This window comes from Microbulbifer maximicatervae (SeqCode), assembly GCF_056232625.1.
The window spans coordinates 3978348-4036018 of record NZ_CP174324.1; the positions used below are offsets into that span (position 1 = coordinate 3978348).

Here is a 57671-nt window from a genome sequence, read left to right on the forward strand (position 1 = left end):
CCATGGCGAAGCGGAAACCTCTCATGCCCTGGCGGAAGATGGCCTGCCCTACACGACTCTGAGCTATGCCAATGGCCCGGGCTACAGTGCCGGTGATAGCGGAGCGCGTCCGAGCCTGGTGAGCACAGACACTGCCGCCCTGGATTACCAGCAGGATGCCCTGATTCCCATGAGCAGTGAATCCCACGCCGGTGAGGATGTGGGTGTTTGGGCGCGCGGACCGGGTGCGCACCTGGTGAGCGGCACCAACGAACAAAACTTCCTGTTTCATGTAATGGCACGCGCTGGCGGATTATTGGAACAGTAATTCCATCAGCTGTCGGTGTGGATGGCATGTTCATCCACACCGACACTTTCCCCGGTTAGATCTTGAATTGAGGCTTGGAGAAAAGCGCCCCACAGAGTGCTTCGGTCTTTTTCATTAGTAGGCTTTGTCGGTGCCGGATAATTTTTAGCACCGTGCCAAACTCACTTTGCAGCTTGTCTCCCTGAGTGATTACCAGCCGTGCCAGCAAATGGAGATCACGCCAGTTACCCAGAACTTCTCCCAACTCCTTTAGTGACTTACAGCGCTCGCCCACAGTGAGCGGATAACGCTTCCTCAATAAGCGGCTCTGGTACCAGTGATCCTTGGCTCTTTTACGCAATAGATGCAGGCGGTTTGCATTTTTGTGCCTGCGCACTTTACGCCATGCGCTTGCGGCTTTTCGGTAGCCGCGCAGGTAACCGGCTTCCGCATCATGCCAGCCGAGCTGTTCAAGCGGCCACGATGGAATTCTTATTTGACCTTTATCGAGGAGTTTCAATGCCGCTTGAACCGCTGAGTGGTTTTGCTCTGCCTGGATCAGTTCGTCGAGGAGATGGTGTAACCGGTGAAAGTGATGTGGCGGTGCCAATCCCAGTAAAGCGATGCGCAGTGCTGTGAGGTCGCGGGTGTGGGCGAGAGTGTTTGCCAATTTTCTGTAGTGGGTATTTTCACGCTGAAAAGTGCTACTGATTTGTGGGCGGACCAGGCGCAGTAGCGCGCGAATTTTCTTGCAGCGTTTGCGCAGTTCGTGGACGGCAGTTTCCCCTCCGTTGCGGAGCAAGTATCCGTTTGCCGCCGTTACTTCTGCCTGGGCGATAGATTTGATTTGCTCGGGAAAAGGAGAGTCACATTGGAATTGATAGCTCATAGAACAGTCCCGGGTGATCCCACTAAATTTTAGTGGTTTCCGCTCTGCTTGATTTCAAGCGGTGCCCCACTGGCTCCGGCAATGTACAATGGCCTTTTAAAGTTTTCGCTCAGCAGGCATAGCATGAAGGATCGCAAGACCACCCACTTCGGCTACCAGGAAGTGCCGGTGGAAGAAAAGGCCGGTCGTGTGGCAGAAGTGTTCCACTCTGTAGCAGCCCGTTACGATGTAATGAACGACTTGATGTCTGGAGGTGTTCACCGCCTCTGGAAGCGCTTCACCATCGAATTGTCCGGGGCCCGACGGGGCCAAAGTATTCTCGATATCGCCGGGGGTACCGGTGACCTCACCGCGCGCTTCTCCCGTATTGTGGGTGCCAGCGGCCAGGTAGTATTGGCGGACATCAATGAATCGATGCTGCGAGTGGGTCGCGATCGCCTGCTCGACCGGGGAATCGCCGGCAACGTGGTACCGGTGCAGGCGGATGCCCAGTACCTGCCCTTCCCGGACAATACCTTTGATTGCATCACGATCGCTTTCGGCCTGCGCAATGTCACCGATAAGGACCTGGCACTGCGCTCCATGTTGCGCGTGTTGAAACCCGGTGGCCGATTGTTAGTGCTGGAGTTTTCCAAGCCCCAGTCGAAGCTGTTGGAGAAAGTCTACGATCAGTACTCTTTCCGCCTGTTGCCATTTATGGGCAAACTGGTTGCCAATGATGCGGACAGCTATCGCTACCTGGCGGAGAGTATCCGCATGCATCCAGATCAGGAAACCCTCAAGGGGATGATGGCGGATGCCGGTTTTGTCGATTGTGAATTCCACAACATGACCGGCGGAATTGTCGCTTTGCACCGGGGCATCAAGCCCTAAGAAACTGCATAAGCCTATTTTTTCTCTGAGCGCAGGCACGAGGCCGTAAACCGCCATGAGCGACCCCACTTTTCGCGCGGGCTTTGATGCCGCGCTGGAAACCACAATTAATGCTGCCCTCCAGTATGACCCGGCGACACGCGAGCGCCTTTCCGCACTGGATGGGAAAACCATGGCGCTGGATTTAACCGCCCCGCAACTACAGTTTTGCCTGTGTATCGAGGGTGACCAGGTGCGGGTGCGCCAGCACTGGGAGGGGGAAGTTACCACCCAGTTAAGCGGTTCAGCGCTGTCTTTTGTACGCCTGATCAAAGACCCGGATGCAACTCCTGCCGGATTGGGGGTGTCAGTGAGCGGCTCCAGTGCCCTGCTGGCAGAACTGCAATGGATCTTGAGTGACTTGGATATCGATTGGGAAGCGCCGCTGGCACAAGTGGTTGGCGATATTCCCGCCCACTCAATTGGCAATGTCCTGCGCGATGCTGCCCGCTGGTTGGGAGGCAACCTGAATCGGGCGCCTGAAGTGGCGGCGGAGGCTATCAGTGAGGAGTGGCAGCTGACCCCGCCCCAGGCCCAGTTCGAAGCATTTGTCGAAGACCTGGCCGAGGCCTCTCTAGCTGCTGAACGGCTCGAGGCGCGCGTACGCTTGCTGGAAGAAAAGTTTTCCCGCAGGGAGGCCGAGTAGTTTTGCCTGTTCGTCGAAGTCTCACAATCGCGCGGGTTTTTCTGCGCTATCGTCTCGATCAATTATTGCCAGCCGAGGAGCGCCCACTGTGGTTGCGGGGATTGCTACTTCCGGTGAAGTTGCTGCCGCAGTCCAAGATGCCACGGGGCGAAAGGCTGCGCCGAGCCTTGGAAGAGCTGGGCCCCATTTTCGTTAAATTCGGCCAACTTCTCTCCACTCGTCCCGACCTGCTGCCGCCAGATATTGTCGAGCAATTAGATTATTTACAGGACAAGGTGCCGCCCTTCCCCAGTGACCAGTGCACGGCTCTGATCGAAGAGGCCCTTGGTGCCAAGGTGGATGAGGTCTTCGCCAAATTTGATCAGCAGCCACTGGCAGCGGCTTCAGTTGCACAGGTGCATGCGGCTGAATTAAAGAGCGGCGAATCAGTGGTTGTCAAAGTACTGCGCCCGGGCATTGATGAGGTAATCCAGGAAGACTTGAAACTTCTGGGGGTGATCGCCCGTGGAATTGAACGCTTTGTGCCCGAAGGGCGCCGCATGCGCCCGGTGGAGGTGGTTGAGGACTATCGGCACACGATTGAAGGTGAACTGGACCTAACTCGTGAAGCGGCCAACGGCACCCAGCTCCGCCGCAACTTTACCAACTCCCCGCTGTTGTATATCCCCGAAGTGCACTGGGATTACACTCGCGAAAATGTCCTGGTGTTGGAGCGTATCGACGGTATCCCCGTCACCGACCTGGCCCAGCTTCGCGCCCAGGACACCAATATGCAGCTGCTGGCTGAGCGCGGTGTTGAGATCTTCTTTAAGCAGGTCTTCGAGTACAACTTCTTCCATGCGGATATGCACCCGGGCAACATTTTCGTTTCCAGGGAGCACCCACAGCGCCCGCAATATATTGCGATTGATACCGCAATCGTCGGCAGCCTGACACGGGAAGACCAGTACTATTTGGCGCGCAATCTCCTGGCGATGTTCCGCCGCGATTACCGTATGGTGGCGGAGCTGCACGTGCAAAGTGGTTGGGTTCGCTCCGATACGCCGATCAATGCCTTTGAGTCTGCTATTCGCTCGGTCTGTGAGCCCATTTTTGAAAAACCCCTGGGAGAGATTTCCTTCGCTCGGGTGTTGATCAGTCTGTTCCAGACTGCGCGTCGATTCGATATGGCGGTACAGCCACAGCTGGTACTGTTACAAAAGACCCTGTTGAATATCGAAGGTTTGGGTCGACAGCTTTATCCGCAGCTGGATCTGTGGAAGACTGCTCATCCATTTTTAGAGCGCTGGATGCGCGATCGAATCCACCCCAAAACAATTGTGGGTGAGATAAAGCGCTATGGTCCAGAGTGGCTTGAGAAATTCCCGCAGATGCCACAGCTGGTGTACTCAGCTCTGGAGCAGTCGCGGGAACTGGCGCCCAAGTTAGAGGTAATTGGCGAGCAGTTGGCGGGCTCGCAACGCCGAGGCTTGCGCCAATATATTCGGCGGGTCGCCGGAGTTGTGTTGGGCGTTGGCGCCGTCGCTGTCAGTAAGCCGGAATGGCTGGCTCAGTTGCCGCCGACCGGTTGGGTACTGGGCGTTGCTGCACTAGTGCTGCTGCTGTGGCCCTAGGGCGCTTCGGCCTACACTGGAACTTCTAAGGATTGTTAGACATTGACTCAAATTCAAGCAAAGGCCGGTTTTCTCGATAAAGTCAGCTGGAACAGTGATGGCCTGGTTCCTGCGATTGCGCAGGATTTCAAAACCGGGCGGGTGTTGATGATGGCCTGGATGAACCGCGAATCGCTGGCGCTCACTGCCAGTGAGGGTTACGCGGTCTACTGGTCCCGATCCCGCAAGGGCCTGTGGCGCAAGGGAGAAACCTCTGGTTTCCTGCAGAAGGTGCGTGAATTGCGCCTGGATTGTGACGGGGACACCGTATTAATGTTGGTCGAGCAGGAAGGTGGAATCGCCTGTCATACCGGACGCAGTAGTTGTTTCTATCACCTCCTTCAAGATGAAGAGTGGCAGGTGAATCAGCCGGTGATTCAGGACCCGAAGTCCATTTATAAGTGAAACAATTATGAAAGATGTGCTGCAACAGCTCGATGCGGTGTTGGAAAGCCGTAAAAATAGCAGTGATGCTTCTGAATCCTATGTGGCCAGTCTACATAGCAAAGGCCTGAACAAGATTTTGGAAAAAGTCGGTGAAGAAGCCACTGAAGCTATTCTTGCAGCAAAAGACGCACAGAGTAGTGGCGATAATCGAGACCTGGTTGCCGAGACAGCGGACCTATGGTTTCACTCGCTGGTCATGCTATCTCACTTGGGCGCTGATTCTCAGGACGTGGTTCGAGAGCTTGGGCGCCGATTTGGTCTTTCTGGCCTGGAAGAGAAAGCTGCGCGAACTAAGTAAAATTTGAATCACTTGTGGCACCACCCCTGATGGCGGGAGTGCCCGGTAAGAAACTCAAGCCATCCTATTGAATGTAATGGAGACAATTATGGGATTCGGTGGAATTAGTATCTGGCAGTTGTTGATTGTCCTGGTCATAGTCTTGCTACTGTTCGGAACCAAGCGTTTGAAAAACCTCGGAGGCGATCTGGGTGGCGCAATTAAGGGTTTCCGCAAAGCGGTTAAGGATGAAGACAAATCCAAGGATGCTGATGAAGACAAAGATGTCGAGCGTCTCAAGCACGATGAGGAAGAGAAGCCAGGCCAAGACACTACTGTCAAAAATAAAGATAAACAGTCTCAGGACAAATAATCGGCAACGACTAAGGCGAGCGTCACTCTGTGTTTGATATCGGCTTTTTAGAACTATTGGTAGTTGCTGCCGTGGCCCTGTTGGTGGTTGGCCCTGAGCGACTGCCCGATGCGGTGCGTACCACTTCCCGCTGGTGGTCCGGTTTGAAGCGGACCTTACATAGTGCTCGCGAAGAATTGGAGCGAGAGGTTGGAGCCGATGATATACGGCGTGAACTTCACAACGAGCGCATTATGCGTGAGATTGAGGAGAGTCGTCGTGAGATGGAGCAAACCTTTAGCGAAGCCAATAAGGAAGTTCACGACGCGCTTAATCAGCCTGAAAAACCACAAGTTGCAGGGACACCAGTAGAAAAACAGGCAGCTGGAGTAAATCATCCTGAGGCACCAAAGCCTGAAAAGGCGATAGAAGAACCTGCTCATCCTCGTGCAGAGCAGGAGGATTATTTGCCAGAACAGGATGAAACTGCCGAGGAGTTACAGGACCCCGAATACCCGGAGCATTGGCATGATTTTGGGGACCCGGATTTAAACCCGGACCATCCTGAAAACATCGATGAAGATGAAGAAGAAAAACAAGGCGAGAAGAAAACATCGCAACAGGAAAAAGATAGCCAGTCATGAGCGATCAGTCCCAAGATAAACATCAGCCTTTTATCGACCACCTGATCGAACTGCGTGATCGCCTATTGCGAATCCTTTTGGTCGTATTGGTCTTATTTGTCTGCTTGATGCCGTTTGCGTCTGAAATTTATAATTTTATTGCCCACCCACTACAGGAGCGTTTGGCGGGTGATGTTGGAATGATCGCTACAGAGGTGACTTCCACGTTCCTTACTCCGTTCAAAACGACCTTTATAGTTTCTTTTTTTATTGCAATCCCTTTTGTGCTTTACCAGGTTTGGTCATTTATTGCCCCGGGACTGTATAAAAATGAAAAACGTATTGCTATTCCATTATTAATTAGTAGCGTCGCACTTTTTTATATCGGCATTGCATTTGCGTATTTTGTGGTCTTTCCCCTTCTTTTTGATTTCTTTGTTGGAACTGCTCCAGAAGATATTAAGGTAATGCCAGATATGCGCAGTTATCTGGATCTGGTGCTGAAGCTTTTCTTTGCTTTTGGTTTTGCTTTTGAAATTCCTATCGCGACAGTCCTACTGATCTGGAGTGGCGTAGTGGATGCCAAGACCCTGGCAAGTAAGCGCCCTTATGTGATTGTGGGATGCTTTTTAATTGGGATGCTACTGACACCGCCGGATATAATTTCCCAATCCTTATTGGCCTTCCCCATGTGGCTATTGTTTGAGATTGGCATTTTATTTGGGCGTTGGATGAAGTCTTCACCCAAAGATAAGCCTGCTACCTGAGATATAAAAAAGTCACCACTGGGTTTTCAGCGGTTAGCTTCACAGGCAGCGCTTGAGGTATTGCAGTTGCGCTCTCGATAGGGTTACTCACCTGAGAGCGCTAGCTATACGGGTACAACGCCGCACTCTCTTCTCAGTAGCATCAACTCCATCTCTTCCATGACAAGAAGCTTGATGACACGGTTATTTCCCAGCTGCAGGGAGGTTGACCACCCTACCGGCTGTAGAAAGCCCGCTATTAGATACCAGGTCGAGAGATAAACGCTAAACTAGCTTGTGCTTGGTTGCTTACAACAACGATGGAAGCCTAGTTATTTATTGGAACCGGTTGCTTGTGCTGCGATGCGTTCCTGCTCGGCAACAGCTTTTTCAACATTGTTGCGAACCAAGCGAACGAAAAACGCTGCCATCAGGAATATAAAGGCAATAACGGCCAAGCTGAGAAGGCCAGAAAAGCTGGTAAACAGGTCAATTAAAGCATCCATTTTTCTCTCCAAATAGGCTAATGCTTCACCTATGCAGTCTAGGGAGCTGTAATGGAAATCTCTTGACCTAAATCAAGCTGGATCGACTTATTGTAAGAACGACGGGTTGGTCAACGCAGGGTCAGGGCTGCTAGCAGGCAGAGTAAGGACGCGCCACATAAAGAATAAAGATCACTATTTTCTCGCCTGTCAGGCAGAAGCAGCAAAAGCGCCAAAGGTGGCATAAATAGTGCTATCAGCCCCGACAAGGGGTCGCGACTAAAACCAATAAATAGCAGTCGCAACCAGGCAACAGCACCTAAAACCAGGGCAAATACTGTTAAGACGGCTGCCACTGGTGACATGGAATAACCTTTTGCACATGGAATCGTTTGACTGGTGGGTTTCTCTAAGAAAAATACTAATAGGAAAAAGAGTGTATATCAGTATTTCTGATCTTAGGTTTTTAGCGCGCCCCAGAGTTTGGCTGCTCGTATTAGTATTGTTAGGGCTCTACGGGTGCGAGACTGCGGGCTATTACTTCCAGGCTGCAAGCGGTCAATTGCGGATACTCTCTGCCCGGCAGCCGATTGAAGAGCTGGTTCAAGACGGCAATGCCAGTGATCAACTCCAGAAGCAATTACAGCTCGTTCAGGAAATCCGTGCCTATGCAGCACAGGAGTTAAAACTACCAGTGGGGCAAGCCTATAGCTCCTATGTGCAGCTCGATGATGAGTACCCGATATGGAATGTCTTGGCCGCACCAGAGTTTTCCCTGAGCCCCAAACGATGGTGTTACCCCATAGCCGGTTGCGCTAGCTATAGGGGCTACTTCCGCAAATCAGCGGCTATTACCAAAGCAAACAGCCTGCGGAACCAGGGTTACGATGTCTACCTGGGAGCCGTTCCGGCCTACAGCACCCTGGGTTGGTTTAATGACCCTGTGTTATCAAGCTTTGTGAATTGGACACCGGAGAGACTAGCCGGACTCTTATTTCATGAGTTGGCCCACAGAAGAGTTTATGTGCCGGGTGATACCCGCTTTAATGAGAGCTTTGCTACAGCAGTGTCTGAAATTGCCCTACCTGATTGGCTTCGTAGCCAAGGTCTCTCGAGTTCTGCTGAGGAGACTAAGGCTCAGGCACTGGCGGTACGACAGTTAATGACAGCGACGCGTAAAGAGCTTCAACCAGTTTACCAATCCAACTTGCCCGACGAGGAAAAGCGCCAAGAAAAGGAGGAAATTCTGAGTCGATTGAGGCGTTGCTATTGGCGTATGGCAGCAGAGTGGTCTTACCCCGCGCGCTACCAGGCCTATATAGAGAAAACCAATAATGCTACTTTGGCTTTGGCTGCAGAATATGAATCTTTGGTTCCAGCTTTTCGTCAGCTTTATATTGATAGTAATGGTTGGGAGGACTTTTATAATGCAGCTGAAAGATTGGGTGAGCTCGATAAGGAAGATAGAGAGCAGGAGCTGTTAAGGCTGGCTACTGAATTTAGGCAGAAAAATAACAAACCTAAGAAAGCAATTGTTTTTGATGTCGAAGCTTGTATAAACAACAACGATTTTTATAGAAATTGATTTTCTATACTTTATAAAAATTTATAAATTCAGGTCGTTTTTAATAAATTTTTCGCTGCTTGAAAATTAGTTGTCCTTGGGGTTGCTTACCAAGTGGGGCTTTATAGGTATGGCGAATCTAAAATTTTTTAATTTATTAAGATATTTGCCTTTTGAGGTCTGGCTCTTCTATTTTGGTTAGGCTGGTTGGTTTTTCTATGGGTTTTTAATATGCTAGCGCATCTGTGTAAATCTGATTTACATTTTTCTTTTAGACTCCCCCTTAATTAATCTTCCTCAGTCAATAAATTAGTATGATTTACCCTAAGTTATTCCATAAATTGTTTCCTTTGGTTGTTTTCCTATGCATCTCTGCTTGTAGTGGCGGGTCATCTAGTAATAAAAAAGACACTATAGATGATGATCCTGAAATTACTATGAACTTAACTATTCAAGGTTATGTTGAGGTTGGTGACTATACCGGGGTGGAAGTGGTATTCCAAATTGAAGATGAAGTTTTTAATGCTGACTTGGATATGTATGGGAATTACACAGTAGAATTGGAGGTCTCTGAGTTAGAGACTGATTCCTTTGTTCAGGCTGAGGCTATTTTCCCTGCTGGTAGCGGCATGAAGCTCGTCAGTGCGCTGGGCTCATTTGAAAGCTTGCTAGAAAAATCTGGGGATGACGCTATTTTAGTTCGTTCTGAATTATTAAGTGTAAATATTACCAGTGTTACTACGGCACTCTCTGCTCTGTTGGAGGTTGAGAATAATGGTACGTTAATATCTGAATCTCAGTATGAGACAGCATATCAACAGCTAAATCCCTATACAGTATTTGATGTAGCTGCATATATTAATTTATTGATCAATAATCCACAGGAAGATAGATTTGCCGTACCTGATGAGTTTGATGACGTATATGAGTTCGCCACAAACTTTAGTCTGATGGCTTTATATATTTCGCAAATTAAAGAAAACTTTTTGGAAGAATTTGAATCGACGAAAATTTCTATTTCCAAGAATCAAAATCTTGTTAGCGCTTCACCATCAATTCTATCCAGTATTGAAGATACTTATTATCTTTTGGGGGATAATTTAAAATTAACACTTCGAGCTGATGGAACAGGAAAAATGATTGGTGCCATGGATAGTGCCATGATTACTTGGGCACAATCCGATGATGGACTTGTTCTTGAAGGGGCAGATCTAGTTACAAGTTATTATTATCATGAGTATGATTTAGCCTTTGTAGAAACTCATATCAGAGTTACCAAATTAAATTGGGTTTCAAATGCGGCTTCTGTCGATTCAGTTATTCTTAATTCTGTTCAATATGAGCACTACCCTGGTGGAGAATATCAAGGTAGTTACTTCATAGAGAAAACTTTAATGAGTTTAGCATTGAGGTCTTCCGCAGAATTAGCTGTATCCAATGTTATTGAGTTGGGGAAAACATATAGTTTGCCTATTGCATCAACAGTTAGTGATATTGTCGACTCCGATAAAGAATTATCGCCAGTTAATGCGGTAATGGTATTGGATATGTCTTTTCATGGTGACTACGAGAATGGCGGAAGGGTTGACATTATTGTTCCTGAACTCTACATCGATGGAACTTCATTTGAAACTGAATTGTCAGGAGTTTGGTTTGTAAATGATCATAATCAACTTACGGTTGAAGTTACAAATAAGAAAACCCTTACCTATACTTTTTTCGATTATAACTCCGATGATTATAATCGAGTCTTTGTTGTGGATGAGTCCTATGAAATAAAACTAACAAAGTTCAGCTCTCTATTTGGCCAGGAGCTAGAGGGTTGGGAAGGACAAGAGGTGCCCGGAATGTATTATATTCCTAATCTTAGCAGGCCTTTCTTCACCGTATTAGAGCACTACTGGGTTGAATTAAATGCCGATGGATCAGTGAGTACAGTACGAGGACTGGATTTAAATCTTGATGGGCAATTTGACGAAAGCGAGATTAATCTAACACCAGGCCTCTGGAGGCTAGAGGAAAATGGTGAGCTAACCATTAGGCATTACTCTCAAGGATCAGAGAGCTGTATCCCAGGCTTATGGGACCCTGATACTATTTCAGAGTGCCAACTCGCTAGAGAGTATAAGTGGGATCTCTATCGAGTTGATGGTGAAAATAGGTTTTATATGAAAAAAACGTTAAAGCACTTTTCTGATATATCAAGTATAAATGGGCAGTTGTCAGTAGAAAACGCTTATATTTATAATTCAAAGATGGAAAAAATATCCGAAAGACCATTCGAGGTTCCGGGAATATAAAGCCCTTTAAATAAAAGTGTATGTAAAAAATCAGGCGGTAGCTGTTAGCGTTACCGCCTCTGGGGCTGGTTTAATTGCATTTAAGTTTGGAGGAATTAGATCTCCCCAGATACTATACAATTAGTTTAGTGAGAAAGCAGTTTCGCCACATCCAGCATCCGATTGGCAAATCCCCATTCATTATCAAACCAAATCAAAATCTTGGCTAAGCGATTCCCCGCTACACGAGTTTGGCTTGCATCAATGATGCCGGAGCGGGGATCGTGATTAAAATCACAGGAAGCGAGAGGTTCTTGGGTAAAACCTAACACACCATTAAATTCAGATTTAGAAACTGATTTTAATAGGGCATTAACATCTTCCCGGCTAACTTCTTTTTGTAGTGAGACTGATAAATCAATCGCGGAAACGTTGACTGTGGGCACTCGCAGGGCTTGTGCCTCAAACTTGTCTGCTAAATTAGGTAATATTCTCTCAATACCCCGGGCCAAGGCCGTATCAACAGGAATAACTGAGCTTACTGCTGAACGCGTCTTTCTCAGATCAGTATGATGATAGGCATCACTTACTGGCTGGTCGTTCATCGCTGAATGGATAGTAGTAATAACTCCAGCTTCTATTCCGAAGGCCTTATCCAGAGCGGCGATAACTGGCACGCTGCAATTAGTTGTACAGGAGGCTGCAGAAATTATTTGCTCTTTGCCGGTTAAAATATGGTCGTTAACCCCGTAAACAATGGTGGCATCGACATCCCGGCTGGCAGGTTGTGAAAACAATACTTTTTTGGCTCCGGCGGCAAGGTGCAACTCTGCGTTACGTCGCTGTTTAAAGCTGCCGGTGCATTCCAGAACGATATCTACTTGATCCCGTCGCCAATCCAGGTCTTCTAACTGCTCGCAATGAGTTACGGCAATAGAATCTCCGTTAACCACAAGGACATCTTTATGCACGGAAACTTCGCCTGAGAAGCGGCCGTGGACAGAATCGTATTTTGTCAGGTGTGCAATGGTGTCGCAGTCAGCCAGTTCATTGATGGCGACTATTTGTAAGTTATCGCGGGCGCCAGACTCATAGAGTGCGCGTAAAACGGAGCGGCCGATACGGCCGTAGCCATTGATGGCAATTCTAGTGGTCATAGCACAACTTTAGGCAGGAGAAAAAATGTCAGCTAAGCGTCTCCGCGCGGCGCTGAGTCAGTGCCGCGCGGGGTTGATACCTAAACGATATTCAGTGGAGAGAACAGTATTACTTCAGCAGTTTTTCTACCGCTTCAGCCACATTGTCCACAGTGAAACCAAAGTAGCGCATCAAGTCGCCGGCAGGGGCAGATTCGCCAAAGGTTTCCATACCGATAATAGCGCCATCGAAACCGACAAACTTATACCAGTAGTCTTTGTGGCTCGCTTCTACCGCTACTCGTGCACGTACCGAAGAAGGCAGTACTGACTCACGATAAGCCTCTTCCTGCTCCATAAACAACTCGGCACAGGGCATGGAAACAACGCGAACTTTCTTGCCAACCAGTTTCTCCTGGGCCGCCATCGCCAGCTCTACCTCGGAGCCAGTGGCAATAATAATGGCTTCAGGAGCACCTTCGCAGTCGGACAGTACGTATCCACCGCGCTCAATCTGAGCCAGCTGTGCGCTGTCGCGATCTTGAGGAGCCAGGCCCTGGCGGCTAAAGACCATGGTGCTGGGGCCCTCTTTGCGCGCGATAGCCATCTTCCAGCTCACTGCGGATTCAGTGGCGTCACAGGGGCGCCAGGTGTGCAGGTTTGGAGTGGCGCGCAAGGCGCTGAGCTGTTCTACCGGCTGGTGAGTCGGGCCGTCTTCGCCGAGGCCAATAGAGTCGTGGGTGTAGACAAAGACCACACGCTGCTTCATCAGTGCGGCCATGCGCACAGCGTTGCGGGCGTATTCCATAAACATCAGGAAGGTAGCGCCGTAGGGCACGAAACCACCGTGCAGAGCGATACCATTCATAATGGCGCTCATACCGAATTCGCGCACACCGTAATAGATGTAGTTGCCGGAGGCATCCTCGGCGCTGACACCTTTGGAGCCTGACCAGATAGTGAGGTTGGAGCCAGCCAGGTCGGCGGAGCCGCCGAGGAATTCGGGCAGCAGCGGGCCGTAGGCGTTGAGAGCGTTTTGGCTGGCTTTGCGAGAGGCGATCTTCTCTGCACTTTCCTGGCAAGCTTTGATGTACTCATCTGCTTTGCTGAGGAAGTCCGCAGGCAGTTCACCGCTCATACGGCGCTCAAATTCGGCTGCCAGCTCCGGGAACTCTTCGCGGTAATCGGCGAGGATATCTTTCCACTCGTCTTCCTGGGCTTCACCTTTGGCTTTGGCATCCCAGCCAGCGTAGATATCTTCGGGGATTTCAAATGGGCCGTGGGCCCAACCGAGGGTTTCGCGAACCAGGGCGATCTCTTCGTCACCCAGCGGTGCACCGTGACACTCTTCGCGCCCCTGTTTGTTCGGGGAGCCGAAGCCGATCACGGTTTTGCAGCAAATAATGGTGGGCTTATCGGTAACAGAGCGCGCTTCTTCAATAGCGGCTTTGATAGCGGCAGAATCGTGGCCATCCACATTGGGGATTACGTGCCAGCCGTAGGATTCAAAGCGCTTGGGCGTGTCGTCGGTGAACCAGCCTTCCACTTCACCATCGATGGAGATGCCGTTGTCGTCATAGAAGGCGACCAGCTTGCCAAGGCCCAGAGTGCCGGCCAGGGAGCAGGCTTCGTGGGAGATACCTTCCATCAGGCAGCCATCGCCCAGGAATACATAGGTGTGATGGTCTACCAGCTCGTAGCCGGGACGATTGAACTGGGCACCCATTATCTTTTCTGCCATTGCCATACCAACAGCGTTGGTGATGCCCTGGCCCAGTGGGCCGGTGGTGGTTTCTACACCAGGGGCATAACCGTATTCGGGGTGGCCCGGAGTTTTGGAATGCAGTTGGCGGAAGTTCTGCAGCTCTTCAATCGGCAGGTCATAGCCGGACAGGTGCAGCAGGGAATAAAGCAGCATGGAGCCGTGACCGTTGGACAGTACAAAGCGGTCGCGATCGGCCCAGCTGGGGTTGGCCGGGTTGTGCTTTAAGTAGTCATTCCACAGCACCTCGGCGATATCCGCCATACCCATGGGCGCACCGGGGTGGCCGCTTTTGGCTTTCTGGACCGCGTCCATGGACAGGGCGCGAATGGCGTTGGCCTTTTCAGCGCGAGAGGGAGTAGAAGACATAAGAAGAGCTCTCTGGTTTCTTAGCTAGGGTGCGGCGCTGCTCTGCCGGCAGATTCCCGCAACAACAAAATGGTGGCGTATTTTCCCGTAAAGGGCGGCCCCGCGCAAAGCTTTGGTGGGGGATTTGTTGTTGAGTGCAGCAACAAACTTCCAATTCTATGCATTAGGCGGCGCCATTAACATCTATATCAAAAATATTTAATAAAGCTATATCAAAACATTTTGATATAGATGTGCTCCCCTGCTAGACTTCGCCCCATGTCTGAAAATGAGCCAGCACCCGAACTGAGCCCAGCCGAGGCAATTCCTCAGCTGGCCTTGACCCTGAAAGCCGCCGGAGATCCCCTGCGGCTCGAAATATTGCGCCTGCTCAGCCAGGATTCTTACAGTGTTTTAGAGCTGTGCCGAATCTTCGATTTGCGCCAACCTGCCTTGAGTCATCACTTGAAAGTGCTCGCCCAGGCAGGTCTGGTAAACAAGCACCGCGAAGGTAATAACCTTTTCTACCGGCGCACAGCAGCTACTCCACTGCTGGCACAGCTTTTTAACAACCTGGATCATTTGCCTCTGGCCGATGTGCGTGTGCAAGCGGTATCCCGGATTTCTGAGGAGAGAGCGGAAGCATCGCGACGTTTCTTTGCCGATTACGGCAACCGCTTTCGCGAGCAGCAGGAATTGATCGCCAGCTATGACGTATACGGACCACAAGTGGCTCAGCTGCTCAAACCTGGTCGTCATGCCTTGGAAGTTGGGCCTGGAGAAGGTGAATTTCTACAGGAGTTGGCTCAGCGTTTCGCGACAGTGACAGCACTGGATCTGTCTTCTGCAATGTTGGAGCGGGCCCAATCTTTTGCCGATGAACAGGGTATTAAAAATATCGAGTTTGTCTGTAGCGATACTCGCGCTGCTGCGGCACGGCCGGCCAGTGCCGACACCATCGTGGTGAACATGGTGCTGCACCACACTCCTGACCCGGCACAAATTTTTCACGATTTGCACGGCGCCCTAAAAAAGGGCGGGCAGCTTTTAATTGCAGAATTGCAAGAACACAGCCAGGACTGGGCCAGAGAGGCCTGCGGAGATTTATGGCTGGGCTTTGCTCCAGAGCAGTTGAGTGACTGGGCCGCGACTGCCGGCCTGCAAGATGGGCGTAGTATTTATAGCGCCCTGCGCAATGGCTTTCAGATCCAGATAAGAGAGTTTATTAAGCCCTGACGAGGGTTTGTCAGGCACAGCCTGAAGTTAAAAGATATTCAACCGCTGCGGCGGGACAATGGAGACCTCAAAATGAGTGAATACAGACTGTTTACCTCAGAATCCGTATCTGAGGGACACCCGGATAAAATTGCCGACCAGATTTCCGATGCTGTATTGGATGCTCTACTGGCCCGTGACAAGCAGGCGCGGGTTGCCTGTGAAACCCTGGTGAAAACCGGTATTGCTGTTATTGCCGGCGAGATTTCCACCTCTGCCTGGGTGGACTTGGAAGAGCTGGTGCGTAAAGTGATTACCGATATTGGCTACACCTCTTCTGACGTGGGTTATGACGGCGAGACCTGTGGTGTTATCAATGTAATCGGTAAACAATCTGTGGATATCGCACAGGGTGTAGACCGCGCTAAGCCGGAAGACCAGGGTGCTGGGGACCAGGGGTTAATGTTTGGTTATGCGACCAATGAAACTCCCACCTTTATGCCTGCGCCGATCTACTATTCCCACCGTCTGGTTGAGCGCCAGGCTGAAGTGCGTAAATCCGGTCTGCTCCCTTGGTTGCGTCCTGATGCAAAAAGCCAGCTGACCTTCCGTTACGACGAACAGGGCCGCCCCTGCGCGATCGATGCGGTTGTTCTTTCAACCCAGCACAACCCGGATGTCAGCCAAAAAGATCTGCGCGATGCAGTGATGGAGCTGATTGTTCACAACACCTTGCCGCTGGAATGGCTGCATAAAGACACCAAGTTCCATATCAACCCGACGGGCAACTTTGTTATTGGCGGGCCAGTTGGGGACTGCGGTCTCACCGGGCGCAAGATTATCGTCGATACTTACGGTGGCTCCGCTCGCCATGGCGGCGGTGCGTTTTCCGGTAAGGACCCCTCTAAGGTTGACCGCTCTGCCGCTTACGCAGGTCGCTATGTGGCTAAGAACATTGTCGCTGCAGGCTTGGCCAAGCGCTGTGAGATTCAGGTTTCCTACGCCATCGGTGTCGCCGAGCCGACTTCCGTAGCAATTAATACTTTTGGAACCGGTTTGGTACCAGAGGATAAGCTGGTAGAGCTGGTGCGTGAAAACTTTGACCTGCGTCCTTACGCCATCTCCAAATCCCTCGACCTGTTGCACCCGATGTATCAGTTGACCGCAGCTTATGGTCACTTTGGTCGCGATCCGTTTACCCACACTTACAACTGGATCGACAGCAATGGCCAGGAACGCAGTGAGAGCTTTACTGCTTTCCCATGGGAAAAAACCGACAAGGCGGATGCGCTTCGCTCCCAAGCCGGCCTCTAAGTTTCAGAAATAAATATTCATGCCTGCGCCAAAAGCGCGGGCACACAAAATATGCTGGGTACCACTCGGCAAGCAGATAATTTTTGGACTCAAAAACGATGAATCAAATGAGCACTGAATTTAAAGATTACAAAATCGCAGACATTTCCCTGGCCGAGTGGGGGCGCCGTGAAATTGAAATTGCAGAAGGTGAAATGCCGGCACTGATGACCCTGCGTGAGAAATACCGCGCAGAGCAGCCGCTGGCGGGTGCCCGTATCATGGGCTGTATCCACATGACAATCCAGACTGCAGTGCTGATTGAAACTCTGGTCGCACTGGGGGCTGAAGTTCGCTGGTCCTCCTGTAATATTTTCTCCACCCAGGACCACGCCGCTGCTGCCATTGCTGCGCGCGGAATCCCCGTATTTGCCTGGAAAGGTGAAACTGAAGAAGAATACGAGTGGTGCCTTGAGCGCACTATTGGTGCCGATGTTGCCGGCTGGCAACCCAATATTATTTTGGATGACGGTGGCGACCTCACCGAATTGCTGCACCGCGAATACCCGCAACTTCTCGATGCTTGCCACGGTGTGAGTGAAGAGACCACCACTGGCGTACACCGCCTGCAGGATATGCTGCGCGAAGGCACCCTGAAGATTCCTGCGATCAACGTCAATGACGCTGTGACCAAGAGCAAGAACGACAACAAATATGGCTGTCGCCACAGTCTCAACGACGCCATCAAGCGCGCCACTGACCACTTGCTCTCTGGTAAGCGAGCGCTGGTTATTGGTTACGGCGACGTAGGTAAAGGTTCCGCAGCATCCCTGCGCCAGGAAGGCATGATCGTACGAGTTTCTGAAGTGGACCCGATCTGTGCGATGCAGGCTTGTATGGACGGCTTCGAGCTGGTTTCCCCCTACATCGACGGCGTTAATACTGGTACCGCTGAGGGTATTAACAAACAGCTGCTGGCCAATACAGACCTGATCGTTACTACAACTGGCAACGTAAACGTTTGCGATGCCCACATGCTTTCCGCCCTGAAGAGTGGCGCGGTGGTTTGTAATATTGGTCACTTCGATAATGAAATCGACACCGCCTTTATGCGTGAAAACTGGGAGTGGCAGGAAGTTAAGCCGCAGGTACATAAGGTGGTTCGCAATAGCGAAACCAATGATCACTTGCTGCTGCTGTCTGAAGGCCGCCTGGTAAACCTCGGCAACGCTACTGGCCATCCGAGTCGCATCATGGATGGCTCTTTTGCCAACCAGGTTCTCGCCCAGATCCATTTGTTCAAAGAAAAGTTTGCTGACTTACCGGCAGATCAAAAAACTTCAGCGCTGTATGTAAAAGTGCTGCCCAAGCACCTGGATGAAGAAGTTGCACGCTATATGGTTGAGGGTTTTAGTGGTGTTATTACCCGTATGACCGAGCAACAAGCTAACTATATCGGTGTTTCAGTTGAAGGTCCGTTCAAACCTGAAAGTTATAAGTACTAATCACCCCTAACTAAAAGGTGCCGGTATCGCCGGCACCTGAATTGTGCGGGGTTGGAGAAATATAATGAAAGACTCCATTCGCATAAGTTTCGAATTTTTCCCTCCAAAAACGCCAGAGGGTCGCGAGAAGCTATACAAAACTCGCGAAGCGCTCCAGGCATTTAATCCTGAATTTTTTTCTGTTACCTATGGTGCTGGTGGCACCACGAGAGAGACAACGTCGAGTATTGTGACCAATATGCGGCGAGATGGTATTTCAATTGCCCCTCATTTATCGTTTGGTGGTGATAATGAAGAGACAATACTGGGTTTGTTAAATGAATATAAAGAGGCGGGGATTAATCGAATAGTTGCACTGCGTGGTGATATGCCGTCGGGCATGGGTGCAGTGGCGCAACTGGTTTATGCGAATGAATTAGTCGCCTTTATTCGTCGACATACCGGTGATCAATTTCATCTTGAAGTAGCTGCATATCCGGAGATACACCCGGAGTCGAATAGCTATGATGACGATATTCGCTATTTAAAAGGTAAATTTGAGGCAGGCGCTAATAGTGCACTAACTCAATATTTCTATAACCCAGATTCCTATTTCTACTTTATTGATCAGTGTGAGAAAGCGGGTATCGATGCACCTATTTACCCCGGTATTATGCCTATAGCTAATTTTACTAATCTTGTGCGTTTCTCTCGAAATTGTGGTGCGGAAATCCCGAGGTGGTTGGTCAAGCGTATGGAAAGTTACCGTGACCCTAAGGATATTAGAAAGCTTGGGTTAGAGGTTGTGACCGACCTCTGTGAGACCTTATTAGAGGGCGGCGCACCGGGCTTACATTTTTATACGATGAATCAGGTTGAAACTTCTACACATATTTTGCACGCCCTTGGTTTAGTGCCCAGATAGATTTGACTTGAAATAGGAAGATTTTTTGCCGTAGGGAGGGGCTAAAACTTATAGATATATTTTCAGGGCATTATTAATGCGTAAGTATAACCCTCCCACGGAGCCTTACCTTTCCGTGGTTTATGAAGATTCTTACCTACTGGTAATGGACAAGCCAAGCGGACTCCTCAGTGTACCTGGCCGGGATCCTGCCAATAGGGATAGTTTGGCAAGCAGGGTTCAAGAGCGTTACCCGGAAGCACTTACAGTACACCGCTTGGATATGGATACTTCGGGGTTATTGATAATGGCGCGAAACCCGGAAGTACATCGAAAACTCAGCATGCTCTTCCAAAATCGTGAGGTGGAGAAAACCTATTATGCGAGAGTGTGGGGCGTTCCTAAAGCAGATAGTGGTGAAATCGATTTGCCATTAATTTGTGACTGGCCCAACAGACCGAAACAAAGGGTTGATTTTAAGGTGGGAAAGCCTTCCGTAACTCATTGGGAAAAGGTATTAAATAATAAGTCGAGTAGTTTAATTCGCTTAAAACCGATTACTGGACGTTCACATCAGTTGCGGGTGCATATGCAGGAAATTGGCCACCCTATACTAGGTGATCCTTTCTATGCTAATCGAGAGGCACAGAAAATGTCTTCTAGGCTATTGTTACATTCAAGTTACCTTGAATTAATACATCCGGCACAGGGTTGTATTATGAAATTCTCCAGTAAGTTAGAAAGAGTTTTCTTCAACCGATAAAGTGCAAAGCTAAAACCTATCCATCGATATAAAAGAATTTTATTGGGGGCTTACGTCTGTGAATGATAGTTAAATTAAAGCTGTTTACACGTCTTTAATCTGCTTACTAAATTTGGTATAGAAAACGGCCCTACAAGGAATGTAGGGCCTAAAAGGTTTTTAACTATTCACTATAGTGAATAATCGTATTTGAAACCTACGTAAAAGCTACGGCCCAGAGTATTGTAGATACCAGAGCCATCACCAGTGCCAGATAGGCCTGAAGGTGGCTCTTTATCAGTAATATTATTCAGACCGCCATATACTTCAATACTTGGGAAGTTATAGCGCGCTTGAATATCATGATAACGAACACTCGGTGTTTTGTATGGATCTTGAAGATCAATACGCTCATCAGTTTCAATCAGCAGCATTTCATCAAGATAGCGGCTGCGCCAATTCACCTGAAGGTCACCATAACTATACGTTACGTTTGTGGTGTAGCTGTGCTTGGGGTCACCCAATTCGCCAGCTATCTCGTCAGGTGAGCCTGGGTCTTCCTGGAATGGGTAATCATTTCGCTCTAACACTTTTGAGCCAATCAAATTAAGTTTCACTGAGCCCCAATCAGCATCGGAGTTGAAGGGAGCTGCCAAGTCAAAGCTGTAATCTAACTGATAGTCCACCCCACGAGCTGTCAGGCTAGAAATATTAAGCAGTGTAGATGTTATGGTTATAATTTCGCTGGTATTAGGATCACGTGGGGCGAGTGAGCAATATACATTGTTAATGCTCGCACTATCGACACAGCGATCTAGAATTTCTTGACCTGCGACATTAGAAATTGCATCAGTAATTTCCATATCCCAGTAATCAACTGTAACCGCCAAGCCAGGGATAAAGCGAGGAGTTAATACCAGGCCATAGGTGACTGTTTCGGCCGTTTCTTCGTTTAACTCTGTGTTGCCACCTAGGTAACCGGGTATTGATGAGGCATCAAGTACTGAGTGATAGTCAGCGGGAATTCCAAGGTCTGCACAGCGAGCGGCTCTTTGGGCTGGATTGGCAGCATCGTCAATTTTGTCATAGCTGCAGGGATCGTCGATATTTCGAAAGAAATTCTGCCCTAGCGGCGAGAATAACTCATCGATATTGGGCGCCCTAACTGACTCGGAAGTTGTTGCGCGGAGGCGTACATCTTCGGTAATTGCCCAGTCAAGAGATGTTCCCCAGGTGGTGGTATTTCCAACCGTACTGTAATCAGAGAAGCGAGCTGAGCCATCGAAAACTAGGCTTTCTACCATCGGTAAACCAGATAATAGGGGGGCAGAGAATTCAAAGAAGACTTCAGCAACGTCATAGTCCCCAGAGGATGGAGCAAGAGCGTTCATGAAAGTTTCGCCATCCTTGATCACTTGATCGTAATCAACGTCAGAGCTTTCATCTCTGTATTCCGCGCCAAAAGCTGTACCTAGAGGGCCTGCGGGCAACTCAAAGAGCTCCCCTGTAATATTGGCTGAGAAAACTGTTTGGGTCATTTTCTCAGTTGAGCCAGTATTTTGAAGCATGAAATAATCGATAGCTTCTTGGCTATTTAACCCATAGCCAAATAGGTTGATTGGTATACAGCCATTAGCCTGTGCAGTTTCACTGCGACAAACAGTTTCGCCCGTCTCTGGGTCTACAACGGCATCAACCGCTTCAAAAAAGCGCTCGTTATGTCGATTATTTGAGTAATCAACTTCAGCATCATATTGTCCGTAGACAGCCGATAATTCATAGCTCCAGCTTCCAGCGAAATCCCCTTCGATACCTAGGACATAGCGCTGCACTTCCCGCTCAGCAACATCGCCGCGCATACCGAGGTCTGAATGGAAGCGGTTGTACCAGAAGCTATCCATGCCTGCTTCGTCAAGAAGGCCTTTCAGCTCATCTGGTACGAAGGCATTGTCAGCAGAGATAACCAGATCTCCAAAGTAATCAAATGATGGCTGACCGAAAGTTTCTGCTTTATTAATAACATATTTTGCTTCAGCGAAAAGGCGGGTATTTTTGCTGAGGTCAAAGTGCGCTTTTGTGAAAAAATTCTGAGATTCCAGGTCTGGGTACAACTGAGTAGACCGAATAAAATTCAGGCCATCGCCCCCTACAGAAGTTGTTTCACCAAGAGGTGCTTCTCCAGGATTAAAAGTTACAAATTGCCCATCATTGGTGAATGTATATGGCCCTGAGGCTAGGCTACCATAGCCTGGTATAGAGCTACCGGGAACTCCCCATACAGTGGTCAGAGGGTGGGGCCCCCAAATTACGCCTACCTCACTTAATAAATTGTTTGTGGTGTTATATACAAGAACAGAATCTGCTACACCGTCATTGGGCTCTGCATAGGGGTCATCCTGGTAGCCTGGGCGGCTCGCAATCCAAGGTCTATCTCTGCCGAAGACCTCGGCAGTCTCTGAGTGCTGAAAGCTGAAAGCGACATTACCGCGACCATCGGCAAAGTTGCTACCCCAAGTTACGCTAAATTCACTTGCTTCTCCGCCATCCAGCTCTGGCTGCATGTGATGGGCGTTAACTTTAAGGCCTTCAAAGTCGTCGCGGGTGATGAAGTTAACGACTCCCGTAACAGCATCAGCACCGTAGATGGCCGATTGACCGCCGGTAACTGTATCAACACGCAGTAATAGATCTTCAGGAATTGTATTAATATCAACTGCAGAGGTTCCAATGTGAGAACCGATATGGCGGCGACCGTCTTGCAATACTAGGGTTCTTTCGGTGCCCATTCCGCGCAAATCCAACAGATTGAGACCGGAAGTGCCAATGAAGCGGCCTGCGTTGTTGTTAGAGAAGGTTGAGCGTAGTGCCGGAAGCTCATTGAGATAGTCCCCCAGGCTGATAGCTCCACTCATTTCTATATCTTCGATAGAAACGGAAGTAACGGGGCTAGCTGTCTCAAGATTCATTCTCTTAATTCGAGACCCAGTTACTACAACCTCTTCTAGAGCCTCTGCCTCACTTGCATCAGAGCTGCTATCATTTTCTTGTGCGAAAGCGGGTGCCCCACCAATGGCAAAAATAATTGCCGCACTCAGAAAGTTCATTTTGAACTTCTGCTCCATAAAATCCTCCAAAGATCCAGTACGTAATTGTAATTTTTATTCCTGCATGTTTTTAATGCATTAATATGACTGCAGGATATAAATGATAATAACGCTATCTTGTATGAGTCTCGAGATCTTTGAGCAAAATGAATCGCCCGTCATAAATATGTAACACTTGGTAGTTTTATTGTGCTGCATATCCATTTTTTTAAGTTTTTTTTTGCGAAAAATTTTATTTAATAGGTTGTGTATTTTGAGCGGAGGTTGTCTTTTTTAAGGGTTTTAGCAGGTTAGCTAGAGTGACGTAATATGAACACATATTTGTTTGGTTGCTTTAATCAAAAATCATATGACAAACGTTAACTTTGTGACATTTGTAACTTTGTTTGAAGTTCGAGTTAAAATAGGCCCTGATAATATTTATATTTGATGATAATGCACTGGAGGCTGAGTGTAGGTCAGATACCTTGCTGTACTCTTCGTCGGGGCTTTTATTTGTATGCCATATTTCTCCGCACGTTAGCAGTAAGCGTTAATCTTGGGCCCTCTCCAGAGTAAAATTTATCTTTTGGCGTCTAATCAGCCCATTGTTTTTTACTTTATCAGACCCTATTTTGCTCCTTATTTTATTGCGAGTTGAAAATAGAGGAAGCCTCTATGTGGATATGCGCTCTTGACGTTAATCCTGTAAAAATTCTTAAAAACTTCGCTGGTTTTCCTATGGTTTGACCTAAGCAATTTCCCTTAAATAGCTGAAGTACTTGTTTCTGGGGGGCTAATGTCAATATTTGAATTACGAGTGTTTTATTTCTTAATTTACTTCAACGGTTATTTATTTAGGTTGGCTGTTTTCTGCTCTTGGGGTTGGATTTTACTTGATTGTACTCTCGGTAATTACTGGGTATAAATTAACTTTATCATTAGTGCTATTAGATTCTAGCTTGATAAGCTGTGAAGAAAGTTCAATTTTTAGTATAAGTTCTAGTTATGAGATGTATAAAGACTGGTTATTTATTTGTAGTTATTTTTTAGTTTTTATCTTGGGTAGTGAGTTGCTAGTTTCACTTTAGCAAGTTAAGGGCGACATTGTCGCCCTTAACTTGCTATATTTATTTTTTATTCTTCATCGCCGCCATCAAAATATCACCCATGCTGCCACGGCCATTACCTTGGCCCCCTTTCTGGGAGCGGTTGCCCTGCTGCTTGTTATAGCGTTGGGCTTGGCGGTTTTCGCGCTGGTCACCCTTTTTAATGCCGCCACTGCCCTGCTCACCGGGCTCATCAGATAAACGCATGGAAAGGCCGATACGCTTGCGGGCAACGTCCACCTCCATCACTTTAACCTTGACAATATCACCGGCTTTTACGACTTCGTGAGGGTCTTTAACGAACTTCTCTGAGAGTGCAGAGATATGTACCAGGCCATCCTGGTGAACACCGATATCCACAAAGGCACCAAAGTTGGTGACATTGGTAACGGTCCCCTCGAGTACCATTGCCGGGCGCAGGTCTTTTATTTCCTCTACGCCCTCTTCAAATTTGGCCGTGCGGAATTCCGGGCGCGGGTCGCGACCGGGTTTTTCCAGTTCGGCGATAATATCGGTAACGGTAGGTACACCGAATTTTTCGTCGGTATAGTCTGCTGGGTTCAGTCGGCGCAGGAAGCCGGAGTCGCCGATAAGGCTGTTAATTTCACGGCTATTTTTCTCGGCAATGCGTTTAACCACGATATAGGACTCGGGGTGCACCCCGGATTTATCCAGCGGATTTTCACCGTTATTAATACGCAGGAAGCCGGCGGCCTGTTCAAATGCCTTGGGCCCTAAGCGCGGAACTTCCATCAGTTGCTTGCGATTTTTGAAAGCGCCGTTCTGGTCGCGGTAGCTGACAATATTGTTGGCAATAGATGCAGTCAGGCCGGAAACCCGAGCCAGCAGCGGTGCAGAGGCGGAGTTCAGCTCAGCGCCGACACCGTTTACACAGTCCTCAACCACGGCGTCCAGTGAGCGGGCCAGTTGAGTCTGGGAAACGTCGTGCTGATACTGGCCAACACCAATGGATTTGGGTTCGATTTTCACCAATTCTGCCAGCGGGTCCTGCAGGCGGCGGGCGATGGAGATGGCTCCACGGATAGTCACATCAAGATCCGGGAATTCCCGCGCAGCAAATTCAGAGGCGGAGTAAACGGAAGCACCGGCTTCGTTAACCACAACTTTTTGAGCTGTCAGCTTGTATTGTTTAATGGTTTCCCCGACGAATTTGTCGGTTTCGCGGCTGGCAGTGCCGTTGCCAATGGCGATCAGGCCCACATTGTATTTATTACACAGGGCGGCAATAACCGCTGCAGACTCCTGGTGACGATTCTGTGGCGGGTTGGGGAAGATAGCGGTGTGATCGAGTATCTTGCCGGTGGCATCGACCACGGCGACTTTGACCCCGGTGCGCAGGCCCGGGTCGAGGCCGATAGTGGCCTTTTGCCCGGCCGGAGCTGCCAGCAGCAGGTCTTTCAAGTTGCGGGAGAATACCTTGATGGCCTCCTCCTCTGCTTTCTCGCGAAGCTCACCCATCAGGTCAGTTTCCAGTGCGGTCAGCAGCTTGATTCGCCAGGTCCAGCGCACCACTTCGCCGAGCCATTTGTCTGCAGGTCGTCCCTCGTCGGTGATATCCACATGGCGGGCAATCATGGCTTCGCAGGGATGGCTGGCGGTTGGGGAGGCCCCTACTTCTTCAGCGAGGCCCACACTGATGGCGAGTACGCCTTCGTTGCGGCCGCGGAAAATCGCCAGGGCGCGGTGGGAGGGCACCTTGGACCAGTCTTCGGCGTATTCAAAATAGTCGCGGAACTTGGCCCCTTCCTCTTCTTTGCCTTCGAGCAGTTTGGATTTCACCTGTCCGTCGCGCTTGAGGAATTCACGCAGCTTGCCCAGCAGCTCGGCGTCTTCGGCAAAACGTTCCATCAGGATAAATTTGGCTCCATCCAGAGCGGCTTTGATGTCTTTGACGTGAAGGGTGGCGTCTTCGTTGTCGGTGTTGAGGTATTGCTCTGCTTCAGCTGCGGGGTTGAGGGAGGGATTGTTGATCAGTGCATCGGCCAGCGGTTCCAGACCAGCCTCAATGGCGATTTGCCCTTTGGTGCGGCGCTTGGGTTTGTAGGGGAGGTAGAGGTCTTCGAGGCGATTCTTGGTGTCGGCACTGTTAATTTGTTGTGACAACTCTGGAGTCAGCTTGCCCTGCTCATCAATGCTCTTCAGGATGGCAGCGCGGCGCTCTTCCAGTTCGCGCAGATAGCGCAGTCGGTCTTCCAAGGTGCGCAGCTGGGTGTCGTCCAGGGCCCCTGTCACTTCTTTCCGGTAGCGCGCAATAAATGGGACTGTGGCTCCTTCATCGAGCAGGGATACTGCGGCGGTAACTTGTTGTGGTCTGACATTGAGTTCTTCGGCGATGCGAACGTTGATATCCAGCATTTGATGTTTACATCCGTTTTCCGGGAAATTTCGTACCGTTAAGGGCGATGTTGGACCAGTAAGTAGCCTTTCAGTTTCCGTGGTATTTGGCGGGTAAACGAGAGGGCCCTTACAGGAGTAATTTTGGGTTGGCATTATGCGTTACCCGAGCGCAGCGAGGAAGGTTTGCGGCAGGACACAAACTTGTGCGGCAGTCTGCATCCAAATTGCCTCTTATGTGCGTCGAACTCCAGTAGAATGCGTACTAACTAAAATTTGACCAATTCAGGTCAGGGAACGGGGTAGAGGGTACCTGTGAAAGTCTCGAGTAAAAACAAGCTGTTATTCATTGTATTGTTAGTCGGGGTGGCTGTTATTGCTGCGGTGGTTGTATTGAAACCGAAGCCGGAGGAAAAACCGCCAGAGGTGGTGGTACCGCCAATGGCCGATGTTCTCTATATAGAACCCCGTCGCCAGACACTATTGGTACCCAGCCAGGGAACCGTTCATGCCCGCCATGAAATTGATGTGATCGCGCGAGTCGGCGGTGTGATAGAAAGCGTGGATGAGGCATTTGTTCCCGGTGGCTTCTTCAATAAAGACGCCCGTTTATTACAGCTTGAGCAAGCAGACTATCGCTACCAGGTCACTCGCGCAGAATCGCAACTGGCAAATGCCAAGTCCGCCCTGGCTCAAGAGCAGGGCCATGCCAAGCAAGCTAAGCGCGAGTGGCGTGACCTGGGATCTGAAGCGGCCAATGCCCTGTTCCTGCGCAAACCCCATCTCGAAGCTGCCCAGGCCGCAGTGGAAGCCGCGAGAGCTGACCGCGACCAGGCCAAGCTGGATTTGGAGCGCACATCACTCAAAGCCCCCTTTGCTGGTCGTGTAGTTGAGACTTTTGTCGACCTGGGACAGTACATTACCCCCGGCACCCCTCTGGCAAAAATTCACAGCACCGGTATCGCTGAAGTCCGCCTCCCTCTGACCGACCAGCAACTGGCGTTGCTCGATCTTCCCCTGGGTAAAACTATTGAGAATGGCCCCGCTGTGCGTCTGAAAGCTGTTGTTGCTGGACGTGAACACGAGTGGCGTGCGCAATTGGTGCGAACCGAAGCGAGTATCGATCCCAACAGCCGCTTTATTTTTGCTGTTGCCCAGGTACAGAAGCCCTATGAAGGGGATGTACCGCTGATGAATGGCCTGTTTGTTGAGGCAGATATTGCCGGTAGAACCTTTGATGATGTTGTGGAGCTGCCCCGTCAGGCACTACATGAAGGAGATCACTTGTTGGTTCTGAATGACGAGAGCCAGCTGATCTACAAAACTGTTGAGCTGTTACAAACCATCGGTGACAGAATCTGGCTCCGCGGGGATATTGCTATGGGTGACCGAGTGATTGTTTCAAGCTTGGGCTACTCCCGTGAGGGTATGGTACTTACCGCTAACCCCCTCAATGAGCGGCCAGCGGGCCTGGGGAGTCTTCCTGAGGATTCAGCAGATCCCTCTACAGTATCCGCTGCTGGTGATGCCGGTGGTGTTAGCAATGCTTCCCAGGGAGGCAAGTGATGAGCGGAATCATCCCGTGGTTTGCGCGCAATAGCAAAGCCGCAAACCTGCTGATGATTATGATAATCATCGGCGGAATCTTTGGCCTTATGAGTATCGACCGGGAGGTGTTTCCCACGCTGCAGCTGGGAATTGTAGAGGTTAACATCTCTTACCCTGGCGCCGGTCCGGCAGAGGTGGAGCAGCAGGTAACCGTTCGGGTTGAGGAGGCTATCTCTGAAGTAAAGGGTATTAAGGAGGTAAATTCTGCTTCCCGACGGGGTAGTGCCTCTATTGAAATCCAGGCGATGGATGGCTACGACGAGCTGCGATTGCTCAACGATATTAAGGTTCAGGTGGATAGTATCAACACCTTTCCCGACGGTATTGAGCGTCCCGTTATTCGCTTGATTGAAGCCAACGCCGAGTTAATGATGATCGCCATCGGTGGGCCAGTCTCTGAGCGTCAGCTCAAGGAAACCACCCTGGATTTGCGCGATAAGCTCAACCTGATTTCCGGTGTGCGCAGAGTTGATGTTTGGGGTGATCGACCAGACGAGTTATCCATTGAAGTTTCCGAGCTGGATTTACGTCGCTACAACCTGAGCTTTAATCAGGTTGCCGACGCGGTGCGCCGCTCCTCCCTGGATTTGCCTGCCGGCATGGTGCGCTCGGACCGCGGTGATATTCAGGTGCAAACTCGTGGCCAGGCCTATACCGCCGGAGACTTCGAGCGTATCCCCGTAGTTAGCCGTGCCGATGGCTCTGTATTGTTGCTGCGCGATGTAGCGACAGTGCGTGATGGCTTTGAGGAATACAACAACGTTATTCGCTTTAATGGCAATCCAGCCATGAACCTTCGCATTATTCAGGGCGAGCCCCTGGATGTGGTGAAAACCGCTGAGCGAATAAAAGCGTTCCTGGAGGAGACTCGCGAGCAATTGCCACCGGGCATGGAACTGGATGTCTGGTTCGACTTCTCCAAGGCATTTGAAGGCCGCATGAATCTGCTGACTACCAATGCCCTGAGCGGTTTTGCCATGGTGTTTGTCATGCTGATGCTGTTCCTGCGCCCGGCACTGGCCATGTGGGTAACCGTGGGCATTGTTGTCGCTTTCCTGGGTGCTTTCTGGCTGTTGCCGGTGACCGGCGTCAGCCTAAATATGCTGTCATTGTTCGCCTTCCTGTTAATACTCGGGATTGTGGTGGACGATGCCATCATTGTGGGGGAGGCAGTGCATGCTGCCCACGATAGAGGTGAATCTGGCTTAGCTGCAGCTGAGCAAGGGGTGAAGCAGGTAGCTTCCCCGGTAATTTTCGCCGTGACCTCCACCATGGTGTTCTTTATCCCCATGCTGTTCCTACCCGGCGTTACCGCACAGATGATGCTGGCCCTGCCGGTGGTGGTACTGCTGTGTCTGGTCTTTTCCCTGGTGGAATCCCTGTTGATTCTGCCGGCTCACTTGGTGGGTATGAAGCCAGAGAAACCTGCCAAATCGACTTTGGGAATTAAATTACAAAACGTACGTAGAAGTTTTGCCGGTGCGATGAAGACGGCCGGAGATAAGTACTACCTACCTTTACTGGAAAAGTCCCTTAGCAATAGCCGCACCACAGTGATGAGCTTTATGTTGGCACTGGGTTTGTCGATCGCTGTTTTCCAGAGTGGTTATGTGGGCTCTTCATTCTCACCCCAGGTCCCCTCTGATTTATTGCAATTGCGAATTTCTATGGCCTCAGGTGAACCCTTCAGTGAAGCTGAACGAGTAATGGAGCAGGTACTCACCGCCGCTGATAAGTTGGAGTCCGATGAGGGAATGCTGGAGCAGAACAGGGGTGAGTCTTTCTTGCAGAACTCCCTGGTTTTCAATTGGCGTGGCAACATTTATGTAACCTTGCAGCTCACCGATGGAGAGATGCGCGATGTCACCTCCGAGTCTTTAGCGTTGCGCTGGCGCGAATTGATTGGTGAGTTACCGGCTAGCGTCGAGGATATGAATATTGATGCGAGCATCAACAATAGCAGTAATGGTATGAGCCTGAACCTGAGCACAGCCTCAGGGGATATGGGTGAGCTGCGCGCTGCTGCTGATTTGGTTAAGGAAAAACTGGATAGTTATGTCGGTGTTTATGATGTGCGGGATAACCTGACCAGTGCCCGTCGCGATATTGAGATCCAGCTGAAACCCTATGCCACTACGATGGGTATTAACTTGGCAGACGTGGCCAGGCAGGTTCGTCAGGGTTTCTACGGTGAGGAGGTTCAACGTATCCCACGTGGTCGTGAGGATGTTCGCGTAATGGTTCGCTACCCCATGGAGGAGCGCGCCAGCGAAGAGCAGATGGACCGAATCCGCATTCGCACCAACGATGGGGAAGTACCTTTCTCAGCGGTGGCCGAGGCAGTTTACGTGCCGGGCTATACCACGATTCGCCGCAACGATCGCGAGCGCACCGTGCGGGTATTTGCCGAAATAACGCCGAATACTTCCAGTGCGCAGGATATCCTTAAGGATATGCGCGAGACCCTGGTACCAGAGCTGGAGCGCCAGTTCCCCGGTTTCTCCCTGAGAACCGCTGGGGAAATGCAGGAAGAGGAAGAGTTTAACGGTGCTATCCTGGCCTTCTTCGTATTGTCCCTGTTCGGCATTTATGCGCTGCTGGCGATTGCTTTCCGCTCCTACTCTCAGCCGTTGCTGATCCTTACTGCTGTGCCGTTTGGGTTCTTCGGTGCTTTGGTTGGCCACCTGTTGATGGGACACAACATCAGCATTATGTCGATGCTCGGCTTCCTCGCAGCGGCGGGCGTGGTTGTGAACGATAACCTGGTATTGATGGATCGTATTAATCAGCTGCGCGCTCAGGGTATGGCGGTGATGGATGCGGTAGTACACGCGGGCCGGGATCGCTTCCGCCCGATTATCCTGACCTCGATTACTACCTTTATCGGTCTGGTACCGATTATGTTCGAGCGTTCAATCCAGGCCCAGTTCCTGATCCCGATGGTGATCAGCCTGGCATTCGGTGTTCTGTTTGCAACGGCAGTGACTTTGATCTTGGTCCCCAACCTGTACAAAGTTATTGAGAAGTTACGCCCGAAGCACAAAGTTGCAGTAGAAGACGATACCCCGGTCTCATTGGAGACTGTGTAGCGCAGGTATCCAGGTGCAATGGTGAATTGCCTTCATCATTGCGCCTTTGGGGTATAAATGCCTAAACTAACTGCCAGCAAAATGCCGACATTCCTGTCGGCTTTTTTATGGTGTTTGAATAGGATTCTCCCATGCGCATCCCGCGTATTTTTTCCAAGCAGCCTCTGGCTTCCGATCAAGAAGTAGACCTGGATGAGCTGGCTTCCCGTCACCTGGTAAAAGTACTTCGCTTGAATGCAGGCCATCCCTTAGTGCTTTTTGACGGCAATGGTGGTGAGTACACGGCGGAGTTGATCGAGACCGGCAAACGAGCGCGCGCACGCACGGGAGAGTACTGTGCAGAGGATCGCCAGTCACCGTTGGCACTGACCCTGGCGATCGGTATTTCCCGTGGCGATCGCTTCGATTGGGTGATACAGAAAGCCACTGAGCTGGGAGTGGCGGCGATACAGCCGCTGTTTACCGAACGTTGTGAAGTGAAGCTGTCCGGGGACCGCTTACAGAAAAAACTGGGTCACTGGCGCCAGATTGCTATCAGTGCCTGTGAGCAGTGTGAGCGCAACCGGGTGCCGGAGATTGCCGAACCGATAAAGCTGGCGCAGTATTTACAGAGTGAATCTGCTGAAGCTGAGCCCCAAGCCAAGTTGGTACTGCATCACCGCACCGAGCTGGATCTGCGCCAATGGCAGGCGGAGCGCGGTACACCGGAATCCGCCCTGCTACTGGTAGGTCCAGAAGGCGGGCTATCGCAGGTGGAAATCGATGCGGCACTGGCGCAGGATTTTATGCCTCTGCGCTTGGGACCAAGGGTGATGCGCACTGAGACAGCGCCGATAGCAGCATTGTCGGTATTGCAATTTCAATGGGGTGACTTGTAGTCGCTGAAGGAATGGACTCGAGAGTATTCAGGGAGAGAAGAGCATGATAAAAGCATTTATCTGGTTGTTGGGCATTGTCATCGTTGTGTTATCACTGGCGATTATTGCCAAGCCGAAACTGGCACAAAGCCTCAGCGAACGGCTTAACGAAACCGGCTATGCCCTCTCCGCCTGGGCGCGAATTATTATTGGCCTGATCCTTTTACTAATTGCAGACACTCGCCACTGGTATATTTTGTTCAATGCCCTCGGTGTACTGGTGCTATTGAGTGGTGCCTATATGCTGCAAATTGGTTTTGAGCGGGGCAAAGAATTAGCGGTTAAAATTTCCCGTGGCAATGAAAATTTCCTGCGTATTAGCGGCGTCATCGGTGTCATCCTCGGCCTGATGCTGCTCTCTGCGCGTTAACGATGTAGGTTCCCATGTCTTCTACCGATTTAATTATTTTTGACTGTGATGGTGTGCTGGTAGACAGCGAGAGCATCGTCTGTCGCATATTGGCAGAAGAAATGAATCGCCTGGGCTTGCAGACCACCGCCGAGGAACTGGACGAGCAATTCAGCGGTCGCCCGGCCAGGGACTGCTTGGTGGAAATCGAGAAGCGCTTTGGCGGACCACTACCGGATAATTATTTTGGCAATACGGAGCGGCGTATCCGCGAGGCTTTCCAGCAGGAATTACAGCCGGTTGTGGGTATTGAAGGCCTGCTCGACCAACTGCAACAGCTGGGTCTGCGCAGCTGCGTGGCCTCCTCGGGCTCTCACCAGAAAATGCAGCTGACACTGAATAAGACCGGCTTGTACGATTATTTCGACGGGCGTATTTTCAGTGCCGACGATGTATCCCGGGGCAAGCCCTGGCCAGAGCTGTTCCTGCACGCGGCAGATGCCATGGGGGTGGCACCGGAGCGCTGTCTAGTGGTGGAGGACTCCATTGCCGGTGTCTCTGCGGCCGTCTCTGCAGGTATGCGCGTGGTTGGCTACAGCGCTCACCCAGTGCGGGGCCCCCAGCTGGAACAGCAGGGTGCCCGGGTAGTCACAGATATGATGGCAGTTCTCAACTTTATTTAATGGCCACAGCGGCCGGGGCTTCCGGTTGATCAGCGCTTTTGCTGTTCTACACTGAATTTGACGTCGAGAAACCGGAAGCTGTACCTATGGCGGGTAAATTCTTGTCTGCCAATTGCCTATTCTTATTGGCCTTTACTCTGGTGGGCTGTGACCAGTCCGAATCCCCAAAGAAATATACGCTCGAGCCTGTCGATGGAATACAGTCAGGTGACAGTGAGAAGACTGCCCGAAAAGCGGCCCCCTTTGCCGATGAGCTGGTGAGGTTTTTACGGGGAAATAATCGGTCCATCGGAGACACGTTCCGCCTGCGCCTGGAGTTCGATCCCGGCGGTTTTGCCCCCCGCATAGAAACCATTGCCGATCTGGAAGCCTTGCTGGTGATCATGCGCGATTTTTCAGAGATGCGAATCTCCATTGAGGGGCATACAGACAGTGGCGGCGATGCGAAGAAGAATCTCAGCCTGTCCCAGCGCAGAGCAGATTGGGTAAAGCATTTCCTGATAGAGCGGGGCGTCTCCGCTGACCGTATGGAAGCCCAGGGCTACGGCGATACTGATCCGATTGCGGATAATGAGACAGAGAAAGGCAAGCGGGAGAACCGCCGCCTGATGATCCGGGTACTAAATTTTGATCGTGTTCCCAGCAATCTGCCGAGGCGCTAACCCCGAACAGCTTGCAGGTGAAGAGCTAGCTTAGGATAGTGTCTCAGCTAGAGGCATTACCCAGTTCCTCACTGGAATTTACCGGCGCTTTTGGGGCTTGGTTGGAAAATATTTTCTTCATCAACTTTCCGGTTTGACGCAGTCCAATAATACTCTGCGCCGTGAGCATACCGGAGATCATTGCACCGGCTACGCCGCAGCTCATCACATCCTGCCCTGTAAGGTAGAGCCCTTTGACTCGGCTTTTGGGTCTTAGCCAGGATTGCTCAAAGCGGTTGGGATCGTGATCCAGTCCGTAGATTTCACCCCGTGGATAGAAGCAGAAATAATCCGTGGATAACGGGGTTGAAAGCTCGTAGTAATCAATTTCCCCACGCAACTGCGGCATATGCTTATACAAATGCTCCAGTAGGCGCTGGCTAAATGCCTCCTTCAGGTCCTCGTAATCATCTCCCCGCTTGCCCCAAGGCTTGTCGTGCCACTGGGCAAACCAATCGTAGTTGGCCGGTGCCACAATTTCGATGGTGGCGCGGCCCGGGTAGCGCTGGGTAAAGGTGGGGTCTTTCGCAGACGGGAACGAAATATAGACTAGCGGTATTTCCTTATCCTGATCGTCGATAAAGGCCTGCATATCCTCTTCGTACTGATCGCTGGAATAGATCCAGTAATTGGTCTTGGGCAGGTTTAATTCTTCCGCAGTTTTCTCCAAGCCAATATACAGACACAGGTGAGACATGGAGCGGTTGACGGTGTCCAGGTCGCGGATATATCCCATGCGCTCACTGGTACTGCGCGGTAACAGCTTCTCGAAGGTATTAAATACCCCTGCGCCGGAGACAACTAATGGTGCTTCGATTTCATGTCCGTCAGACATTCTTACACCGCGAACCTGATCCCCATTCATCAGGATGGTTTCCACCTTGGCATAGGTAAATACATCTCCACCACTGGCCTGGATTTGGGGAATAATCGTTTCGGAGATTTTGCTGGCGCCACCGACAGGATAGTAACCGCCATAGAGATAATGTTTGGCGATCAGAGCGTGAATAATAAAGCTGCCCTCGGATGGGGTCATGCCATTATCACCCCACTGCCCTGTCAGCACAGAGATCAGCTTTTCATTGCTGGTGATTCCACTGAGAACTTCGCGGGTGGTTTTATTGAGCCAGGCGGGTTCGCGCAGCTTTCTCCACAGGCGAATAAAAGGTCCGCACCAGGAGGGCAGCATTTTTTCCATTGCCAGTCGCTGCATGGCTTTGGCAACCACATTCAGCCGCTGCAGATACTCCTCGATATTCGCGCGCTCATCGGGGAAGTGACTGACCAACTCATCGATAAATTGCTGGCGGCCGGCTTTCAGGTCGTATTGTTTATCGCCAATACAGATGCGGTCATAGGTGCTGTCCATTGGCGCCCAGTGCAACTGGTTATTGGAAATAAAGTCGAAGATCTTGCGGGTCATGGTGGGGTGTTCGCCCACATCGCCGATATAGTGGACGCCGACATCCCACTCATAACCATTGCGGTCATAGGCGTGGGTGTATCCCCCGGCAGTGTAGTGTTGCTCAAGGACAAGTGCTTTCTTGCCCATGGCACTGAGCATCGCAGCACAAGTCAGACCGCCAATGCCTGAGCCAATGATAATGGCGTCGTAATTGCCTTCTAGGCGACTCGGGCGATAGCGCCGACCAATACGCAGCCGGCTTGGTTTTGGGGCACTGCGCTTCTTCTCGGGGGTCTCTGTCATGATGGCCTCGCCACTATTGTTTTTATTCCTCAACCATAGCGCCCCCTATCGAGCTATGCAATAAGTTGCATATTAATATTCTGTATATCTATTGTGCGCTTTTATATGTAACGTATACAATTTGTATATAAAGCATATCAAGGTAATAGTTATGGGCATCGTCAAGATATCCGATGAGCTACACGATGAGATTCGCAAGGCCAGTACGGTGATGGCCCGTTCAATTAATTCCCAGGCGGAGTACTGGATCAAGATTGGGATGCTGGCGGAGCTGAACCCGGAATTAAGCTACAGCGACTTGTGTAAGAAGTTGCTGCGTAATCAGGCATTAACCCTGGAAGAGCTGACACGTGAGTGAAATAAAAATAAAGACTCCTGATGAGCAGGATTTAATGCGCCAATCGGGTCAATTGTTGAGCCGCGTATTTGCCATGCTGGACTCCTTTATTGAACCGGGGGTCTCGACAATGCAAATTAATGAGCGGGTAGAAGAATTTATTGTCAATGAACTCAATGCCCGCCCCGCCAGCAAGGGGCAATATGATTATCCTTACGCCCTGAACACCTCAGTCAATGAAGTAGTCTGTCACGGCATGCCGAGTGATAAGCAGCTACTGCGGGAGGGAGATATCATCAATGTGGATATTACCTTGGAGAAATCTGGCTATATCGCGGATTCCAGCAAAATGTATAGCATCGGTACCGTGACCCCTATTGCCAGAAAATTGGTAACCACCTGCTATGAAGCTATGTGGGCCGGTATTGCCACGGTAAAGCCGGGAGTTACTTTTGGTGATATCGGCAATGCAATCCAGCGCCATACCGAGCGCAACGGCTTCAGTGTCGTACGGGAATATTGTGGCCACGGTATTGGCCGGGAGATGCACGAGGCCCCGCAGGTTCTTCACTTTGGGCGGCCTGGTTCCGGTGAAGTTTTGCAGGAGGGAATGACATTTACCATTGAGCCCATGATCAATCAGGGAAATCGTAAAACTAAACTTAAGAAAGATGGCTGGACTGTAGTAACTAAGGATAAAAAGCTATCTGCTCAATGGGAGCATACGATTTTGGTAACCGGTGACGGTTATGAAGTATTAACGCTAAGGGATGAAGAACGAGTTTCTGGAGTTAAATAGTGATTGATGATGAGCTTTAGATAAATAACGGTGGATAGCGAGGTAGCAGATATCCTCACTATCCATTTTTTGCTTAGTTTATTTTAGGCAGCTAGGGTTTGCCGTATCAAAAGTATTCAGTCTCCAGGTATTAGGACCAGTGCAATCACCGGGGTCACTCTCATCCTCTAAATCGAAGGAATTGAGATCAGAGTTGTCCTGGGATATGTTATCAATAATTTTATTGAGTTCACTATTATCGTCAAGTATACCAATACCACCTCCTGAATTTTTCTCTACTGTATTTTGTGTGATCACCGTATTAGAGGTTTGGCGTACAGGAATACCCCAGTTGAAATTAGAGGTAATATGATTTTGTGAAATGATGGAGAAGTCGGCATTATCGTCCTCATTACCCCCCCCTACGGCAATTCCATTAGAAACAGTAGAAATAGTATTTGAAAATGCATTGGTGAATTGTCCATTTACTTCGATACCTTCACCAAGGTAGCCACTTATGTCGTTATGGCTGATATTATTAAAAACCCCATTCAGCTTGATGCCATCACTATCAGGCAGTCCGCCTGCAATAAAATTTTGGGTTACTGTATTAAAGTCCCCTTGAATATCTATGCCATCGCCGGTACTAGGTACACTTCCGATAAGAGTATTGTCTTTCACTACGGTGTGATTGGTTTCTATATAAATTATGTCGTCATAACTATCTTCAATCATCATAGAGTAAATGCTATGTGATCCATTCCCTTTGGCCACAATGCCTTTTGTGCAGGCGAAAATCATCCCATTATATAATTGTGCACTAGTTCCGCTGAGCAGAATGCCTGTACCTGACTGACTAGAGTCAGCGCCAACACAGGTTATGCGATAGCCATTCATGTCAAGTGAGCCCGATGGCCCTTCCACAGTTAAAACGACTTGATCTGCGTCTGTTACCTCACAGATAAGCTCCTCTGTCAGCGTGGTTGGAGCAGTAATAGTATCGCCACACTCAACTGCTTTTGCGAAAAGTGGAATAAAAAATCCTAAGAATATAGTAGTTGCATAAACGTGATGTATTTTCATAGTGCGAACCTATTGGGCGTTATAATTTCCATGCTATCTATAGTGTTCAGCATGCATATTTTGTACAACCTAGAGAACTTTATTTCTTTTGAATAATACATAATTGAAATTTATTTTTTACTAGTTATAAGGATTTAAAATTTAATAAGCTATTAATGGATTAATGCGCCAGAGACTCATTTATGTCCTCATAAGGTAAAATGTATTTTTTCCGAATAGTGAAAGTGGTGGCGTTAATTTATTGTCTCCTTGACAGATCCACAGGAAACCAAGATATACTGTATTTTTATACAGTATATTGAGTGGTTGATTATGCGCCCCAGAGTTATAGTTTTTGATAGTGAGCCGATTCGTATCTGCCGCTATCGATCCAGTTACGACAACCGCCCTATGTACGCGATTAGTATTTTGAACTATGAAAAGTACGTACGTCGGTTTTCTGTTGCTGTGGGAGTGGATTTACGCAAGGAATTGGAGTTAACCTTGTGCCAGATGAGAGGGATTGAGAGTAATTTAAGGTGGCTGTCCGAATATACTGAAAAAACCAGTTCAGCGGGATAAGTGGGAGGCTCTGGGTGTGTAGTGTCTTTGATGTCAGTGATCATGCGGGTATGGAGCGTTTTCTCGATACCTATGGCATTCGGGGTGCCGGACATATGATTTACGGTAGACGCCGGAGGCCCACCCAGCAGGTGTCTATTGTAACTACTCGGAAGGGTTCTGCTGAAATAGAAAATGCCATTTGGCATCTCTATCTTGAAAGGCATGGTGATACTTGGCGGCCCCATAAAAAATACTGGTCCATCAACAGTAATTGGAAGAAACTGGACTCCAGACCGGAATATCGCAAGTCCCGTTGCTTAATACCCGCTACCGCCTGGGTGGAAAGCCAAGGTGGCAAGTACCCGGTAGAATTCAGTTATGGTGAACCTTTTTTCTTTTGTGGTTTGTATAAAATCTGGGGAAATTTACTCAGTTGCTCAATCATTACTTTGGACTCCCACCCAGCCACTAAGCGCTACCATGAAAAGTCACTTCCCATGATTGCGCCCAATCGCCCAGATTTTGTAGAGTCCTGGTTAAATTGTACGGGGTTGACAGAAGATTTTGGCCCATTCCTGAAACCGTCCGTTGAGTATTCGGGGAAAATACTTACAGCTCATCCTTTGCTGAGGGCAACTTCTACGGAGTATATCGGGGACCCTATCCCCGTAATTGAGTAATTATTTGCCCTGGGATATTGGTGTATAGAAAAATTTATATTGCACAACCTAAATTGTACTCCCGGCGTGGTATATCAATTAGCTTCGTTCTTGAACTTATACTTCTTTCGTGAGGTGCAAAATATGCGCTGGTTTCATCTAGAAGATCTACAAAGCGACTAAGCCGATATATTTGTCTTTGGTTTAAATTATCTTGAGCAAGAAGTGCATTGATTTCTGTACTAGCCAGCTCCTTTGCTGCTATATCTTCTGGCAGGCCACTGCGAGTACATAATCCATAAGTCCCCTCAATAAAGTGTTGCCATTCCTCTTCGATATGTTGAGAAATTCCGGATGAAAATTTTGGGTTGCTGGATTCGTATTCTAAATTTCGCAATTGAGCTATTTTAGCCATATATCGATTAGCAAAGCACTGATAAATAGAGTTAAAGTCTTGCTTAGCCTCTATGATACCAATCCAGCTGGCGTAGCCTTTTACAAAGTACTCAACTGCCTGTTTTTCGGAATGGGGTCCAAAAAAGGATTCACAGTCCCATTGAATATTGAGCTTATAGGAGGGCTTTGGCATAACACCCTCATCCTGGTAGCGCTGCAATTGTAGTTCGCTGATTTGAGTAGCCTGAATAAGCTGTTCTTTGGTCAGGAAGTGTTTATCCAGATAATTAAGCAATTCCACTGAATGTGCTCCAAGGTAGAAATCGAATGAAATTCTAGCGCCTGGAGCACTTAATACTTCGATGTGAGCCGAAGCATCTCTTCCCTTTTAACAGGTCTTGGAGAAGTTATTCCTGCAGGAAGAGAATATCCGTTCTAATAATATATTTGATTCCTCGGGTGATTGGAGTAGAGCTGTGAATTCTGTGTAAGGGATGCATTCCATGAGGGAAGCACAGTACGGCTCCGGCAGGTGTGCGGACATCGATGTCTAATAAAGAGTCCCGACTGGGTTGTTTTAGGGGGGCATCTGCATTCACCCTGAATCGGGTTGCACCACCTTCAAAATCTTCACTCAGCAGTATTAAAAACGTCATTTCACTATAGCGATCGGGGTAGCCATTGGTGATCAACTGGTTGTTGTCAATGCGGCTACCGGGCCAGGCGCCATCGGTGTGGAACTGGAAGAAATCTCCCTCACCATAGCGATAAAAGCGGAAACGCCGATTGATGCCAATAGCTTCTCTTCCACCAAAGTAACCATTTAAGTCCTGCGCCAGGTCTCGGCATCGCTGCCAGATCTGCCGCTCTGTAACCTCGTCAACCACCCAGGTCAGGTTGTCGTTATGGCGGACCTCCCGGGGCAGGGAGACGGCTGCATCCGGTAAATAACCCACCGCTTCAGTGATATCAATCAGCCGTTGGCACTCGTCTTTTGAAAAGACATTGAGCAATTGGAAGGCTCCGGGTACCTCGGCGATATCTCGTCGTGAAACCGGTTGCGGTGCTTGCTCGGCCAGCGCCGCCGGGTTTTTACTGCGTGTAGCCCAGGTGGGTAGAGCCGGGTGTTCTGCTCCGGGTTCGCGGGCGATAACAAAGAAGTCATCCAAGTGGGTGACAGTATCAATACTTTCAGTCGTGGACATCTGCTGTACTTCTATAGAAAAATTTTTAAAGGACTTAGCGGTTTAAAACGGTAATTTGTGCAAACTGCCGGTGCCCTTCAGCTCCACCGTGGAAGCCAAAGCCACTTTGCTTGGCGCCCACCCAAGGTGACCCGCCGGCGCCCTGATTGATGCCAATCATTCCCGCTTGCAGCTGGCTGGCGACTTGCTCGGCCTGTTTGCTTTCACCAAACACAACCGCACCGAGACCGTAAACAGAGTTATTGGCCCGCTCGACCACATCGTCTACTGAGCTAAAGCGGTCGATGGCTACGATAGGCCCAAAAGTCTCATCATCTTCCACCAGCATGCCCGGTCGAATACCGCTGATAACTGTGGGCGGAATAAAAGGCACCTGTGGATCGCGCTCCCCTAGAAGAAGCTTTGCGCCTTTATTCAGGGCATCGTGGATATGCTCCACCACCTTTCGGTGTTGGCGGTGATTAACCAAGGGGCCGATATCCACCTGTGGCTCCTGCCACCCGCCGACACGATATTGCTTCGCCAATGCCACCACGGCATTTTCGAATTTATCGGCAATTTTTTCGTCCACATAAATACGCTCTGTGGAGGTGCACATTTGGCCAGAATTCTCAAAACTGGAGCCAACGGCAAATTGTGCAGCCTGGGGAATATTGGCGCTCTGCAACACGATCATTGGGTCATTGCCACCCAACTCCATAACCAGGCGTTTCAATGCCGGAGCGGCATTGGCCATAATTTTTTGGCCCGTTGTTCGCGACCCGGTAAAGGCGACCATATTGATGGGGGATTTCACCAGGGCTTCACCGGTTGCGCCATCGCCGTGAGCAATTTGTAAAATGTCCTGAGGCAGGGTTTGATTGAGTGTTTTCACCAATAAGTCAGCGACCAATGGCGATTCTTCTGAAGGTTTCAAAATCACAGCGTTGCCGGCGACCAGGGCGGGAACAATCAGGTTATTGGCCATGGCTAGTGGATAGTTCCAGGGGGAGATAACCGCGACAACGCCCAGTGGCCGATATTGAATTTCGCTACCGCCACTGCGTTTTGCCCGCAGGGCCTCGCCGGCATCCCCCGCTAACCAGGCACCGCCTTGGACTACGCCGCCGGCTTCATACTGTGCACGCCGGGCATCTTTGCCCATTTCACGGCTGATAAGTTGTGCCAGCTCTCCCTCTTCCGCATTCAGTTTTGTGTAAGCCTGCTGAAGTAGTTGTACCCGCTCCTGAAGAGATTTACTCGACCACACTCGCTGCGCTTTGTGGGCTTTCTCCACCATGTTCTGAATATCTTGGGGCTTGCTGACAGGTAGCGATCCGATGGTCTCTCCGGTTAGTGGATCAATCGATCGAAGTATATTTTCCATAATGAGGTCTCACTCAATCCGGCCACTTTATTGAGTGGCCGGGTGTTTTCTTAAAAGCGTTGGTGTTATTGGTCAAACAGGACAATAGTGCGAATTTCCAGGCTGGTTCTGCGGGGTGCCCCTGCACTTCCCGGCAGGTCGAAAGCGCAGTGGGGAACACCGGTTACATCGCCTCGGTGCTGGCTATCGAAGACCCGCAGTAAAATGCCTTCGCCGGGCTGCATATCGCTAAACCAAATCCAGCGGTGAACCGGATTGAAACTCAACACCGAAATCTGCCCTTTTCGCTCTGGGTAAATTAATCGCATATTGTGGAAATCACTGGCGGCGACAGTGCGCAGGTCCACCATTGCCAACGGCGACTCCTGCACCGGGCGCAATAGGGGCAGCCAGAGATTAATAAACTGGTAGCGCGGATAATCTGATGGCTTGTACCCCCGGGCCTCCAGGGTTTCCTTTAGCTGGCGCTCCGCGGACCAGGGTGTGTAGTCGTTGTGCACCAGTTTCACCGGGGATCGGCGACTGCGGCTCAGCTCTGGTGTCGCATCAGTCGATGGTTGGGCTCGCAACGTGTGGTCAAAGGTCAGTACCTTGGCTGCACCCAGGTGAGCGCCTATCCAGGATTCAATAGCTGGATACCATTGGGTGCGAATCAACTGGTCGCGCTCCTCAGGGCTGGGGCTACTCCCTGATGGTTGGTCCAGCGCGTGTAGCGCATCATCCAGCTGGCGCAGGTTAATGCCGAGCATAGGGCGTACCAGCTCAAATCCCTGGGTATCGAGACGAAAACGCTCCCCGGCGGTTTTCAGGGCGCGACCATCGTAGATGTGAACCTGCTGGGAAATAACATTCTCGACCAGATTGGCGGGCCCGGGGCCCTCTGAACGCTTGTCGTACACCAGATCGCTACTGGGATCAGCGTAGTGAATAATCGCGGTAACTAATTGATCCTGAAAGGAGGATCGGGCTGCGGTTTGCATAGTGAACTCTCCCCCCACCGAAGTGGATGCCATACGGGCCAATCTACTCACAATGCTAGGGTTACGTGGATACAATGAAAACCAAGTAACAGTTGTGAGTGATACAGGTTTGAGCAGAAATCATCGGGCGAACCCGCTGGAGAGGCTGGAGTTACGTCAACTTCGCTTAATGAACGCTATCTTGCGGGAACTGAACTTATCCCGGGTGGCTGACCAGCTGGGTGTGAGCCAGCAAACAGTCAGTGAACAATTGAAACGCCTGCGGGAAATCTTTGATGACCGGCTGTTTATTCGCACCAGCAACGGTGTTATTCCCACCCCTCTTGCCGAGCGTCTGGCTCCCAAATTGGATGAGATCTTGAACAATGTCGCGGCGCTGCTGCGTACGGATGAATTTGACCCGGCACAGCATCGGGGCATCTTTACCATCAGTGCAACAGACTTTGAGCAGCGGGTGGTACTGCCGGTTCTCCTCAAGCAACTGCGTCAGCAGGCCCCGGATATAAAAGTCGTGGTGCTTAAGTTGGAGATTGATCGCATGGCCCAGCAACTGCAAACCGGTGAAGTGGATCTGGTGTTTAGCACGCCGGGATTTGTGCCGGATAACAGCCCCAGCATGTTGTTGTATCGGGAGCACTACGTCTGTGTATGTTGTCAGCACACCGATATGCTGCACAGCGCCAATCAGCCTTTGGAAATGGAAGAGTTGGCGGCTTTGCCACAGCTGGTGGTATCACCTTCCAGGGGAGATCTGCGGGGCATGGCGGATAGTTGGTTTGAGCAGTTTGGTTTGGAGCGCAATGTGGTGCTGTCTGTCCCCTCTTTTGCCGCCGCAGCTGAGTGCATTGCCTCTACCAATACCGTTGCCTTTTTGCCCTCGCGACTGTTGCCTGATCCCCGACTAAAAACACTGCCTATTGTCGAACAGCCCCCGGGGTTTGATGTGATTGCCGCCTGGCATACTCGCAGCAGTCAGGACCCTTTGCACAAGTGGATTCGCGCCCTGTTAGCACAACAATTTCCCAGTAATTAAGGAGCCCCTGAATAACTTCGTGATACCTCTGGCATGCAGAGCGGTTCACAATCAAGGCGCGGCTTCGCAGGAATGTCTAGACCTTTCAAGAAGTCGCAACGCGGAGTGTGAATCGCTCTGCAAGCCCCGAAGGGCGGGCCTTGAAGGCCACAGCTGCTGCGTTGCAGCCCTTGCAAAGGGCTAGAGCCATTCGCGGCAAGCTGCGCCTAACATCTGCAGCCTTCAAGACCCGCAGAGGCATTACGGAGTTGTTCAGAGGCTCCTTAGCGAGGGAGGCAGCGCTGCTAAACTTGAGCATTCCAAGGGTTCAGGTAGTGGTCGCCATGCGTGCAGCATTTTTTCTACTGATATTTTTGAGTTCTTCTGTTTACGCTCATACCGATTTTACCGAGCAAATGGGCATCCCCCACTTATTTGCCAAAGACGCACTGGTTGAGGAAATTAAAAAAGTGGATTGCACCCTCTCTGAGGGGCGCAAGACCCAATGCTGGATGATTGTGGTAAAGGCTGAACCCAAACATAAAATAGGGCCCTGGTGCCCACGCAATGTTGTCGATCCAATTACGTCTGGCGGCATGATGTTTATCAAGCAGCAGATAGAGCCGATTGATGGACCTTTCGTTAAAAATGCTGCGACCTTTTTCTCTGATCCAAAATGGAGCCTATACGACCCCAAAACTGGGGAGGTAAAAGTTACCGATTCAAAGCAGGCCTGCGAGATGGCCGCGCGGCCAGATGTTGCACCGCAATACAATAATTACTGCGTGGAATGTTTAGCCAGCTATATGGGCCCGGATTTTCATACCCGCTACCTGATCCCCGTACAGCCTACCAAGGCCAAGTCAAAGCAGAATCCCGATGGTTTTTCCGGTTATGGAGTCGCTTTTAATGGGGTTAAATTTGATATTGCCGCGCCCATTGGTGCAATTTTAGGTGCACACACCTTAGCGCCAGTGGATGCCTGTGGTGGTCATGTAAACCCCCACGTGGGTTATCACTACCATGCTGCCCTGGGTTGCAGCCAAGCCTACCCGTCTGCCGCAAGCCATGCAGCAATTGTCGGTGTCGCCATAGATGGCTACCTGATCTATGCGCGGGAGAATGCCGATGGCCGCGAGCCCGATGACCTGGACGAATGCCGTGGCCATGAGTTTGCCGGCCTGGGCTATCACTACCACGCCAACCTAGCTGCAGAAAACGATATCCTGCATTGCCTGAAAGGGGAGAGAGGTTGTGCCCTGACCGGCAATCAAAGCCAGTGCGATTTCTCCCACCGGGGACCTCCCGAACCACCCAGGCGTTAACTCAGGCCCGATTGTTGCTTCAAATAGTGAAAGACGAAGAGAGCCTCAGCACTCTTATTGGTATGGATATCAATAAATGGCGTCGAATAACTGTCTTATAAGCCCAGGACTTGATCTGACCGTCAGGTTTCCTTAATGGCCCTGGGACATAATGCCTCTAACTATTTCAGGTAATTCGGAATACCAACAATGAGCAATGGTACAAATTTCTATCTGATCCGAATGGTGGAATCCCTCGGTGTGCTGGTGCGCACTCGCCTGTGGATGCAGATAGTGGTCGCCATGATCCTGGGGCTAACTGTCGGCCTGCTGCTATCTCCTGAAGGGGCCGCGCTGGTGAGCCAGGATCTCAGTGCGGCATTGGCCAGCTGGTTTAAGCTGCCGGGCTCCATCTTTCTGAATATGATCCAAATGGTGGTGATACCGCTGATTATGTCTTCAATCATCCTGGGGCTCAGTGGCAGCGGGAATGTCAGTCAGCTTAAACGGGTCGGGCTGCGCATCGCTCCCTACTTTGTCGGCACTACCACTGTTGCGGTGATTATCGGCATTATCTTGGTCCAGTTGATCCAACCCGGCGACTATATCGATGAGTCCCTGCTCAGCGCCGCCACCGAGTTGCAGGTTGCAAGCGCCCCCCAGGTTATGGAGTCCAAACCCCTTCCCGAGCGTATTGCTGAATTGATTCCCGCCAACCTCAACGAAAGTATTGCCATGCGCAATATGTTGCAGCTGGTGGTCTACGCGATTTTTATTGGCGTTGCCGTGATGCTGTTGCCGCAAAAGCAGCGGGAAACCGCTGTATACGCTTTTGGCATTATTCAGGAGGTGGCACTTAAGGTAGTTGGCTGGGCCATGCTGTTTGCGCCCCTGGCCGTATTTGGCCTCCTGGCAGATATTGCTATTCGCGTGGGTCTCACTGCAATTCTGGGAATGTCTGTGTATGTGGGCACCGTGATTCTGGGACTACTTATTCTTCTCAGTTTTTACCTGATAATTGTTTCCCTGGTGACCTCCGTCGGCCCGATCACATTTTTGCAGAGAATTAGCGGAGTGCAGCTGCTGGCATTCTCCACATCCAGCTCTGCTGCGGTAATGCCGCTGTCAATGAAAGTTGCAGAAAGTCCCCTGGGAGTAAAACCATCCATCGCCAAATTTATTGTGCCCCTGGGCGCTACCGTGAATATGGATGGCACAGCGCTGTATCAGGTGATTGCCGCGGTATTTTTAACTCAGGTATATGGCATTGACTTAACCACTGCACAGTTGGTGGGTCTCACTGTGACCACTGTGGGAGCATCTATTGGGTCACCCAGTACTCCTGGAGTGGGTATTGTTATTCTTGCTACTATTCTGGCCGGTATTGGTGTCCCACCGGAAGGTATTGCGCTGATTCTGGGGGTGGATCGGATTCTCGATATGTGCCGTACAGCAGTCAATGTGACCGGGGATCTGACAGCCTGTCTGGTGATGGACCGCTTGTTAGGCAGCGACAACCTGGAGGAGGAAGCTGCCCAAACGGCCTGACTGTTAAAGTGATGGCTTAAATGAGGGTTCCCGGTTTCTATTGCGGCATAACTAGAATTTCCAGAGTACGAGGGTCTTTTTGACCTTCGTAGTATTTCTCCAGGATTGTATCAAACAAAGTTCTGCCCTCTTCTGCCAATGCAAATAAGGCCATAGAAGATTTCATCTTCAAATCTTAATTACTTCTATTGTATCTAAAGGAAGCTTGAAATGGAGAAAAAGTGGCAAATGTAAAGTATGGATGATCATTTATAAAATGACAAAAAACAAATATAAGCTATTTAATATCGTGCTGGTCATTATATTTTTTTCAGAATTTATCTGATTGAAAAATATGTATAAATACTAAAAGTAATTTTTAGAGATAAAATCCCAAGTCTGTTCATACAGTAATTGATGTCCCCTAGGATTTGCATGGAGGCCATCCTCTGAGAGAAGGGTAATAAATTCAAGATCTCGCCATAAATTGTCAAACTTCAGTATGGGGATCATTTCGGCAGTGGCAGATTCTCTCATAGCTTGGTTATAAAGGTCCGCATCAGCCTGATAGAAATAGCTATCACTATTCCTAAAGGGAATAGTTCGTTGCTCATCGAACGGAATACCTGTCATTAGGAAGGACGGCGCGATGGTTTTAGCTGTTTGTAACAGCTGTCGCACTGTTTGACGGAAAGAGTCCAGCGCTACAGAATTCTCAGCCTTTGGTCCGCCGATACGGCAAATATCATTGAAACCAGGATATATCCCGATTAAGTGTGGCCTTCTTGGAGGCAGTTCTCGGGAAATTCTTATGGCTAAAGAGTTCGCGTTCTCTCCGAATATTCCCAGAGCGTAAACTATATTATGGGGATCTAAAGTTTCGAACCGAAATCGGAATCTTTGAACAAATCCGCCTAGTTCTGTATCACCTTTTCCATAGATAGAACTGGAGCCAATAAAGACAATTTTTTTGGGTACTCTTCGTGCCATAGAAAGTCTCTAATTTGGCTGAACTTTGGATTTTATTTGCCGTTACCATTATAGACATCGACCAGGTCCAAGTTGTATGCATTAGCATCAAATCGTGATTTCGAAAAGTTGAGAGTCCAAGGCTGGGGTAGGAATAGTCTTGTCAACAACAAATAGAAATTGAATGGAGAGAGTTCTAAGGTGGGTAGCAGATTTACAGTTTCTTTGGGGGAAAGAGGTGCTGATCGGTTCAGCTTATAATGGTGAGGGCAATTTAATACGGGTAGGGTAGTAGATTCTCTGGGTATGGATACTACAGCTTGTACGCCAATATAGTGGTTCAGATAATGATTGCCATCCAGCCTTTCGATCATAAAAAAGCCCCATCCTTGTGGGCAACTAATTTTGGACAGTAACCTTCAGTATCTCGAAAGTACGAGGATCCTTATGTCCTTCATAGTATTTTTCCAGCACTTCATCAAATAGCTTATTTTTGGGATCGGCGATAGAAAATAGCGTCATGGATGACTTAAGTTTTACATCATCCGGTGAGCCAAATATCTGGTAAGCGGAGTAATTATTCAGTTGCAATAACTCCTTGCAGCACTCTTTGAGTCTGGGGCCGAGTACAGGGTGCTCCAGGTAAGCCCGGGCTTCATCCAGGTTTTTAATTGCAAAATGTTCGGATGTCGCGCTGTGCCCCAGGCCGGAGATCTGGGGGAATATATACCACATCCAGTGGGAGCGCTTATGGCCGCTATGCAACTCACTCAGGGCACTTTCATAAGAGCTTTCTTGCGCCGTCACAAAACGCTCAAGGTGAAATGGTTGGGCCATACTTTGATTCCCTTTATTCTTATTCCTTTGCAGGCCCAAGGTTAGCAGTAATAAGGATGAATGCGAGAGGATGAACTGCCTGACGGCAGAACTTCCAACAATTAATTGATATTCATCATGATCTCAGCAAGGGCGGGCTCCTTGGCTCCCACAGGAGAATCTCCCAATAGGTTCTTCATATCGGCATAGGAAAGTTGAATTAGGCGATGTATGTCATTGGAAGTGTCAGCAGTACAAGGAAAACTACCGCTGACAAAGACGGAAATTGAACTTATTCGCTGAGTATTAAAAATACGAATTTCCGCCTGAAAAAATCATTGCCGCGACAGGATGCCGCTCTTCCTGATGGAATACTATTGCCTGCGGGAATGCTTAGCAATACTTCTTTGGATCTTTCTTCAAAGGGGCCACGTCTGTAAATTAGCATCTCTCGTAGGCCTTTAGACACTGGATGGTTAAATTCCAAATCTCTAATCGCATCGACAACCTGCACGCTTTTGATATCGTAGTAGCTGTGAGCCTGTCGATCAAAAGGCCCTTTCAATCCATAGAGAAGCTCGCGCAAACGTTGAGAAACATCAGATTTAATAGGTTGTTTTTCAATTTCTCCAATTAACTCAGGATCTGTGAGTAAATAGAAATTGCCAAACTCTTTAAGTAAGGCCTTGGATTCACGCCGAGCTTCTTCGTCCTGAAAGAGTTTGTCCAGTACAGCTCTAATTGAAACTGCACTGTTGTTACCATCCACTTGTAGTTCTAGCTCGCTATTTCCCACTTTGATACGTAAAGAGCCAATTTTTTCACTTTTATACAGCAAAAACTCAACACAATTAAAACGAGAATGCTCCCCTAGATAATATGAATATTTTTATCAGGCTTTCCCGCTGACATCTATATACCTCTGATATAAAGCAAGAGTCTTTCTATTGTTACCAATTTTCTTACGTTAGCTTTTACGCTCTAGAAAATTAGCCCTAATAACATTCTACTATAAGGACAATATTCCACATAACTTTCATGCTTAGCTGGATTGTTTGTATGGTATATATTCTTTCTACCGTCCAATAGTTTGATGAAAGTACTAGCTAGAAATGTTAAAGCACAGATTTGTTCACTCTGAAGTGGAGAGAAGGCTATACGTTATTAAAGACGCTTTCGTGCAACAGTTATTTAGATGTTTTTATTATACATATTGTTTGGGAGTAGGAGTTTAAAATTATATATTTATTTAGGCTATAATTTTGTCATTGTAAAATAACATGAAGAAAATATTTTTTATAGATGTTGATAAGGGCTCAATTTTTATTTGGCTTTAAATATGTAAAGACTCTTGAAACCCTAAATTCACTTTTTTATTTAGCAAGGCTGTGAAATTAGGTTTCATTCTAGCCTTATTTAGCTAGAGGCTGCAGATCTTAACTTAAACCAAGCGCGATAAAAATTATTTGGTGTATTGAAAAACATGTATAGATTATTTTAAACCATACATGTTTTTCAGGAGTTAGAACCAATAAAAATTATAATTTTAGTTGTTAAAAACCCCAGATTTGTTGCTCATGTCTGTCTCAGACATATTATATTTTTCAACAACGTCATCTTTAAACATAATAACAAGTTGTTTATTCTTTCCAGTAGTGGAGCTTCCAAATCTATTTACGATGGGTACATAATTCACCGCATCAACTTTGCTTTCGGATAAATAGTACGCCCAAACCTCTCTATTTCCATCTGCAAAATTAGTACTCATCGGTGATCCAAACATAGTTCTCACTTCTGCCTTGGTGGTTTCTCCTATGGTAATTTTCTTTTCTAGGGTGGCCTCATTTTCTTCTTGTATAGATTTATTTCCAGTAGAAGAAGTAGCACAGCCACCGATAAAAATTGTTAGTAAAGAGACTATTGCAATGCTTTTTTTATTTATCATTTTTTAATCCTACGTTGATGTTTATCAAGGTGCGGAGCTTAAAGCAAAGAATAATTGAATAATAGATGCGGAATTTATTGTACCAGTACCAAGTGAAAGGTAGTTTGGATTGATGTACTAGTTACCGTGTTTTTCTGTATGAAAAAAATACAGTTTTCCGAGGTTTTTGATGAAATCAATGATATTACGTAACGACCATGTAAGACTTTGTAATTGATTGCGCCCGCTGTAGCGGAGTTTTCCTTGATAGTTTGATTTTATGATGAATTTGTTTTCAATCTCTGTATTTATTTAAGTAGGTACAATAAGTGATATTGACTTCTTTATTTTTATAAATTAAGTAATTGGTTTGATGGCCCCCTACTTGAAAGTAAGAGGCCGTCAATTAATAAATGATAATTGGACAGTTATCGCTTGGTTGCCCGGTCATTAATATTGATCAAGGTCATATAGGGTTATCATGCCGCCGAGGCTAATATGGAATAATTGCTTTCCATCAGGTGTTAAAAGCAGCTCGTCATTGAATTCATCGTTTACAGTGTCAATTATAGTTCCTGAAAAATCAATGGAGTCCCCTAGGCCAGATATAGTATATTCGGCAATATCTACTCCATTGCGATCGGCATAAAATCCACTACCATCTGGTTTAAGTGCAAATGCTCTGTCAAAGCTGTCATTATAATCATTCCACGGTCTTCTTATATTGTTGTATGGATAGATAAACTCATACTGGATTGGATATGATCCTGCATCACTTCTAGCGTAAATAACGGTCATATCTTTGGATGCTTGAGCTTGTCTATGGGAACGTGAAGCAACGTTCCCAAGATCAAAAGTACTTCTTTCTAATAGTATGGTTTGTAGCTGGCTATCAACTCTATAGAAATCATTAAAATTATCATAACGGCTGTTGTAATTCATTAAGCCAAATCCTGAACCATCAGTTTCTTCAAAAATAAAACGGCTATACCCATCTAATTCGAATTTATGACCAATAAATTGGCCAGGATTTAAGTCAATAACTATAAGTTTGGTTTCCAGTGTAGATTCTCGCACTAAAGTTGCCGTTTCATCTGCGCTTAGGCGCAATTCATAGAGTCTACTAGTAGTTTCTTCGTTTACATGTCTAATAGTTGTTAGTTGTCCACTTTCTAAATCATTCATGGGATAACGAAAGAAAGTATAGCCAGCTTCAACAAGAATCAGGTCTCTCCCGTTAAAGCTGGTAGCAATTTGTCTTACATCGCATAGTTCTAGGTCTACACTGCTTGCACTTAGTCCAGTGCTATCTAGAGTGATTTTTTGTAAAGTGCTAGTACAAATATCATTTTCAGTATTTCCAGAAGAAACAATATAAAGGGCATTATTGGCAGGGCTAAATGTAAAAGCTGAAATATTTATTTCACTATCAAAACTATACTTAGCATTTATAGGGTTTAGCGCTTCAGTGATATGAAGGCTAGCTTGGTTTCGTTCAAAAATACCAGTATCAAACCATAACTGTGGTACATAGGAGCCTTCCGCTAAGCCAGAGCTGCTAATTAGCAGTTCATTCTCGGATCGGAACTCTTTTACAGGTAACTTTGTATTGCCGAAATTTAATTCGACTAGAGCTTCTGGGAAGCCGCGACCGCGCACCAGTATATCCGTATCTGTGCCAGGCAGAGTTGCCCTGGGACCAAACCCGCGGATTTGTGGCAGGGTCATATTAATTAAGCCTGTATAGCTCTTATAAAATTGAGTGTTTGAAAATTCAAAGTGATCAAACATTTCATCGTCAACTTTAAGTTCTAGATAATACTTGGTATCTCCCATTGACAGACGATCGATGGATTCCTTATCTAAAGTTAGGGTTACTGTTTGATTTCCAGTAGATGTGCCTTCTGTTTGTGAAAGCTTGATCCAGGGGTCGTAAGGAGCTGTCAAAGTCCAGGAAACCGGCCTTTGAGTTGAGGTGGAAAGAGTTAAAGTCCGGGTTAAATCCTCTAGCTTACTCTTAGAGTCAAAAGTGAAATTTAAGTCTCCATCTAGTGATATTGCGGGATTAACCTTTATTTCTACCTTGGGGCCTTGAAATCTTCGTACAGCGCCAGATGCAGCTGTTGCGGTGATAATAGTAGTCCCATCTATCATTTCAGAGGGATTCCCAGTATAAGGGGTTATTGTCACTAGCCCTTCCGAGCTATTGATGGCAGAACTGGCATATCGATACGGCTTTAGATGGTAATTGTTCCAATTTATATAAGCTGACCATTCTGAAAAAGAATCACCAGCCCATTTAACTTTAAATGATTTTGGGCTCGGTGCTTCCGTATCCACCTCATTCATAGAGAAGGTAATTGGAGAATTGTCTACAATTATAGAAGGGCCACCGGTAATCGTAGTTTGCACTTTAATAGTTTGCTGGCCCTTAGACCCAGTTGAGCAAACATTGTCACTACATGCTGTTACTGTAATTGTTTCATAATAGGTTTTTGACTCTTCGAAGGAGCTAGGGTCTTTCGGGGTGATCTTGATCTTTGCCTTATCTGAGTTATTAGTGCTAAGTACAGCTGAAGAAAGAGCATCTCCTGATGAGGAAACACTTAAATAAATACTCCCGCTTTTTGAAGTTACGGTAACCTCTTTGGTAGGTAACCCCCCCTCATCCCAGGCAGCTTCAAACTTCAGACTGTTTGTTGAAAGAGAGAATCCTCCTGAATCGCTAGAACCTCCTCCAGATCCACCACAGCCCGAAATAAGAAAAACCCCCAAAAGGCTAAACATCAAACCCTTCATATTATTACTCCATATTGTAGTGCAGCCTATTGTATCAAGGCGCTGGAATTTAATCAGCCATTCAAATTTTGTGCATCCTCGGTGGAGGGTTCACGCCTGTTGAGTATTAGGATGAGAATAAATAAAGTTTGTATATTTAATGCTGAAAAGGATGTACACATAGACTTTGTTGGTTTGATATAGAAGTAAATTCGCTTGTAAAATTTACTCCATATAGATCTATTCTCGAATTGCTCCCTCCTCTTTTTTTCTGGCAGTGTATAAGATTTGTATATGCGAATTAAACCTGAGTGTACGTATCATCGGTTTCTGGCTTAAACGCTTGGGCGGATCTTTTGTGATCGACGTAGCTTGTCTTCACTGCACTCTATTTGGTAGTGATTATACCAATCAAAGATAAGGGGTGGGTATGAGTTGAGCTAGATGGTATGGGTTAAAGAAAGAATGGCTAGGGGTAAGTGGTAGGAGCGCCCTACAAAGTGAAACGATAGCGGCACTTGAACATCAATAAGAGCTGTAATAATACAGAAGAATTAGCTTTTTTACTAAAAATAATCTGGTACTATGCTAAATATAGTATGTTAAATTAAAATGGACATTTATGGCTGAAGAATTGTATGGCCTCCTCAAAAAGCGGGCTCTTAGCGGATATTTGAGATATCATTTTCCCAGATTTCAAATTTTATTTGATACTGTCAATCATTATTATAAAGATGGATTTCGAATCTTAGATATTGGTAGGTCTGATTTTACTGAAGTCCTGATCAGTAAATTTCAAAATGTAGACACATTAGGTCTTGAGCGCGAAAATGATAACTCTATCTCCCGTCACTTTAATTTTAATTTAAATAATTGTAGAGATAGGCCCTTGTGGAGAAGGGATATCCCTAAATACGATATAATAATATTTTCTGAAGTTATTGAGCATTTATATACTTCCCCAAGTCAGGTTTTAGGCTTTCTTAAGACTCTTCTAAATAAAGGGGGCGTTATTATAATACAAACGCCCAATGCCGTTGCTCTACATAAAAGGCTGAAGATTATATTTGGTAGAAATCCATATGAGTTAATCCGAGAAAATCATAACAACCCAGGGCATTTCCGTGAGTATACCAAAAAAGAATTGAGTTTTTATTTGGCAGAGCTAGGATTTAATCTGCTAAGGTTTAGATATGAAAACCATTTTGATTATAGATTTTCAGACCATTCAAACAAAAATGTCCTCTTAAAAAATGATAAGCGGAAGATTTTTAATGTTATCTCCTCGGCTCTTCCTGGGCCGCTCAAGCCAGGTATGTTTTTTGTTGCTCAAAACCCTTGAGTGTAAAGAGTTGAGTTTGCCTATAGTTCACTTCTTAGATGTTGCCGCTAATGTGAATTGAAGGTAAGGGTGCTAACTGGGGCAGCACTATTAAAGGCTATCTATAGGAAGCTGCTTTCTTTTAGTGTCTTAAAGCTGCTCCGATTATCGGGCTGCTTTTTCTGCTAGTCCCTAGCGCAAGTTTTGGCTTTGTATCGGTTGAAGTGCCAATGTAGTTTAACGCTAGGATACCCTTAAGGGTTGGGCTTTAGTGCGAGACATGGCGTTGGCTGAGGGGTTGCTTTAGGGGCATAAAAAAAGCCCCATCCTTGCGGATGAGGCTTTTGGATATGGTGCCCGGAGGCGGAATCGAACCACCGACACGGGGATTTTCAATCCCCTGCTCTACCGACTGAGCTATCCGGGCTTTGCGATCTTGCTGGGCTTCCCCTGCGTCGCGAGGCGCGTATTAAAGCCCTTCCCCGGGTCAGAGTCAACCCCTTGATTATAAAAAAGTTTTTTTTCTTTGCCGGGGAAGCTTCGGGGCCTTGTGTTACTGCTGTTCCGGCGGAACGTAACCGTCGGCTGCGTCGTATTCCTCGCCGCTTAAGAACTTCATCATCTGCTCGCTCAAGTAGGCGCGGCTTGAGGGTTCCATCATGTTCAGGTGCTTTTCGTTAATCAGCATGGTCTGGTGGGACATCCACTCCAGCCAGGCTTTTTTGGAAACGTTCTCGAAGATATCCATGCCTTTGGGGCCGGGAAAGGGCGGTGCATCCAGACCTTCCAATTCCTCTTGGTACTTGCGGCAGAATACGGTTCTGGACATGGACTCCTCCTGGTTTTAGTCGGCAGTGGTCGGCGTGAGCAGGGGAGCCTGCAGCGCCAGTAGTTGTTTTGCCAGCTTGACGATAGGGGCGGGTAGCCCCAGTTCCTGGGCCGCACGAGGGCGGTTTAAACGCCGCAGTTTATACCAGCCAGCGCCGCTCTCCGCCACCTGTGCTGGGACTTTGCTCAGTTGTACCCACACCGGGGAAATATCCAGGTGAAAGTGAGTGAAGGTGTGTCGCAGGGTCGGCAGGGTTTGGACGTCACTGGCACGCCAGCGCTTTGCCTTGAGCCAGTCGCTGGTATTGTCGGCTTCAGGTGGGCTCCAGAGTCCTCCCCAGATACCGCTGGGCGGACGCTGTTCCAGATAGATTTCACCTTTGTGTTCAAGCAAGAGCAGGGTGGCACTGCGCACCGGCTTTTCCTTGCGCGGTTTCTTGCCGGGGTAATCCTGTGGGTTGCCCTGGGCGTGAGCCACACAGGATTTTTTCACCGGGCATTCCTCGCAGCGTGGTTTTGAGCGGGTGCACAGGGTGGCACCCAGGTCCATCATCACCTGGGTGTAGTCGTTAACGCGTTGGTTTGGGGTGTAGGTCTCGGCCAGTTCCCACAGTTGATTGGCAACTGCGGTCTGTCCGGGCCAGCCCTCCACGGCGTGAAAACGGGCCAGCACCCGTTTGACGTTGCCATCGAGGATCGGCGCCTTGAGTCCCATACTGATACTGGCAATAGCGCCAGCGGTGGAGCGGCCTATGCCGCTCAATTCGGTCAGTTCCTCTACGTCCTGGGGAAACTCCCCGCCGTATTCCTCCTGCACTGTCTGGGCGCACTTGTGCAGGTTGCGGGCGCGGGCGTAGTAGCCGAGGCCGCTCCAGTGAGCCAGGACTTTGTCCTGAGGCGCGCGGGCGAGGCTTTCCAGGGTGGGGAAGCTCTGCATAAAGCGCTCAAAGTAGGGAATCACCGTGGTGACCTGGGTCTGTTGCAGCATGATTTCGGACACCCAAACCCGATAGGGATTGATGTCCTGCTGCCAGGGCAGGTCTTTGCGCCCGTGTTTGTCGAACCATTTCAGGACGGCATTTTGGAACTGCTTTGGGGTCATGGGGATACTGCGGGCTGGAATCTGTGGTTGAACGCTGGAGTTGTGCACCGGGTGGACCCCGGTGCACTTTAGCGGGGCCTTAGCGGCCGAAGAGATTTTTCAATTTTTCTTTCAGCTCGTCGACCTTTTCTTCAACTTTATCGCCATATTTCTTTTCGGCTTTGTGCTTCAGTTCTTCCCGCAGCAAGTCGTCGAGGCGGCGGCTGTCGGGTTTACAAGTGCTGATGTTCACATTGTCGAAGTCGCCCTTGCAGCGCAGTGGCAGCGGGCGGTTGCGCCAGCGCTTGTTGCGCACGGTACAGCCGTCGGCGGAGGTGCTCTCGCCCACCAGGGCCAAGCCGAGCTTGAAGTCGAAGTCCTGTTTCTTCAGGTCCACCTCTCCGTCACCGGTCAGGGCGATATTTTCGATACCGGCGAGAATTTCGCTCACATCTACCTGGTCGCCTTTCACCGCGATGGTGGCGCGAAGGTCCTGCAGTCCGGTGCTATTGGGCCAGTCCCGGGTGGGCATTTCGGTATTTTCCGTGTAGCTGAACAGCTGGCACATGTTTTTCTCCAGGTTGAATGGAGAAATCGACATTTCCTTGCTGGAAACCTCAACGGAGGCGCGCAGGTTTTTCTCTAAGGCTGTGGATGTTTTACCTTTGGTGCTGGCACTCCAGTTAACGCTGGCTTCCCCAGCCAGCTGGACGTCTTCACTGGGGAAGAGGGCAGCCTGGACCTTGCCGATATCCACATTGGTGAGACCGCCGCGCATCTGCGCCTCGGCGGACTGGGCGCGAGCGTTGAGCTGGCCATTCGTGTTCAGCTGGCCACCATAGATATCGGCGCTCAATTTTTGCAGTCGATAGAGGCCGTTATCCACAGTGAGTTGGATTTCTGGGCTGTCCATTTGCAGGTCAGCGGCTTGCAGTTGGTCCAGTGCCAGGCTGATATTGGCGTTGAAGCCGCGCAGGTCGCTTAGTGGCAGGGGTTCTGCCGCGGGCGGTTTGGCAGCTACTGTTCTCTTTGGTTTTTCTGCGATTTCAGTTTGATCGCTCTGTGCCGCCTGCTCTCCCTGCTTTTTGCCTTCAGCGGCGGGAGCTTGCGCACTCTGTGC

52 protein-coding genes and 1 tRNA gene (2 of these 53 cut by a window edge) are annotated in these 57671 nt (G+C 48.8%); 30 read left to right on the forward strand and 23 right to left on the reverse strand.

Annotated elements, in window-relative coordinates; translation table 11 throughout:
- A protein-coding gene (locus ACJJI6_RS17345) for an alkaline phosphatase (RefSeq protein ID WP_475711393.1) crosses the window boundary here: on the forward strand, positions 1 to 307 show its 3' portion. 1256 nt of this gene lie to the left of the window's left edge; 307 of the gene's 1563 nt are visible here — the last part of the coding sequence; its start codon lies off the left edge, out of view; it ends in the stop codon at positions 305 to 307.
- A 55-nt stretch (positions 308 to 362) separates the two neighbouring features.
- Here ACJJI6_RS17345 and ACJJI6_RS17350 read toward each other — a convergent pair whose 3' ends face one another.
- Positions 363 to 1175, reverse strand: coding sequence for a CHAD domain-containing protein (locus ACJJI6_RS17350; RefSeq protein ID WP_413663793.1), 813 nt, complete (start codon positions 1173 to 1175; stop codon positions 363 to 365).
- A 123-nt stretch (positions 1176 to 1298) separates the two neighbouring features.
- On the opposite strand from ACJJI6_RS17350, the gene ubiE reads away from it, so the two are divergent.
- The 8 genes from ubiE to tatC all read left to right on the forward strand — a co-directional run bounded on the left by ubiE (position 1299) and on the right by tatC (position 6851).
- Entirely contained in the window at positions 1299 to 2048 is a 750-nt protein-coding gene (gene ubiE / locus ACJJI6_RS17355) for a bifunctional demethylmenaquinone methyltransferase/2-methoxy-6-polyprenyl-1,4-benzoquinol methylase UbiE (RefSeq protein ID WP_108734987.1), read from the forward strand.
- A gap of 55 nt (positions 2049 to 2103) precedes the next feature.
- Positions 2104 to 2733, forward strand: coding sequence for a ubiquinone biosynthesis accessory factor UbiJ (locus ACJJI6_RS17360; RefSeq protein WP_413663791.1), 630 nt, complete (start codon positions 2104 to 2106; stop codon positions 2731 to 2733).
- Positions 2734 to 2735: 2 nt separating this feature from the next.
- Positions 2736 to 4346 (forward strand): ubiquinone biosynthesis regulatory protein kinase UbiB, encoded by a 1611-nt coding sequence (ubiB, locus tag ACJJI6_RS17365; RefSeq protein ID WP_413663790.1) that lies wholly within the window; start codon positions 2736 to 2738, stop codon positions 4344 to 4346.
- Between the two features lie 51 nt (positions 4347 to 4397).
- On the forward strand, positions 4398 to 4790 hold the full coding sequence (hisI, locus tag ACJJI6_RS17370; protein ID WP_282934621.1) for a phosphoribosyl-AMP cyclohydrolase: 393 nt from the start codon (positions 4398 to 4400) through the stop codon (positions 4788 to 4790).
- Positions 4791 to 4797: 7 nt separating this feature from the next.
- Positions 4798 to 5130 (forward strand): phosphoribosyl-ATP diphosphatase, encoded by a 333-nt coding sequence (locus ACJJI6_RS17375; protein WP_282930677.1) that lies wholly within the window; start codon positions 4798 to 4800, stop codon positions 5128 to 5130.
- 88 nt (positions 5131 to 5218) lie between these two features.
- Entirely contained in the window at positions 5219 to 5482 is a 264-nt protein-coding gene (tatA, locus tag ACJJI6_RS17380; protein WP_282930678.1) for a Sec-independent protein translocase subunit TatA, read from the forward strand.
- Between the two features lie 29 nt (positions 5483 to 5511).
- Complete coding sequence (tatB, locus tag ACJJI6_RS17385; RefSeq protein WP_282930679.1) at positions 5512 to 6105, forward strand: Sec-independent protein translocase protein TatB; 594 nt, start codon at positions 5512 to 5514, stop codon at positions 6103 to 6105.
- Positions 6102 to 6851, forward strand: a complete 750-nt coding sequence (tatC, locus tag ACJJI6_RS17390) for a twin-arginine translocase subunit TatC (protein ID WP_413663789.1) — start codon at positions 6102 to 6104, stop codon at positions 6849 to 6851. The genes tatB and tatC overlap by 4 nt, the downstream gene beginning before the upstream one ends.
- Positions 6852 to 7162: 311 nt before the next feature.
- On the opposite strand, the gene ACJJI6_RS17395 is transcribed toward tatC, so the two are convergent.
- Together ACJJI6_RS17395 and ACJJI6_RS17400 are read right to left on the reverse strand one after the other, a co-directional pair.
- Positions 7163 to 7336 carry a DUF3149 domain-containing protein gene (locus ACJJI6_RS17395; RefSeq protein WP_282930681.1) on the reverse strand — a complete coding sequence of 58 codons (174 nt, stop codon included), beginning with the start codon at positions 7334 to 7336 and terminating at the stop codon, positions 7163 to 7165.
- Between the two features lie 110 nt (positions 7337 to 7446).
- The gene (locus tag ACJJI6_RS17400) at positions 7447 to 7680 is read right to left on the reverse strand and encodes a hypothetical protein (RefSeq protein ID WP_413663788.1); all 234 of its coding nucleotides are present in this window, start codon (positions 7678 to 7680) and stop codon (positions 7447 to 7449) included.
- Positions 7681 to 7751: 71 nt separating this feature from the next.
- Here ACJJI6_RS17400 and ACJJI6_RS17405 point away from each other — a divergent pair, with 71 nt between their 5' ends.
- Positions 7752 to 8900 carry an aminopeptidase gene (locus ACJJI6_RS17405; protein WP_475711396.1) on the forward strand — a complete coding sequence of 383 codons (1149 nt, stop codon included), beginning with the start codon at positions 7752 to 7754 and terminating at the stop codon, positions 8898 to 8900.
- 416 nt (positions 8901 to 9316) lie between these two features.
- A complete protein-coding gene (locus ACJJI6_RS17410; RefSeq protein WP_475711398.1) occupies positions 9317 to 11179 on the forward strand; it encodes a hypothetical protein in 1863 nt (620 codons plus the stop codon).
- Between the two features lie 125 nt (positions 11180 to 11304).
- Here the strand turns inward: ACJJI6_RS17410 and gap are convergent, their stop codons facing one another.
- Both gap and tkt read right to left on the reverse strand, forming a co-directional pair.
- Positions 11305 to 12315, reverse strand: coding sequence for a type I glyceraldehyde-3-phosphate dehydrogenase (gene gap, locus ACJJI6_RS17415; RefSeq protein WP_413663785.1), 1011 nt, complete (start codon positions 12313 to 12315; stop codon positions 11305 to 11307).
- A 109-nt stretch (positions 12316 to 12424) separates the two neighbouring features.
- Entirely contained in the window at positions 12425 to 14425 is a 2001-nt protein-coding gene (gene tkt, locus ACJJI6_RS17420) for a transketolase (RefSeq protein WP_475711400.1), read from the reverse strand.
- A gap of 258 nt (positions 14426 to 14683) precedes the next feature.
- Between tkt and ACJJI6_RS17425 the strand changes: the two genes are divergently transcribed.
- The 5 genes from ACJJI6_RS17425 (at position 14684) to ACJJI6_RS17445 (ending at position 20063) form a co-directional block, all read left to right on the forward strand.
- Entirely contained in the window at positions 14684 to 15640 is a 957-nt protein-coding gene (locus tag ACJJI6_RS17425) for a metalloregulator ArsR/SmtB family transcription factor (RefSeq protein ID WP_444911790.1), read from the forward strand.
- Between the two features lie 72 nt (positions 15641 to 15712).
- Positions 15713 to 16933 carry a methionine adenosyltransferase gene (gene metK / locus ACJJI6_RS17430; RefSeq protein ID WP_282930687.1) on the forward strand — a complete coding sequence of 407 codons (1221 nt, stop codon included), beginning with the start codon at positions 15713 to 15715 and terminating at the stop codon, positions 16931 to 16933.
- Positions 16934 to 17040: 107 nt separating this feature from the next.
- A complete protein-coding gene (ahcY, locus tag ACJJI6_RS17435; RefSeq protein ID WP_369974263.1) occupies positions 17041 to 18417 on the forward strand; it encodes an adenosylhomocysteinase in 1377 nt (458 codons plus the stop codon).
- 64 nt (positions 18418 to 18481) lie between these two features.
- A complete protein-coding gene (gene metF, locus ACJJI6_RS17440) occupies positions 18482 to 19321 on the forward strand; it encodes a methylenetetrahydrofolate reductase [NAD(P)H] (protein WP_475711402.1) in 840 nt (279 codons plus the stop codon).
- Positions 19322 to 19397: 76 nt separating this feature from the next.
- Positions 19398 to 20063 (forward strand): RluA family pseudouridine synthase, encoded by a 666-nt coding sequence (locus ACJJI6_RS17445; protein ID WP_475711404.1) that lies wholly within the window; start codon positions 19398 to 19400, stop codon positions 20061 to 20063.
- A gap of 170 nt (positions 20064 to 20233) precedes the next feature.
- On the opposite strand, the gene ACJJI6_RS17450 is transcribed toward ACJJI6_RS17445, so the two are convergent.
- Both ACJJI6_RS17450 and ACJJI6_RS17455 read right to left on the reverse strand, forming a co-directional pair.
- Positions 20234 to 23164, reverse strand: coding sequence for a TonB-dependent receptor plug domain-containing protein (locus tag ACJJI6_RS17450; protein ID WP_475711406.1), 2931 nt, complete (start codon positions 23162 to 23164; stop codon positions 20234 to 20236).
- Between the two features lie 1091 nt (positions 23165 to 24255).
- Positions 24256 to 26610, reverse strand: a complete 2355-nt coding sequence (locus ACJJI6_RS17455) for a Tex family protein (RefSeq protein ID WP_475713469.1) — start codon at positions 26608 to 26610, stop codon at positions 24256 to 24258.
- 294 nt (positions 26611 to 26904) lie between these two features.
- Here ACJJI6_RS17455 and ACJJI6_RS17460 point away from each other — a divergent pair, with 294 nt between their 5' ends.
- From ACJJI6_RS17460 to ACJJI6_RS17485, 6 genes are all read left to right on the forward strand, one after another.
- Entirely contained in the window at positions 26905 to 28155 is a 1251-nt protein-coding gene (locus ACJJI6_RS17460) for an efflux RND transporter periplasmic adaptor subunit (protein WP_444911788.1), read from the forward strand.
- Entirely contained in the window at positions 28155 to 31286 is a 3132-nt protein-coding gene (locus ACJJI6_RS17465) for an efflux RND transporter permease subunit (RefSeq protein ID WP_475711407.1), read from the forward strand. The genes ACJJI6_RS17460 and ACJJI6_RS17465 overlap by 1 nt, the downstream gene beginning before the upstream one ends.
- Positions 31287 to 31417: 131 nt before the next feature.
- On the forward strand, positions 31418 to 32164 hold the full coding sequence (locus tag ACJJI6_RS17470) for a 16S rRNA (uracil(1498)-N(3))-methyltransferase (protein ID WP_282930691.1): 747 nt from the start codon (positions 31418 to 31420) through the stop codon (positions 32162 to 32164).
- 43 nt (positions 32165 to 32207) lie between these two features.
- Positions 32208 to 32573, forward strand: a complete 366-nt coding sequence (locus ACJJI6_RS17475; protein ID WP_282930692.1) for a hypothetical protein — start codon at positions 32208 to 32210, stop codon at positions 32571 to 32573.
- 14 nt (positions 32574 to 32587) lie between these two features.
- The gene (locus ACJJI6_RS17480; protein ID WP_282930693.1) at positions 32588 to 33235 is read left to right on the forward strand and encodes an HAD family hydrolase; all 648 of its coding nucleotides are present in this window, start codon (positions 32588 to 32590) and stop codon (positions 33233 to 33235) included.
- Positions 33236 to 33321: 86 nt separating this feature from the next.
- A complete protein-coding gene (locus ACJJI6_RS17485; RefSeq protein WP_475711409.1) occupies positions 33322 to 33897 on the forward strand; it encodes an OmpA family protein in 576 nt (191 codons plus the stop codon).
- 43 nt (positions 33898 to 33940) lie between these two features.
- Here the strand turns inward: ACJJI6_RS17485 and ACJJI6_RS17490 are convergent, their stop codons facing one another.
- The gene (locus tag ACJJI6_RS17490) at positions 33941 to 35644 is read right to left on the reverse strand and encodes a phytoene desaturase family protein (protein ID WP_413663774.1); all 1704 of its coding nucleotides are present in this window, start codon (positions 35642 to 35644) and stop codon (positions 33941 to 33943) included.
- 151 nt (positions 35645 to 35795) lie between these two features.
- Here ACJJI6_RS17490 and ACJJI6_RS17495 point away from each other — a divergent pair, with 151 nt between their 5' ends.
- Both ACJJI6_RS17495 and map read left to right on the forward strand, forming a co-directional pair.
- Positions 35796 to 36002 carry a ParD-like family protein gene (locus tag ACJJI6_RS17495; protein WP_413663773.1) on the forward strand — a complete coding sequence of 69 codons (207 nt, stop codon included), beginning with the start codon at positions 35796 to 35798 and terminating at the stop codon, positions 36000 to 36002.
- The gene (map, locus tag ACJJI6_RS17500; RefSeq protein WP_475711411.1) at positions 35995 to 36780 is read left to right on the forward strand and encodes a type I methionyl aminopeptidase; all 786 of its coding nucleotides are present in this window, start codon (positions 35995 to 35997) and stop codon (positions 36778 to 36780) included. Before ACJJI6_RS17495 ends, map begins: the two co-directional genes overlap by 8 nt.
- A 78-nt stretch (positions 36781 to 36858) precedes the next feature.
- Here the strand turns inward: map and ACJJI6_RS17505 are convergent, their stop codons facing one another.
- Positions 36859 to 37842 carry a right-handed parallel beta-helix repeat-containing protein gene (locus ACJJI6_RS17505; protein ID WP_475711413.1) on the reverse strand — a complete coding sequence of 328 codons (984 nt, stop codon included), beginning with the start codon at positions 37840 to 37842 and terminating at the stop codon, positions 36859 to 36861.
- Positions 37843 to 38154: 312 nt separating this feature from the next.
- Here ACJJI6_RS17505 and ACJJI6_RS17510 point away from each other — a divergent pair, with 312 nt between their 5' ends.
- Positions 38155 to 38403 (forward strand): hypothetical protein, encoded by a 249-nt coding sequence (locus ACJJI6_RS17510; RefSeq protein WP_413663771.1) that lies wholly within the window; start codon positions 38155 to 38157, stop codon positions 38401 to 38403.
- Positions 38404 to 38417: 14 nt separating this feature from the next.
- Entirely contained in the window at positions 38418 to 39065 is a 648-nt protein-coding gene (locus ACJJI6_RS17515) for an SOS response-associated peptidase family protein (RefSeq protein ID WP_475711415.1), read from the forward strand.
- Between the two features lie 34 nt (positions 39066 to 39099).
- On the opposite strand, the gene ACJJI6_RS17520 is transcribed toward ACJJI6_RS17515, so the two are convergent.
- The 4 genes from ACJJI6_RS17520 to ACJJI6_RS17535 form a co-directional block, all read right to left on the reverse strand.
- The gene (locus ACJJI6_RS17520; RefSeq protein WP_475711416.1) at positions 39100 to 39741 is read right to left on the reverse strand and encodes a DUF6058 family natural product biosynthesis protein; all 642 of its coding nucleotides are present in this window, start codon (positions 39739 to 39741) and stop codon (positions 39100 to 39102) included.
- Between the two features lie 106 nt (positions 39742 to 39847).
- Complete coding sequence (locus ACJJI6_RS17525) at positions 39848 to 40645, reverse strand: prolyl hydroxylase family protein (protein WP_475711418.1); 798 nt, start codon at positions 40643 to 40645, stop codon at positions 39848 to 39850.
- A 34-nt stretch (positions 40646 to 40679) separates the two neighbouring features.
- Positions 40680 to 42011 (reverse strand): aldehyde dehydrogenase family protein, encoded by a 1332-nt coding sequence (locus ACJJI6_RS17530; protein ID WP_475711420.1) that lies wholly within the window; start codon positions 42009 to 42011, stop codon positions 40680 to 40682.
- A 65-nt stretch (positions 42012 to 42076) separates the two neighbouring features.
- The gene (locus tag ACJJI6_RS17535; protein WP_444892335.1) at positions 42077 to 42991 is read right to left on the reverse strand and encodes a CmcJ/NvfI family oxidoreductase; all 915 of its coding nucleotides are present in this window, start codon (positions 42989 to 42991) and stop codon (positions 42077 to 42079) included.
- Between the two features lies 1 nt (position 42992).
- Between ACJJI6_RS17535 and ACJJI6_RS17540 the strand changes: the two genes are divergently transcribed.
- From ACJJI6_RS17540 to ACJJI6_RS17550, 3 genes are all read left to right on the forward strand, one after another.
- Positions 42993 to 44024, forward strand: coding sequence for a LysR family transcriptional regulator (locus ACJJI6_RS17540; RefSeq protein WP_444895714.1), 1032 nt, complete (start codon positions 42993 to 42995; stop codon positions 44022 to 44024).
- Between the two features lie 107 nt (positions 44025 to 44131).
- Positions 44132 to 45328 (forward strand): YHYH protein, encoded by a 1197-nt coding sequence (locus ACJJI6_RS17545; RefSeq protein ID WP_475711422.1) that lies wholly within the window; start codon positions 44132 to 44134, stop codon positions 45326 to 45328.
- A 189-nt stretch (positions 45329 to 45517) separates the two neighbouring features.
- Positions 45518 to 46855 (forward strand): dicarboxylate/amino acid:cation symporter, encoded by a 1338-nt coding sequence (locus tag ACJJI6_RS17550; RefSeq protein WP_282930708.1) that lies wholly within the window; start codon positions 45518 to 45520, stop codon positions 46853 to 46855.
- Positions 46856 to 46892: 37 nt separating this feature from the next.
- Here the strand turns inward: ACJJI6_RS17550 and ACJJI6_RS17555 are convergent, their stop codons facing one another.
- The 6 genes from ACJJI6_RS17555 to ACJJI6_RS17580 all read right to left on the reverse strand — a co-directional run bounded on the left by ACJJI6_RS17555 (position 46893) and on the right by ACJJI6_RS17580 (position 53342).
- The gene (locus tag ACJJI6_RS17555; protein ID WP_475711424.1) at positions 46893 to 47021 is read right to left on the reverse strand and encodes a DUF1810 family protein; all 129 of its coding nucleotides are present in this window, start codon (positions 47019 to 47021) and stop codon (positions 46893 to 46895) included.
- 179 nt (positions 47022 to 47200) lie between these two features.
- Positions 47201 to 47824, reverse strand: coding sequence for a GDSL-type esterase/lipase family protein (locus ACJJI6_RS17560; RefSeq protein WP_475711426.1), 624 nt, complete (start codon positions 47822 to 47824; stop codon positions 47201 to 47203).
- 378 nt (positions 47825 to 48202) lie between these two features.
- Positions 48203 to 48640 carry a DUF1810 domain-containing protein gene (locus ACJJI6_RS17565; RefSeq protein ID WP_475711428.1) on the reverse strand — a complete coding sequence of 146 codons (438 nt, stop codon included), beginning with the start codon at positions 48638 to 48640 and terminating at the stop codon, positions 48203 to 48205.
- A 271-nt stretch (positions 48641 to 48911) separates the two neighbouring features.
- Positions 48912 to 49457, reverse strand: coding sequence for a hypothetical protein (locus ACJJI6_RS17570; RefSeq protein WP_475711430.1), 546 nt, complete (start codon positions 49455 to 49457; stop codon positions 48912 to 48914).
- A gap of 708 nt (positions 49458 to 50165) precedes the next feature.
- Entirely contained in the window at positions 50166 to 50564 is a 399-nt protein-coding gene (locus tag ACJJI6_RS17575) for an SEN1984 family lipoprotein (protein WP_444926235.1), read from the reverse strand.
- A 429-nt stretch (positions 50565 to 50993) separates the two neighbouring features.
- Positions 50994 to 53342 carry a BACON domain-containing protein gene (locus ACJJI6_RS17580; protein ID WP_475711432.1) on the reverse strand — a complete coding sequence of 783 codons (2349 nt, stop codon included), beginning with the start codon at positions 53340 to 53342 and terminating at the stop codon, positions 50994 to 50996.
- A 601-nt stretch (positions 53343 to 53943) separates the two neighbouring features.
- On the opposite strand from ACJJI6_RS17580, the gene ACJJI6_RS17585 reads away from it, so the two are divergent.
- Positions 53944 to 54663: a methyltransferase domain-containing protein gene (locus tag ACJJI6_RS17585; RefSeq protein WP_475711434.1), complete on the forward strand. Its 720-nt coding sequence runs from the start codon at positions 53944 to 53946 to the stop codon at positions 54661 to 54663.
- Positions 54664 to 54993: 330 nt separating this feature from the next.
- On the opposite strand, the gene ACJJI6_RS17590 is transcribed toward ACJJI6_RS17585, so the two are convergent.
- From ACJJI6_RS17590 to ACJJI6_RS17605, 4 genes are all read right to left on the reverse strand, one after another.
- Positions 54994 to 55069 (reverse strand) — tRNA-Phe (locus tag ACJJI6_RS17590).
- A 126-nt stretch (positions 55070 to 55195) separates the two neighbouring features.
- On the reverse strand, positions 55196 to 55471 hold the full coding sequence (locus ACJJI6_RS17595; RefSeq protein ID WP_282930759.1) for an oxidative damage protection protein: 276 nt from the start codon (positions 55469 to 55471) through the stop codon (positions 55196 to 55198).
- A 15-nt stretch (positions 55472 to 55486) separates the two neighbouring features.
- The gene (gene mutY / locus ACJJI6_RS17600; RefSeq protein WP_475713470.1) at positions 55487 to 56572 is read right to left on the reverse strand and encodes an A/G-specific adenine glycosylase; all 1086 of its coding nucleotides are present in this window, start codon (positions 56570 to 56572) and stop codon (positions 55487 to 55489) included.
- Between the two features lie 79 nt (positions 56573 to 56651).
- On the reverse strand, positions 56652 to 57671 hold the final stretch of the coding sequence (locus ACJJI6_RS17605) for an AsmA family protein (RefSeq protein WP_475711435.1). 1140 nt of this gene lie beyond the right edge of the window; only the last 1020 of its 2160 coding nucleotides appear in the window; the start codon falls outside the window, past its right edge; it ends in the stop codon at positions 56652 to 56654.

What these genes read in the sequence shown, in the direction of transcription:
- ACJJI6_RS17350 (WP_413663793.1), bottom strand. Translation starts at nt 1,175, where the DNA reads ATGAGCTATCAATTCCAATGTGACTCTCCTTTTCCCGAGCAAATCAAA.
- ubiE (WP_108734987.1), top strand. Translation starts at nt 1,299, where the DNA reads ATGAAGGATCGCAAGACCACCCACTTCGGCTACCAGGAAGTGCCGGTG.
- ACJJI6_RS17360 (WP_413663791.1), top strand. Translation starts at nt 2,104, where the DNA reads ATGAGCGACCCCACTTTTCGCGCGGGCTTTGATGCCGCGCTGGAAACC.
- ACJJI6_RS17375 (WP_282930677.1), top strand. Translation starts at nt 4,798, where the DNA reads ATGAAAGATGTGCTGCAACAGCTCGATGCGGTGTTGGAAAGCCGTAAA.
- tatA (WP_282930678.1), top strand. Translation starts at nt 5,219, where the DNA reads ATGGGATTCGGTGGAATTAGTATCTGGCAGTTGTTGATTGTCCTGGTC.
- tatC (WP_413663789.1), top strand. Translation starts at nt 6,102, where the DNA reads ATGAGCGATCAGTCCCAAGATAAACATCAGCCTTTTATCGACCACCTG.
- ACJJI6_RS17395 (WP_282930681.1), bottom strand. Translation starts at nt 7,336, where the DNA reads ATGGATGCTTTAATTGACCTGTTTACCAGCTTTTCTGGCCTTCTCAGC.
- ACJJI6_RS17400 (WP_413663788.1), bottom strand. Translation starts at nt 7,680, where the DNA reads ATGTCACCAGTGGCAGCCGTCTTAACAGTATTTGCCCTGGTTTTAGGT.
- ACJJI6_RS17410 (WP_475711398.1), top strand. Translation starts at nt 9,317, where the DNA reads ATGAACTTAACTATTCAAGGTTATGTTGAGGTTGGTGACTATACCGGG.
- gap (WP_413663785.1), bottom strand. Translation starts at nt 12,315, where the DNA reads ATGACCACTAGAATTGCCATCAATGGCTACGGCCGTATCGGCCGCTCC.
- tkt (WP_475711400.1), bottom strand. Translation starts at nt 14,425, where the DNA reads ATGTCTTCTACTCCCTCTCGCGCTGAAAAGGCCAACGCCATTCGCGCC.
- ACJJI6_RS17425 (WP_444911790.1), top strand. Translation starts at nt 14,684, where the DNA reads ATGTCTGAAAATGAGCCAGCACCCGAACTGAGCCCAGCCGAGGCAATT.
- metK (WP_282930687.1), top strand. Translation starts at nt 15,713, where the DNA reads ATGAGTGAATACAGACTGTTTACCTCAGAATCCGTATCTGAGGGACAC.
- ahcY (WP_369974263.1), top strand. Translation starts at nt 17,041, where the DNA reads ATGAGCACTGAATTTAAAGATTACAAAATCGCAGACATTTCCCTGGCC.
- metF (WP_475711402.1), top strand. Translation starts at nt 18,482, where the DNA reads ATGAAAGACTCCATTCGCATAAGTTTCGAATTTTTCCCTCCAAAAACG.
- ACJJI6_RS17445 (WP_475711404.1), top strand. Translation starts at nt 19,398, where the DNA reads ATGCGTAAGTATAACCCTCCCACGGAGCCTTACCTTTCCGTGGTTTAT.
- ACJJI6_RS17450 (WP_475711406.1), bottom strand. Translation starts at nt 23,164, where the DNA reads ATGGAGCAGAAGTTCAAAATGAACTTTCTGAGTGCGGCAATTATTTTT.
- ACJJI6_RS17455 (WP_475713469.1), bottom strand. Translation starts at nt 26,610, where the DNA reads ATGCTGGATATCAACGTTCGCATCGCCGAAGAACTCAATGTCAGACCA.
- ACJJI6_RS17465 (WP_475711407.1), top strand. Translation starts at nt 28,155, where the DNA reads ATGAGCGGAATCATCCCGTGGTTTGCGCGCAATAGCAAAGCCGCAAAC.
- ACJJI6_RS17470 (WP_282930691.1), top strand. Translation starts at nt 31,418, where the DNA reads ATGCGCATCCCGCGTATTTTTTCCAAGCAGCCTCTGGCTTCCGATCAA.
- ACJJI6_RS17475 (WP_282930692.1), top strand. Translation starts at nt 32,208, where the DNA reads ATGATAAAAGCATTTATCTGGTTGTTGGGCATTGTCATCGTTGTGTTA.
- ACJJI6_RS17480 (WP_282930693.1), top strand. Translation starts at nt 32,588, where the DNA reads ATGTCTTCTACCGATTTAATTATTTTTGACTGTGATGGTGTGCTGGTA.
- ACJJI6_RS17485 (WP_475711409.1), top strand. Translation starts at nt 33,322, where the DNA reads ATGGCGGGTAAATTCTTGTCTGCCAATTGCCTATTCTTATTGGCCTTT.
- ACJJI6_RS17490 (WP_413663774.1), bottom strand. Translation starts at nt 35,644, where the DNA reads ATGACAGAGACCCCCGAGAAGAAGCGCAGTGCCCCAAAACCAAGCCGG.
- ACJJI6_RS17495 (WP_413663773.1), top strand. Translation starts at nt 35,796, where the DNA reads ATGGGCATCGTCAAGATATCCGATGAGCTACACGATGAGATTCGCAAG.
- ACJJI6_RS17505 (WP_475711413.1), bottom strand. Translation starts at nt 37,842, where the DNA reads ATGAAAATACATCACGTTTATGCAACTACTATATTCTTAGGATTTTTT.
- ACJJI6_RS17510 (WP_413663771.1), top strand. Translation starts at nt 38,155, where the DNA reads ATGCGCCCCAGAGTTATAGTTTTTGATAGTGAGCCGATTCGTATCTGC.
- ACJJI6_RS17525 (WP_475711418.1), bottom strand. Translation starts at nt 40,645, where the DNA reads ATGTCCACGACTGAAAGTATTGATACTGTCACCCACTTGGATGACTTC.
- ACJJI6_RS17530 (WP_475711420.1), bottom strand. Translation starts at nt 42,011, where the DNA reads ATGGAAAATATACTTCGATCGATTGATCCACTAACCGGAGAGACCATC.
- ACJJI6_RS17535 (WP_444892335.1), bottom strand. Translation starts at nt 42,991, where the DNA reads ATGCAAACCGCAGCCCGATCCTCCTTTCAGGATCAATTAGTTACCGCG.
- ACJJI6_RS17550 (WP_282930708.1), top strand. Translation starts at nt 45,518, where the DNA reads ATGAGCAATGGTACAAATTTCTATCTGATCCGAATGGTGGAATCCCTC.
- ACJJI6_RS17555 (WP_475711424.1), bottom strand. Translation starts at nt 47,021, where the DNA reads ATGAAATCTTCTATGGCCTTATTTGCATTGGCAGAAGAGGGCAGAACT.
- ACJJI6_RS17560 (WP_475711426.1), bottom strand. Translation starts at nt 47,824, where the DNA reads ATGGCACGAAGAGTACCCAAAAAAATTGTCTTTATTGGCTCCAGTTCT.
- ACJJI6_RS17565 (WP_475711428.1), bottom strand. Translation starts at nt 48,640, where the DNA reads ATGGCCCAACCATTTCACCTTGAGCGTTTTGTGACGGCGCAAGAAAGC.
- ACJJI6_RS17575 (WP_444926235.1), bottom strand. Translation starts at nt 50,564, where the DNA reads ATGATAAATAAAAAAAGCATTGCAATAGTCTCTTTACTAACAATTTTT.
- ACJJI6_RS17580 (WP_475711432.1), bottom strand. Translation starts at nt 53,342, where the DNA reads ATGAAGGGTTTGATGTTTAGCCTTTTGGGGGTTTTTCTTATTTCGGGC.
- ACJJI6_RS17585 (WP_475711434.1), top strand. Translation starts at nt 53,944, where the DNA reads ATGGCTGAAGAATTGTATGGCCTCCTCAAAAAGCGGGCTCTTAGCGGA.
- ACJJI6_RS17595 (WP_282930759.1), bottom strand. Translation starts at nt 55,471, where the DNA reads ATGTCCAGAACCGTATTCTGCCGCAAGTACCAAGAGGAATTGGAAGGT.
- mutY (WP_475713470.1), bottom strand. Translation starts at nt 56,572, where the DNA reads ATGACCCCAAAGCAGTTCCAAAATGCCGTCCTGAAATGGTTCGACAAA.